48 protein-coding genes and 3 pseudogenes (2 of these 51 only partly in view) are annotated in these 57,671 nt (G+C 54.1%); 18 read left to right on the forward strand and 33 right to left on the reverse strand.

Going from position 1 to position 57,671, the window contains the following annotated elements; translation table 11 throughout:
* From plsX to BN3277_RS18985, 4 genes are all read right to left on the reverse strand, one after another.
* Window positions 1-40, reverse strand: the 5' portion of a protein-coding gene (plsX, locus tag BN3277_RS18975; protein ID WP_059045434.1) for a phosphate acyltransferase PlsX. 947 nt of this gene lie to the left of the window's left edge; 40 of the gene's 987 nt are visible here — the first part of the coding sequence; the start codon lies at window positions 38-40; the stop codon falls past the left edge of the window.
* Window positions 24-620: a transcription factor FapR gene (fapR, locus tag BN3277_RS18980; RefSeq protein ID WP_082691526.1), complete on the reverse strand. Its 597-nt coding sequence runs from the start codon at window positions 618-620 to the stop codon at window positions 24-26. Before fapR ends, plsX begins: the two co-directional genes overlap by 17 nt.
* 251 nt (window positions 621-871) lie before the next feature.
* Window positions 872-1,045 carry a 50S ribosomal protein L32 gene (gene rpmF, locus BN3277_RS25170; protein ID WP_009222962.1) on the reverse strand — a complete coding sequence of 58 codons (174 nt, stop codon included), beginning with the start codon at window positions 1,043-1,045 and terminating at the stop codon, window positions 872-874.
* Between the two features lie 60 nt (window positions 1,046-1,105).
* Window positions 1,106-1,627, reverse strand: coding sequence for a YceD family protein (locus BN3277_RS18985; protein ID WP_059045435.1), 522 nt, complete (start codon window positions 1,625-1,627; stop codon window positions 1,106-1,108).
* 182 nt (window positions 1,628-1,809) lie between these two features.
* Between BN3277_RS18985 and BN3277_RS25175 the strand changes: the two are divergent.
* Window positions 1,810-2,725, forward strand: a pseudogene (locus BN3277_RS25175) (tRNA(Met) cytidine acetate ligase).
* A 43-nt stretch (window positions 2,726-2,768) separates the two neighbouring features.
* Here the strand turns inward: BN3277_RS25175 and BN3277_RS19000 are convergent.
* Complete coding sequence (locus BN3277_RS19000; protein WP_059045440.1) at window positions 2,769-3,797, reverse strand: SepM family pheromone-processing serine protease; 1,029 nt, start codon at window positions 3,795-3,797, stop codon at window positions 2,769-2,771.
* A 181-nt stretch (window positions 3,798-3,978) separates the two neighbouring features.
* Between BN3277_RS19000 and BN3277_RS19005 the strand changes: the two genes are divergently transcribed.
* Window positions 3,979-5,208: a nucleoside recognition domain-containing protein gene (locus BN3277_RS19005; protein WP_232436466.1), complete on the forward strand. Its 1,230-nt coding sequence runs from the start codon at window positions 3,979-3,981 to the stop codon at window positions 5,206-5,208.
* A gap of 14 nt (window positions 5,209-5,222) precedes the next feature.
* Here the strand turns inward: BN3277_RS19005 and coaD are convergent, their stop codons facing one another.
* From coaD to BN3277_RS19025, 4 genes are all read right to left on the reverse strand, one after another.
* A complete protein-coding gene (coaD, locus tag BN3277_RS19010) occupies window positions 5,223-5,735 on the reverse strand; it encodes a pantetheine-phosphate adenylyltransferase (protein WP_059045442.1) in 513 nt (170 codons plus the stop codon).
* Window positions 5,732-6,331: a 16S rRNA (guanine(966)-N(2))-methyltransferase RsmD gene (gene rsmD, locus BN3277_RS19015; protein ID WP_059045444.1), complete on the reverse strand. Its 600-nt coding sequence runs from the start codon at window positions 6,329-6,331 to the stop codon at window positions 5,732-5,734. The genes coaD and rsmD overlap by 4 nt, the downstream gene beginning before the upstream one ends.
* A 303-nt stretch (window positions 6,332-6,634) precedes the next feature.
* Window positions 6,635-7,165, reverse strand: a complete 531-nt coding sequence (locus BN3277_RS19020) for a hypothetical protein (protein ID WP_059045446.1) — start codon at window positions 7,163-7,165, stop codon at window positions 6,635-6,637.
* Between the two features lie 55 nt (window positions 7,166-7,220).
* On the reverse strand, window positions 7,221-7,928 hold the full coding sequence (locus BN3277_RS19025; protein WP_059045448.1) for a glycoside hydrolase family 73 protein: 708 nt from the start codon (window positions 7,926-7,928) through the stop codon (window positions 7,221-7,223).
* A 152-nt stretch (window positions 7,929-8,080) separates the two neighbouring features.
* Here BN3277_RS19025 and BN3277_RS26125 point away from each other — a divergent pair, with 152 nt between their 5' ends.
* Together BN3277_RS26125 and BN3277_RS19035 are read left to right on the forward strand one after the other, a co-directional pair.
* Window positions 8,081-8,671 (forward strand): hypothetical protein, encoded by a 591-nt coding sequence (locus BN3277_RS26125; RefSeq protein ID WP_232436467.1) that lies wholly within the window; start codon window positions 8,081-8,083, stop codon window positions 8,669-8,671.
* Between the two features lie 110 nt (window positions 8,672-8,781).
* On the forward strand, window positions 8,782-9,459 hold the full coding sequence (locus BN3277_RS19035; RefSeq protein ID WP_059045449.1) for a tetratricopeptide repeat protein: 678 nt from the start codon (window positions 8,782-8,784) through the stop codon (window positions 9,457-9,459).
* Between the two features lie 79 nt (window positions 9,460-9,538).
* Here BN3277_RS19035 and BN3277_RS19040 read toward each other — a convergent pair whose 3' ends face one another.
* From BN3277_RS19040 to BN3277_RS19070, 7 genes are all read right to left on the reverse strand, one after another.
* Entirely contained in the window at window positions 9,539-12,700 is a 3,162-nt protein-coding gene (locus BN3277_RS19040) for an MMPL family transporter (protein ID WP_059045451.1), read from the reverse strand.
* Window positions 12,697-13,146 (reverse strand): MarR family winged helix-turn-helix transcriptional regulator, encoded by a 450-nt coding sequence (locus tag BN3277_RS19045; RefSeq protein ID WP_059045453.1) that lies wholly within the window; start codon window positions 13,144-13,146, stop codon window positions 12,697-12,699. Before BN3277_RS19045 ends, BN3277_RS19040 begins: the two co-directional genes overlap by 4 nt.
* Window positions 13,147-13,316: 170 nt before the next feature.
* Window positions 13,317-13,751: a GNAT family N-acetyltransferase gene (locus BN3277_RS19050; RefSeq protein ID WP_059045456.1), complete on the reverse strand. Its 435-nt coding sequence runs from the start codon at window positions 13,749-13,751 to the stop codon at window positions 13,317-13,319.
* Window positions 13,736-14,422, reverse strand: coding sequence for a ribose-5-phosphate isomerase RpiA (gene rpiA / locus BN3277_RS19055; RefSeq protein WP_059045458.1), 687 nt, complete (start codon window positions 14,420-14,422; stop codon window positions 13,736-13,738). Before rpiA ends, BN3277_RS19050 begins: the two co-directional genes overlap by 16 nt.
* 158 nt (window positions 14,423-14,580) lie before the next feature.
* Window positions 14,581-15,846 (reverse strand): bacillibactin exporter BcbE, encoded by a 1,266-nt coding sequence (locus tag BN3277_RS19060; RefSeq protein WP_059045460.1) that lies wholly within the window; start codon window positions 15,844-15,846, stop codon window positions 14,581-14,583.
* A gap of 83 nt (window positions 15,847-15,929) precedes the next feature.
* A complete protein-coding gene (helD, locus tag BN3277_RS19065) occupies window positions 15,930-18,299 on the reverse strand; it encodes an RNA polymerase recycling motor HelD (RefSeq protein ID WP_059045462.1) in 2,370 nt (789 codons plus the stop codon).
* 196 nt (window positions 18,300-18,495) lie between these two features.
* Entirely contained in the window at window positions 18,496-19,524 is a 1,029-nt protein-coding gene (locus BN3277_RS19070) for an FUSC family protein (protein WP_059045464.1), read from the reverse strand.
* Between the two features lie 141 nt (window positions 19,525-19,665).
* Here BN3277_RS19070 and BN3277_RS19075 point away from each other — a divergent pair, with 141 nt between their 5' ends.
* Complete coding sequence (locus tag BN3277_RS19075; RefSeq protein ID WP_148501081.1) at window positions 19,666-20,199, forward strand: hypothetical protein; 534 nt, start codon at window positions 19,666-19,668, stop codon at window positions 20,197-20,199.
* Between the two features lie 101 nt (window positions 20,200-20,300).
* Here BN3277_RS19075 and BN3277_RS19080 read toward each other — a convergent pair whose 3' ends face one another.
* Together BN3277_RS19080 and BN3277_RS19085 are read right to left on the reverse strand one after the other, a co-directional pair.
* Entirely contained in the window at window positions 20,301-21,380 is a 1,080-nt protein-coding gene (locus BN3277_RS19080; RefSeq protein ID WP_059045468.1) for an AI-2E family transporter, read from the reverse strand.
* Between the two features lie 89 nt (window positions 21,381-21,469).
* Window positions 21,470-22,588 (reverse strand): lactonase family protein, encoded by a 1,119-nt coding sequence (locus tag BN3277_RS19085; protein ID WP_059045470.1) that lies wholly within the window; start codon window positions 22,586-22,588, stop codon window positions 21,470-21,472.
* Between the two features lie 150 nt (window positions 22,589-22,738).
* On the opposite strand from BN3277_RS19085, the gene BN3277_RS19090 reads away from it, so the two are divergent.
* Entirely contained in the window at window positions 22,739-23,095 is a 357-nt protein-coding gene (locus tag BN3277_RS19090; protein WP_059045472.1) for a LytTR family transcriptional regulator DNA-binding domain-containing protein, read from the forward strand.
* Window positions 23,096-23,194: 99 nt separating this feature from the next.
* Here the strand turns inward: BN3277_RS19090 and BN3277_RS19095 are convergent, their stop codons facing one another.
* Complete coding sequence (locus BN3277_RS19095; RefSeq protein ID WP_059045474.1) at window positions 23,195-24,187, reverse strand: aldose 1-epimerase; 993 nt, start codon at window positions 24,185-24,187, stop codon at window positions 23,195-23,197.
* A gap of 119 nt (window positions 24,188-24,306) precedes the next feature.
* The gene (locus BN3277_RS19100) at window positions 24,307-25,569 is read right to left on the reverse strand and encodes an MFS transporter (protein WP_059045476.1); all 1,263 of its coding nucleotides are present in this window, start codon (window positions 25,567-25,569) and stop codon (window positions 24,307-24,309) included.
* A 103-nt stretch (window positions 25,570-25,672) separates the two neighbouring features.
* Between BN3277_RS19100 and BN3277_RS19105 the strand changes: the two genes are divergently transcribed.
* The 4 genes from BN3277_RS19105 (at window position 25,673) to BN3277_RS19120 (ending at window position 31,359) form a co-directional block, all read left to right on the forward strand.
* The gene (locus tag BN3277_RS19105; protein WP_059045478.1) at window positions 25,673-26,560 is read left to right on the forward strand and encodes a C40 family peptidase; all 888 of its coding nucleotides are present in this window, start codon (window positions 25,673-25,675) and stop codon (window positions 26,558-26,560) included.
* A gap of 174 nt (window positions 26,561-26,734) precedes the next feature.
* Window positions 26,735-27,655 (forward strand): type 2 periplasmic-binding domain-containing protein, encoded by a 921-nt coding sequence (locus BN3277_RS19110; protein WP_059045480.1) that lies wholly within the window; start codon window positions 26,735-26,737, stop codon window positions 27,653-27,655.
* A gap of 98 nt (window positions 27,656-27,753) precedes the next feature.
* Window positions 27,754-28,806: a LacI family DNA-binding transcriptional regulator gene (locus tag BN3277_RS19115; RefSeq protein WP_059045482.1), complete on the forward strand. Its 1,053-nt coding sequence runs from the start codon at window positions 27,754-27,756 to the stop codon at window positions 28,804-28,806.
* Window positions 28,807-28,917: 111 nt separating this feature from the next.
* Window positions 28,918-31,359, forward strand: coding sequence for a glycoside hydrolase family 94 protein (locus BN3277_RS19120; RefSeq protein ID WP_059045485.1), 2,442 nt, complete (start codon window positions 28,918-28,920; stop codon window positions 31,357-31,359).
* 78 nt (window positions 31,360-31,437) lie between these two features.
* Here the strand turns inward: BN3277_RS19120 and BN3277_RS19125 are convergent, their stop codons facing one another.
* Both BN3277_RS19125 and BN3277_RS19130 read right to left on the reverse strand, forming a co-directional pair.
* Window positions 31,438-32,955 carry a DHA2 family efflux MFS transporter permease subunit gene (locus tag BN3277_RS19125; protein ID WP_059045487.1) on the reverse strand — a complete coding sequence of 506 codons (1,518 nt, stop codon included), beginning with the start codon at window positions 32,953-32,955 and terminating at the stop codon, window positions 31,438-31,440.
* Window positions 32,945-33,397 carry a MarR family winged helix-turn-helix transcriptional regulator gene (locus BN3277_RS19130; protein ID WP_232436468.1) on the reverse strand — a complete coding sequence of 151 codons (453 nt, stop codon included), beginning with the start codon at window positions 33,395-33,397 and terminating at the stop codon, window positions 32,945-32,947. Before BN3277_RS19130 ends, BN3277_RS19125 begins: the two co-directional genes overlap by 11 nt.
* A gap of 244 nt (window positions 33,398-33,641) precedes the next feature.
* On the opposite strand from BN3277_RS19130, the gene BN3277_RS19135 reads away from it, so the two are divergent.
* The 3 genes and pseudogenes from BN3277_RS19135 to BN3277_RS25360 form a co-directional block, all read left to right on the forward strand.
* Window positions 33,642-34,892, forward strand: a complete 1,251-nt coding sequence (locus BN3277_RS19135) for a methyl-accepting chemotaxis protein (protein WP_059045489.1) — start codon at window positions 33,642-33,644, stop codon at window positions 34,890-34,892.
* A gap of 108 nt (window positions 34,893-35,000) precedes the next feature.
* Complete coding sequence (gene sigJ, locus BN3277_RS19140) at window positions 35,001-35,885, forward strand: RNA polymerase sigma factor SigJ (protein WP_059045492.1); 885 nt, start codon at window positions 35,001-35,003, stop codon at window positions 35,883-35,885.
* 25 nt (window positions 35,886-35,910) lie between these two features.
* Window positions 35,911-36,042: pseudogene (locus BN3277_RS25360) on the forward strand (carboxymuconolactone decarboxylase family protein); the annotation flags it as partial.
* Between the two features lie 63 nt (window positions 36,043-36,105).
* Here BN3277_RS25360 and BN3277_RS19145 read toward each other — a convergent pair.
* From BN3277_RS19145 to BN3277_RS19165, 5 genes are all read right to left on the reverse strand, one after another.
* Window positions 36,106-38,298: an alpha-galactosidase gene (locus tag BN3277_RS19145; RefSeq protein ID WP_059045494.1), complete on the reverse strand. Its 2,193-nt coding sequence runs from the start codon at window positions 38,296-38,298 to the stop codon at window positions 36,106-36,108.
* A 134-nt stretch (window positions 38,299-38,432) separates the two neighbouring features.
* Window positions 38,433-40,202 (reverse strand): polysaccharide deacetylase family protein, encoded by a 1,770-nt coding sequence (locus BN3277_RS19150; RefSeq protein WP_059045496.1) that lies wholly within the window; start codon window positions 40,200-40,202, stop codon window positions 38,433-38,435.
* Between the two features lie 48 nt (window positions 40,203-40,250).
* A complete protein-coding gene (locus BN3277_RS19155; protein WP_059045497.1) occupies window positions 40,251-42,065 on the reverse strand; it encodes a glycosyltransferase in 1,815 nt (604 codons plus the stop codon).
* Between the two features lie 58 nt (window positions 42,066-42,123).
* Window positions 42,124-43,440, reverse strand: a complete 1,317-nt coding sequence (locus BN3277_RS19160; protein ID WP_059045498.1) for a nucleotide sugar dehydrogenase — start codon at window positions 43,438-43,440, stop codon at window positions 42,124-42,126.
* Window positions 43,441-43,460: 20 nt separating this feature from the next.
* On the reverse strand, window positions 43,461-44,918 hold the full coding sequence (locus tag BN3277_RS19165; protein ID WP_059045499.1) for a polysaccharide deacetylase family protein: 1,458 nt from the start codon (window positions 44,916-44,918) through the stop codon (window positions 43,461-43,463).
* A 196-nt stretch (window positions 44,919-45,114) separates the two neighbouring features.
* On the opposite strand from BN3277_RS19165, the gene BN3277_RS19170 reads away from it, so the two are divergent.
* On the forward strand, window positions 45,115-45,609 hold the full coding sequence (locus BN3277_RS19170) for a LysR family transcriptional regulator (protein WP_059045500.1): 495 nt from the start codon (window positions 45,115-45,117) through the stop codon (window positions 45,607-45,609).
* 6 nt (window positions 45,610-45,615) lie between these two features.
* Here the strand turns inward: BN3277_RS19170 and BN3277_RS19175 are convergent, their stop codons facing one another.
* On the reverse strand, window positions 45,616-45,822 hold the full coding sequence (locus tag BN3277_RS19175) for a DUF5957 family protein (RefSeq protein ID WP_059045501.1): 207 nt from the start codon (window positions 45,820-45,822) through the stop codon (window positions 45,616-45,618).
* A 41-nt stretch (window positions 45,823-45,863) separates the two neighbouring features.
* Complete coding sequence (locus BN3277_RS19180) at window positions 45,864-47,321, reverse strand: multicopper oxidase family protein (protein ID WP_059045502.1); 1,458 nt, start codon at window positions 47,319-47,321, stop codon at window positions 45,864-45,866.
* Between the two features lie 161 nt (window positions 47,322-47,482).
* Here BN3277_RS19180 and BN3277_RS19185 point away from each other — a divergent pair, with 161 nt between their 5' ends.
* Together BN3277_RS19185 and BN3277_RS19190 are read left to right on the forward strand one after the other, a co-directional pair.
* A complete protein-coding gene (locus BN3277_RS19185; RefSeq protein ID WP_059045503.1) occupies window positions 47,483-48,169 on the forward strand; it encodes a response regulator transcription factor in 687 nt (228 codons plus the stop codon).
* Between the two features lie 56 nt (window positions 48,170-48,225).
* Window positions 48,226-49,542, forward strand: coding sequence for a sensor histidine kinase (locus BN3277_RS19190; RefSeq protein WP_232436469.1), 1,317 nt, complete (start codon window positions 48,226-48,228; stop codon window positions 49,540-49,542).
* Window positions 49,543-49,565: 23 nt separating this feature from the next.
* Here the strand turns inward: BN3277_RS19190 and BN3277_RS19195 are convergent, their stop codons facing one another.
* The 3 genes from BN3277_RS19195 to fabF form a co-directional block, all read right to left on the reverse strand.
* Window positions 49,566-50,768 carry a VanZ family protein gene (locus BN3277_RS19195; RefSeq protein ID WP_059047325.1) on the reverse strand — a complete coding sequence of 401 codons (1,203 nt, stop codon included), beginning with the start codon at window positions 50,766-50,768 and terminating at the stop codon, window positions 49,566-49,568.
* Between the two features lie 177 nt (window positions 50,769-50,945).
* Complete coding sequence (locus BN3277_RS19200; protein WP_059045505.1) at window positions 50,946-52,061, reverse strand: DUF4349 domain-containing protein; 1,116 nt, start codon at window positions 52,059-52,061, stop codon at window positions 50,946-50,948.
* A gap of 181 nt (window positions 52,062-52,242) precedes the next feature.
* Window positions 52,243-53,481, reverse strand: a complete 1,239-nt coding sequence (gene fabF, locus BN3277_RS19205; protein ID WP_059045506.1) for a beta-ketoacyl-ACP synthase II — start codon at window positions 53,479-53,481, stop codon at window positions 52,243-52,245.
* A gap of 190 nt (window positions 53,482-53,671) precedes the next feature.
* On the opposite strand from fabF, the pseudogene BN3277_RS19210 reads away from it, so the two are divergent.
* Both BN3277_RS19210 and BN3277_RS19215 read left to right on the forward strand, forming a co-directional pair.
* Window positions 53,672-54,589, forward strand: a pseudogene (locus tag BN3277_RS19210) (helix-turn-helix transcriptional regulator).
* A gap of 91 nt (window positions 54,590-54,680) precedes the next feature.
* Window positions 54,681-55,670, forward strand: a complete 990-nt coding sequence (locus BN3277_RS19215; RefSeq protein ID WP_059045507.1) for an iron-hydroxamate ABC transporter substrate-binding protein — start codon at window positions 54,681-54,683, stop codon at window positions 55,668-55,670.
* Between the two features lie 71 nt (window positions 55,671-55,741).
* Here the strand turns inward: BN3277_RS19215 and BN3277_RS19220 are convergent, their stop codons facing one another.
* Window positions 55,742-57,671 carry the 3' portion of a glycoside hydrolase family 3 C-terminal domain-containing protein gene (locus BN3277_RS19220; protein WP_059045508.1) on the reverse strand. 869 nt of this gene lie beyond the right edge of the window, so the window shows 1,930 of its 2,799 coding nt (coding positions 870-2,799); its start codon lies beyond the right edge, outside the window — the gene reads right to left on this strand; its stop codon occupies window positions 55,742-55,744.

The raw sequence follows: 57,671 nt of genomic DNA on the forward strand, positions 1-57,671 counted from the left end.
GCGCGTGATCCCCGCCCATGGCATCAATGGCGATTTTCATGCTGACTTCCTCCTTCTGGATTGTCCTCTCCGGTAGACCGGTAGATGACGAAATTCCCCTGAAATACCATTTCTTCGCCTACGTAGGTAAACACTTCGACCTTCGCTTTGCCTTTCTGGCCGGAGCTGGGCCGAACGTAAGCTTTCGCGATACATTTCTCTCCTAAATGAACCGACCGGATAAACCGGATGTCCGCGGAAAACGTCAACGCGATCTCGTCGTTAATAACGGCTACAGCCAGGGAGTTGGCCTGCGCAAACACATGGTGGCCCCGAGCGATGCCTGTCCGAGAGAACACGTGCTCCTCGCGGATTTCAAAGATGGAGATCCCGCTCTTGTCCAACTGCAGATCGACGATTTCCCCGATGACCTCATGCAGCGGCAAGGAACGAACCTGGTCGTACGAGCGTTCCGCCATCAGCTTCATCCGTTCCCGGAGCTCGGGGATGCCCAGCTCCATCCGGTCAAGCCGGATCGTCTGGATGCTGACTTTTAGTTGTCGCGTCAGCTCCTGGTCCGTAATAAACGGATTGGCTTCTATCATTTGGACGAGCTGCTGCTGCCTCGCCCGCTTCGGCAAACGTTCGATGGGTATCCCCCCCTGATGATTAAGTTTCTGACGTTGGTCTCATCTATAGAATCAAACGATCTTTTTTATATGTAAAATTTCACGTCGTTTTTTAGAACCTGGTACTAAAATGTAGTATAATGCATCCCGCCCCAAAAGAAAAGCGAAATCGCCACAAACCTCGCGTGAGGCCGGGCCGGAGAAGACAAAAAAAATAGCACCTCACCGAAATGAAGTACTACTTTGAGTTGGATGCCTAAAGCTTATTGGCCGATAATTTCTCTCGATTTGTATGTTCCGCAAACTTTGCATACGTGGTGAGCAAGCTTCAATTCTCCGCATTGTTCACATTTTACCATGCCCGGCACAGCCAATTTGAAATGCGTGCGGCGTTTGTCGCGACGCGTTTTGGACGTTCTCCGTTGAGGTACTGCCATGGTTCCCACCTCCTTAATCAAGTCAACCCTTACCGGGGTTCATTCGTGTTGTTTACTTGCTTATTTTTTGAAAAAATCGCCGAGCGCTGCGAGCCGCGGATCGATCACGTCCGTATTGCAGCCGCATTCCTGCTCGTTCAGGTCGGTCCCGCAATTCGGACAAAGCCCTTTGCAGGATTCCTGGCACACGGCGGCATACGGAAGATGAAGCAGCAGCGTTTCTTCCACATACGGCACCAGATCGACCTTGTCGTCGGCGACATATTGCAAGTCTTCGTCTTCTTCCTGCGCCTGCATGTCCGTCTCGGGATCATCGCTTTGTTTGAAGCTTTCCGCAAACTCCGCTTGTACAACCCGTTTCAGGGGCTTCAGACACCGGGAACAGGTCATGTCGAGCTCGGCCTTCAGCTTGCCCGTAACAGCAACGACGTCTCCGCCTTCGGCTTCCGCCTGCAAATCAACTTGCAGCGGACTGATCGCGGTAATATCCCGGCGACCTTTCACGACGCGGCTAACGTCCAAAGTCTGATGGATCTTCACCGGAGCTTCGGACGAGGTTACCTGACGCAAATTCATAAACATCAGCATCACTCCAAACAAACAAAAATTATTATACCGATTTTAAGTAAGTTTTGTCAACAATAAAGCTGTTTTTCCGGTGAAAATACCGCGGCCGCTCCATTCTTTTAGCTCCGCTTCAAATTCATGGTATATTCATAGGTGATTGCTTCCACCCAAATCCCTAAATTAAGGAGTAGAACCCTTTGAATATCGTCGGTCTCATCGTGGAGTACAACCCATTGCATAACGGACACGCCTATCATTTCGCCGAGGCGAAGCGGCTAACCGGCGCCGAGGCGGTCATCGCCGTCATGAGCGGCGATTTCCTGCAGCGCGGCGAGCCGGCGCTCGTCGACAAGTGGGCCCGGGCGGAAATGGCCCTCCGCCTGGGAGTCGACATCGTGCTGGAGCTGCCGGTCGCCTATGCGGCCCAGCCGGCGGAGTGGTTCGCCTACGGAGCCGTGGCTTTGCTGGATGCGACGGGGCTTACGACGCATCTGTGCTTCGGCAGCGAAGCCGGTGCGCTGACGGCGCTGCTGCCGCTGGCCGAGCGGCTGGCCGCCGAACCGCAGGTCCACGGCGGACATCCTCGCCCGCGAATTCGCGGCGGGACGCGGGCCCGTGACGTGGGAGAGCTTGGCCGCGCCGCTCTTCCACCAGTTGCTCCTGGCGACGCCGGAGCAGCTCGCCGCCCTTCACGAGGTGACGGAAGGGCTGGAATACCGGATCAAAAAAACGCTGACCCGCTTAACGCAGCCCACCGTGGCCGAGCTGCTGGCACAGCTCAAAACGAAACGCTACACCCATACCAAGCTGCAACGCACGCTTTTGCATATTCTCCTGCAGCATCCCCGCGAGCTGCTGGCGCCAGAGGCGCTTGCCCAGGGCCCGGGGTATCTGCGTGTGCTAGGCTTCAGCGCGGCCGGACAACAGCTGCTGAAGCGGATGAAGCAAACGGCCCGGTTGCCGATTCTCACCCGGGCCGCCGAACTCGACCATCCGCAGCTTGCTCTAGATATCCGGGCGGCCGCCGCTTATGCCAACGCGCTGCCGCAGCGCCGGGCGGAGGAGCTGCAGCGCGAGTACCGTCAGGCTCCCCTACGCCTGCCAGATCTTTAAGTCATCGTCATTCAGGGGGAGTATCGCCTGAAACAACATAAGCTTACGAAGCTTTCGGCTCCAGCGAAGCCAAATAATTTAAGGCGTCGTCCAACTTCTTCACCGGCACCAGCTTCATCTTCGTACCGATTTGCTCCGCCTTCGCCTTCGCGTCTTTATAGTTTGCCTCCGGTACAAAAAATATTTCCGCCTTTTCCCGGTCCGACGCCACGATCTTAAATTGGACCCCACCGATCGCCCCAACCGTTCCGTCCTCGGCGATCGTACCGGTGCCGGCCACCCGGTAACCTTGGCTCAAATCACCCGGAGTCAATTGATTGTAGATCTCAAGCGTAAACATTAACCCGGCGGACGGACCGCCGATCCGGGTATCGACAAACTGCACTTCCTTGGTCGGATCGGCCGCCTGCACTTTGCGGAGCTCGCCTACTGAGACGCCCAAGCCGGCTTTTCGGCCTCCGTCGGCCGCCGGGATCTCCACAAGCTCTACCTGCTGCTCGACGGATTTGCCCTTGCGTTCCAGCCGGATTTTCACCTGATCCCCCGGTTTATCGTCTTGCAGCAGCGCCCCGAGATCTTCAAACCGCTTGACCGGCTGCCCCTTCACCTCACGGATGATATCTCCGGAATGGAATTCGCCTTTCGGCGGGTTCTCTTTGGATAAGCCAACAATAAAGACGTACTCCGAGATGACATCGTATTTGACGCCGGCCTTATTGTAAGCCGCCATCATGGCGCTTGATTGGGAGCTGCTCATGTAATAACGCTGCTGGGTTTCATATTCCTCATCATTGCGGTCCGGTTCCTTGCGGACGATTTCGGCATGCTTATTAAAACGGGCTGTCGCCAGCATCCACACGTTCGCATAGCTGACTGAAACCGTCGTCAGCATAAAGGTTCCTTTTTCCTCCGGATCCCCCGACTGGATCGAAATCATCGGTTTGATTTCCTCCGCCGTCCCCGGCTGATTGATCATATACGGGGTAGACATGTATACGACAACGTATACGATTACGGCCATCGTCAGGACGTATAGCCCCGATCGGATCGCTTTGGCTCTGGATGGTCGCATCCCGTTCTCCTCCCTTCTGTACAGCAGCGGCGAACTCCAATTCTTCCTTGTGCTCGGCCGCCTTGGGATTACCGGCTCCATGAAACCGGTAGTCTGTCCTTGGCTGCTGATGCATAGCATGTACTATGCGCTAATTTGCTATCGGTCTTTATCTAATGACAAAGAAGGTGGAACTATACATATGAATTTACGACGTTGGGCCACCAGCCCGCTTTCCACGTTGTTCACCGGATTTTTGGCCGTCTTGGTCGTGATCTGCGTCGTCTATGCTCCCGGCGAAGCCTTCAAAGCCTCCGGAGAAGGCTTGGCCATCTGGTGGCGGATCGTGTTTCCGGCCCTGCTGCCGTTCGTCGTGTTGTCGCAAATGCTGCTTGCGTCCGGGTTCGCTCACGGTCTAGGTTCTTTGCTTGATCCCTTTACCCGCCGTGCCTTGGGATTACCCGGCTCCTTCGGCTGGGTGCTACCGCTTGGCATGACCGCCGGGTTCCCCGCAGCCGCTGAAGCGGCGGTCACGCTGTATAAACAAGGGAAAGTGACGGCAAGCGAAGCCGAGCGTCTGACGGCTGCAGCCCATTTCTGCAGCCCAATGCTGCTCGTTGTTGTGATCGGCGCAGGGTTCATGAACCGGCCGGAGATCGGCTTACTGCTGTTGGCTGTGCACTGGGCCGCCGGATTGTTGGCCGGCATCACGCTGCATTGGGTGTTCCCGGACCGCTCATCCCCAGCAGCGCCTCCTTCGCCGGCAAAGGCAAAGACTCCTGCCAAACCGCGAGTTTCCGGGCTGCGCCTGGCCCTGCGCCGCATGGAGGAAGCCCGCCGCGAGGACGGACGCAGCTTCGGCAAGCTGCTGGGTGATTCGGTTGCTTCCGGCGTCCAAACGCTGATGATTACCGGGGGATATATGCTGATTTTTGCGGTTGTCATCCACGTGATTCTATTGGCTTTGCCCGACCACACTTTCTCCGTTGCCGTAAAAAGCGCGCTGGAAGTCCACCTCGGCTCCTATGCGATGTCCGAGCTGGCTCCGTCCCTGCCCCCGGCACTTGCCGTCTCCCTGCTGGGGGCGGCGTTGGGGTGGAGCGGCTTATGCGCTTACCTGCAAGTCCGCGCCATCCTGGGACCCGCCGGCATTGGCGAGCGTTCTTTTTTGCTAAGCCGCCTGCTTCATGCAGCCTATGCTTACGTCCTAACGTTGCTGTTATGGAAGCCGTTCACCCGCTGGCTGCCGGGTATCCTCCCGGCCTTTGGCGACGCCCGATCGGCCCCTTTAGGAAGCGACACCCCGGCCGCCACGCTGCCAGGTTGGCAACAAGCGTTCGGGGTGATGGAATGGCAGCTATGGATGCTGACCTTACTGACGATCGGCTTTGTGGCCATCGCGCTCTTGTGGCGTCGACAAGACGAACTCTAAGCCGATCCAGGGCTTCAGCTGGGCCCTAGCTTCTCCTTAAACTTCCCGCGCAGCGCCTGCTCTACTTCCGGGGGAACGAGATCGCTGACATCCCCGTGGAAGCTGGCGATTTCCTTCACAACGCTGGAGCTTAAATACGAATATTTCGGGTTCGTCATCATAAAGATCGTCTCAACGTCGCTGTTTAACTTATGGTTGGTGGAAGCCAACTGCAGCTCATATTCGAAATCGGTTACGGAGCGGATGCCCCGGACGATCACATGGGCTTGTTTATAATCCATATAGTTGACCAGCAGGTCTCGGAAGCTGTCGATCTCCACGTTTGGCAGATGCTCGGTAGCTTCGGCAAGCAGCGCCTTCCGTTCCTCAACGGTAAATAGCGGCTTCTTGCTTAAGTTGTTCAGCACGGCTACAATCAGCCGGTCAAACTGACGCGAGGCTCGCTGAATGATGTCCATATGCCCTTTCGTTACGGGATCAAAGCTGCCCGGATAGACCGCCACCCGCGGTTTCCGTTGTTCGTTCATGTTGTTGCTCCTCCTTGATCGTCGGTTTGAACCGCGTTTGGCTCGGAATCGTAGGCATAAATCGAGACGGCGGTTTCCCCGTATTCCGCTTTGCGCAATTGCCTGAAAGGCCCAAACCGCTCGGGATAAGCATACGAGGATTCGTATTCGAGCACGACCGTCGCCTGCGGCGCAAGCAGCTGTAGCTCGTCCATCAGCAGCATCAGCGCATCGCCGTGTTTCAAACGGTAAGGAGGATCCAGGAACACCAGATCAAATACCGCGCTTCGTTTCGCGAGGGCTTTCAACGCACGTTCGGCGTCGTTCTTGTATACTTCGGCATTCGCTTCGAATCCGACCGTTTTTAAATTTTGCCGGACCGTTTCAATGCTTTTGAATTCTTTATCGATAAAAACAGCCTTATCCATGCCGCGGCTAAGCGCCTCGATCCCGAGACCCCCGGTCCCCGCAAACAGGTCCAGCGCGGCGCCTCCGTCAAAGTACGGCCCAATCATGCTGAATATCGCTTCTTTTACTTTGTCCGTCGTTGGCCTTGTCCCCATGCCGGGAACGGCTTTGAGCGATCTGCCCCGGGCGCTGCCCGAAATGACTCTCATCGATTTGTTCACACACCTTTAATATGCCTGGAAAATTCCTGTCGATATCGTACCATAATCCGCCTTGGAATGAAAAACGAAAAAAATCAAACAAAATTTCTGGACCCGAGGTATAAAACCCCCTTGCCCGGACAAACTTAGATTATCGACATCACCAAATGTCGTAGACAACCGCGGAGAAGACTTACGTTTCCCCATAAGCTCTTCGTCCGGTTTCTCCTCTCCCATGATGGGCGTCCCGCAAGGGATGCCCGGACAAAAGCCCTTGTAGTCAGGTTTTCTACGAGGGCTTTTGTCCTTTTTTTATTGGCGATCCGCCAGTTCCTGGCGCAAGTTGCTAGCTTCTTCTCGGGAAGAGGCCGGGGTAACGAGGCATACCTCCGCTTCGGGAAACTGCGGATTCGTTAGTTCCGGAGTAAGTTGCGACTGAGGAACAAACCATACCAGGCGTTCTATATCTCCATCGAAATAAACCTGCCCATAATGACGGATGTCACTCCCTTCAAAATGAGTCGTTGGATACCCGTTCTCTAGAAACAATTCCGAGTAAACCCGTCCGTTTATCTCCACCGTACCTCTAAATTGATCGTCTCCCTTGTCATAATAACCGTCAAACGAGATCCGAACCGGCGATGTGAACGCAGGGTCCTCCTCCATCCAAGCGATACCTTCAACGGTTTTCGTCAGTTTAACCGGAGATACGTTCTCGATGTACCACCATGTATAAATAGCCGCCAGCAGAACGAGCCCGGCAGTCGCCGAAATCCATACGCCCTTACGAATGAGAATCCCTCCTTCACGGTGGTTCCTAAATCTTCCAACCCATCGTACCACCGGAGAAGCCTGATGACAACCGCTTGCTTTCGCATGGGAACGCCCTAAAAGGCGCTTATTTATTTTTATCAAACAACCCCCGGCGGTGCATCACCGTGATGATTCGGTAAAAATCAACACTGCCCTGCTCGGGGTTCTTGAGCAGCGGGTCCCCTTTACTGTAATTCACCGCTGCCGCTACCGCTTCTTTAGCCCAGTCGGGGATCCCCGGATGTGTCCATTTCTCCAGGTCGGCGATTTGCTTCGCTTGCTCGCGAACCGTTTCCTGGAGCGTTTCGAATTGTTTCTTTTCCTCCGCAGTCATCGGTTCCTCTCCTTTCGCTTCATCATATTGCTCCAATTGATAGGTTTCCATCAACCGAATCAGCTTAGATGCATATTGCGGATCCGTGGCGTATCCGGCTGCAGCGACGGCCCGCGCCGCTTCAGGTCCCGACTTCCGAATGGCACCGGCATACCGATTCGCCGATAATAGACGGGCATGGTCAGCAATGGACTCCGCCCAGGATCGATACTTGCGAAAAGCCGCGTTTACCGTTACCGACTTACCTCCTCGGTATTCCGTCGTGGGCAGGATCAAGCTTCCCGCCGGCCCGCTGCCCTTCATCCCAAACAAATTGTTGCCCTCGGCAGCTAAACGACTGGCGCCCCAATTCGATTCCAAAGCAGCCTGGGCGATCGTCAGTGAAGCCGGTATGCCGCTATCGCTCGCCTTCGCGACGGCAAGAGGTGCGATTTTCTCAATAAACCCGTTTTTGTCCATAATGTGATCACCTCCACCTATAGTTTATGAATCCGTTTGGACGAGGGATTGGACCTTTACCTTGCCGGTCCAAAGATGCATAGCCGTAGACCCGAGGGGTAACCTAACCTTGGTTTCACAAACTAACCTAAATCGAGGAGGATGTTCAGCTTATGTACAACAATGTCAGTCAGCAAATCCGTGAGATCGAACAAACGATGCGTCAATTGGAGCAACAAACCCGTCAAGCTACGATGATGTATCAGCAAATGCTGCAACAGGAGCAGCAAAATGCCATGCAGCTAGAGGAACTGGCGCAACGGGAGCGCAGAGCGGTACAAACGATTCAAACGGCATTGCACGGACACCAAACGGCCATGCAGCAGTTCCAACGCGTGGCGCAAATCGCCGGGCAGTTGGAGCACAGCGTTAACTCGATGTCCGGGATCGGCACAAGCTACACGCAGCCGAGCGTAGGTCAAACCTCCTACAGTACGCAAGGCATCGGGCAAAACGGCTACAGCGGGGGCAGTATCGGCAGCTTTGGCTCCGCCGTCAACAGCCATATTTCGAACATGTCCAGCTCAGGTTCCCTTAGTTCCATAGGTTCCGGTTCCGTTGGCTCCATGAGCTCCCTGGGTTCGGGTTCCGCAGGCTCCATGAATCACATGGGTCCCGTGGGTTCCATGAGCTCACAAGGGACAAGTTCGAACACCGGTTCAAGCTCAATAGGTTCCACAGGTTCGATGCGCAGCTTCCAATAATAAGCAAAAGGGTTCAGCCGCCTTCACGGGCGGCTGTTCTCATTTGTTTCCTCGCCCTCCTTACCCTGTGTTATAATTGGAAATTATGATGACATGGGTGGAGGACCTAAATGAGTAAGATATTTCTGTTTTTTCTCTTATCTTGGCTGCTGGGCAATCCTTTTCTCGCCATTATCGTACTGCTGTTCATCCTTTATTTCATCGATCGGCGTTATGTCGGATTATTTCCGAGCCTTAGCAAACCGTTTAAGCGCAGTCGCAGCATTTCACGGCTTCGGCAGCAGTTAGCCGCCAGCCCTTTTGACGTTTCCGCCAAACGCGAGCTAGCCCGCCTGCTGCTGGAACGGAAGAAATATGCCGAGGCCTACCAGTTGCTGGAGGAGGCGAAAGACGCCTCCGAATCGTCGGCGGAGTTTTGGGATGATCTGGGAACGGCCTGCTTGGGGCTTGGACGAACCGATGAAGGCGAGGCGCATATCTTACATGCCCTAAGTCTGAACGAACGGGTGAAGTATGGGCAGCCTTATTTGCGCTTAGCCTCCGCATTCCGGGAGCGCGACCCGCAGAAGGCGCTCAAATACGCCGCTCAATTCGGCGAAATTCAGTCCTCCTCCAGCGAAGCCTATTACTTGCTTGGAAGTCTTTATCAGTCGCTGGGCAGCAAAGAGGAGGCCAATCGAGCCTTCAGCGAATCGATCGCAATCTATCGCTCCCTGCCGAAATATAAGAAGCGCCAAGAGCGAAGATGGGCGCTGCGCAGCTTCCTGAAGCGCGGGACATTGGGTTAAAAACGGGGCATACCAATCAAAAAGCCGGCTTCTCTCCGGATTGGAGAAGAAGCCGGCTTATTTATGCCGGATTACCCGATTACAGGTTCAGGCTGTTTCCTTGCTCGGAGTTCTCGCCGATGCGGCGGTGGAACGGCCACCAGTTGCCTTGACCGAACATCTTCACCATCACCGGGATGAGGAACGGCAGGACGATTACCGAGTAGAGCGCCAGGCCGGACAAGACGAGCGTGGCGATTTGCAGCATGGACATTACCCCGGATGGATACATCGACGCCATCGTGCCGCCGAGAATCACCGCTGCGGACAATATAACGGTCCCCATGTTGCGCATCGAATGCAAGATCGCATCGCCAACGTTCCATTCCTTGTTCTCGTTGAATCGATCCATCAGGAAGATACTGTAGTCGACGCCCAGCGCCACCAGCATGACAAACCCGAAGAACGGCGTTGCCCAGCTTACGCCTGAGTAGCCGAAGATGTCGACGAATACCCATTCCGTAAATCCGATCGAAGCATAGAACGTCAAGACCAACGACAGGATAATATATACCGGCATCACCAGCGAGCGAAGCAGCAGGACCAGGATAATAAAGATCCCGGCCAACATCAGGATGACCGTCCGTGTATAGTCGCTGCCTGAAATGGTCTTAAGGTCATTAAATGTGCTGGATACGCCGCCGATCGCAATGTTGGCATTCTCCAGTTTCGTTCCTTTAACCGCCGTATGAACAGCGGATTCCACTTCACCAACCCGATCGATCGCTTCCCGTCCGTAAGGATTGCTGGAGAAGACTACCTCGAGCTTCATGACCTTGCGGTCCGTGGATAAATACGTATCAAACACCTGCGTAATTTGCTCGTTCTCGAGGGCTTCCTGCGGAACGTACCAGCCGTCCAGCCCGCCCTCCGTACTGCCGACCTCTGTCAAGTAATCCTTCGCGGTGTTTAACCCGCCGGACACCTGCGCTAGGCCGTCCACACTTTGATCCAGCCCGTCGGTCAATTGCGTGATTTGACCGGCGAATTGGCCGAACCCGGTTTGAATCTGTTCTTGCCCGTTTTGAATTTGCGCCAAGCCGGATTCGACTTCAGGCAGTTGACCCACGATCTTCCCTTGACCGTCCGCCGCCTGCTCGAGGCCGTTTTGCAGCTTCGCCAACCCGGCGACGATTTGATCCAAACCGCCGGCCAGCTGTTTCCCGCCGGCCGCCGCTTGAGCATAACCTTCGTTCGCTTGGTTCAGCCCTGCGGCCACTTGCCCAAGCTGTTCTTCGATTTGCTGCAGACCGCCGGTTAACTGACCTAGCCCTTTGCCGGTTTCGGTCACCGTCCCGCGAATCGTCAAATAATCTTGATCCGCAGCCAATTCAGGGAATTTCCCCTCTAGGCTCGTGAAGCGCGCGGTTAAAGCGGTTAACCCCTGTGAGGCTGCGCCCAATTGCTCGCGAATTTGCGTAAGACCGCCACCCAGGCCGGAAACGCCTTGGGCTAATTGTTGATATGACCCCAGCAATTGACTTTGCGCATTCGCCAAGTCCTCGGCGCTTTGTTGCGCTTGCTGCAATCCTTGCTTCAACTGACCGGCGCCAAGCGAACCGTCCCGGATCCCTTTCTCGATCGCGGTGAGACCTCCGGACAGCTGAGAGATTCCGTCCTTCAGCTTAGCGGTCCCGTCCACCAGCTTCCCGGTGCTGTCGGCGGCTTCCTTAAGCTTAGGCGCGTTTTCCGACAGCGCCTGACTGGCTTCCGACAGGCCGCTTTGGATCTTGCCGAGGCCTTCCCCGCCTTCACCCAGCCCTTCGCCGACGGTTTTCACCTGATTGCTCAAGGCGAAATCCTTAAGCGCTTCGCCCGTTGGGCGGCTCACGCCCCGAATGCTTGCCACGCCGTCCGTCTTTTCCACCTCGCGGCTAATTTTTTCGGCTAACGCCATATATTCCGCACTATCCATCCGCTCGTCATTTTTAATAACAATGGTGGACGGTAGCGATTCACCCGGCTCGAAACTATCGGAGATGATGTTATATGCTTTAACCGATTCGTATTCATCCCCGATCTCCTCCATACTGTTGAAGGAAACATTGCCGCTATACGAAATCAGGAACGGCACGGTCACCGCAGCAACGATCAGCAACGCCGCCCATGGACGCTTCAAGGAGAAGGTGCCGATGCCGCCCCAGAACCGGTTCTCTTTATGCTCCAGTGAACCGCGGACCGGCCAGAACAGCTTGGTCCCAAGCACCGCCATGAAGAACGGAACGACTGTAACCAAAGCCAATAGCATAACCGCGATGCCGACAGCTACGGCAACCGCTGAGCGGTACAGCATGAACTGCGACAAGCCGATTGTCGAGAAGCCAACCAGAACCGCCAATCCGGAGAAGAATACCGTTTTCCCCGCCTTCCGGTAGGTCTGAACGATCGCTTCCCATTGGTCGTCCGTATGCTGCAGCTCTTCCTTAAAGCGGCTGATCAGCAGGATGCAATAGTCCGTCCCAATCCCAAACATCACCGCCACCATAAAGATCTGCGTGTACGTCGAAATCGGGAAGTTGATGGAATCCACCAGGAAGGCCACGATGGATTGGGACACCAGATAGCTGAGTCCCACCGTCAGCAGCGGAATGAACGGTGCCACTACAGAGCGGAACACGACGAACAGGATCAACATGATAAAAATAACCGTGAAATATTCCGATTTCTTCAAGCCCTGTTCCGAGCTGACAATCATATCCTCATTGATCTGATTCTGCCCGGTTAAATAGTGCTCGACCTTCAGTGAATCCAGGTTTTGGCGGATGTCCTGCTCGATTTCCTTCAACGGTCGCTGCTCATCAAAGACCGACAAGGAGGTGAGCACCGTTTTGCCGTCCTTCGAAATCAGCTTCTCCTTCGCTTCCGGCGTCCCGTATGGATCCGTGATCGAAGCGATACCGATCTCCTCCATATGGTCGCGTAAAGCACCAAGCCCCTGCTCAATTTCTTTGTGGTCGGCATCATCGATGCCTTGCTCATCATGGAAGACGAGGGCGATTTGTGTCTCTTTCGCTCCGCCTTTCATCTCGGCCACTTCCGCTAAAATAGCAGATGCTTCAGAAGAGGAATACCCGTCAGGAACCGTAATTTCCCCATTCTCCCGCACCAAATCTGCCATAGACGGCGCCGTTAACATCAATGTGGCCGCTAAAGCGATCCACAGCAGCAAGATCCACCATCTTGCCTTCAGTATGAACCTCATTTCCCCGAACTCCCTTCACCAATCAATCTGGCTAATTTCTCAAAAGCACTGATAAATCCTTCAACCTCTTCCGCGCTGAAATGCACCAAATACGTTGAGACCGTACGCATAATTTGCTCTTGAACAACATCGTAATTTTGTTTCCCCTGCTCCGTTAGGGTCAAGTAAACGACGCGGCGATCCTCCTCATCCCGAGTCCGGTGCAGCAACCCCTTATCCACCATTCGCGTAATCATAGCTGTGATGGAGCTTTTGCCTACCCCAAACGTATCGGCCAATTCTGTTGAGGTGCACCTGCTGCGGGGGGCGATATACTTCAAAATTTGAAATTGCTCCATAGTGATATCCTCTTGAATAATATCGCGGATCTGCCCGTTCAGCCGTTTGGTGACCTCGAAGTAAGCCGCCATATACCGCTCGATCAGCTGATTCGACTCCAGATTCACCTGCCGAATCCCCCCTGTCTTCCGAACAATCAACTCGTCCAGTTAGTTCTATAGTAAAATAGTTCGACAATGAAACTATAGGCGATTGCACCCTGAAAGTCAAACATCTTTTGATCGTAATTCAAAGAAGGCCGCAGGGTCTCCCCCGCCGCCTTCAAACCGGTTGTATATTATTCCTCGTTGTTCTCATCCACTTCATAAATGCAGCGAAACCGCTCTTCTCCGGAAGCTTGATCCTGAAACCCGGTGATCTGAAACCCGATGCTGCGAAAAAATTCCGCCCCTTCCTCATCGGTGACCGCCTCCATCCGCTCTGGTCCGGCTTCCGTTAGGGCGAGCAGCACCAAGGCACGGCCATACCCCTTCATCCGCTGCTCCGGATGGACGGCAAGATGAGTGATTTCAAGCGTTTGCGATGCGGTCACGCGGTAGCCGATAATTCCGGCTATCGCGCCTTCCTCCTCATAACCGTAAAGCTTGTATGGATCGCCGGCCCGATATAAACGAACCGCCGTCTCCAGTGCGTCCGGGTCGAACAAGACCGCGTATTCCAGCAAGTCCTGAATCGCCGGCTCGTCCACCCGTGAGTTTATTGATTTGAACATGGAGCCTCCTTGATTTCCGTACGGCCATCCTCATAACCAATCACGACGGTTTGCGCGATACCGACAAACAATCCGTGCTCGACAATACCGGTCATGGCCTTCAATTCGTCGCTTAGCTGGGCGGGATCGGCGATTTGGCCAAAGGCCGCATCCACGATAAAGTTGCCATTATCGGTCACATATAGCTGATCCCCTTGCATCCGCAATTCGAATGGCACGTCGTAACGGCTCTTCAGTTCCCGCAGCGTCCATTCGTAACAAAACGGAACCAGCTCAATCGGCAGCTTGAAACGCCCTAAGCTGGAAACCATCTTGCCCTGGTCCGCGATAACGATAAACCGGTCGCTGTTGATGGCGACCAGCTTCTCCCGGAGCAGAGCCCCCCCGCCGCCTTTAATCAACGCCATCTGCGGATCGACCTCATCAGCCCCGTCAATAGCCAAATCCAATCGTCCCACGTCTTTCGCTTGAACCAATGGGATATGATATTTCGCGGCAAGCTCCTCCGATGCCTTGGAGGTCGCAATCGCGCGGATTTGCAGCCCGTTCCCCACCATCTCGCCGATCTTCTCAATGGCGTAATAGGCGGTTGATCCCGTTCCGAGACCTACCGTCATTCCATCTTTCACCCATTCTGCAGCGCGGTAACCCGCCGCCTGTTTGGCATTCATGTCTACCCCTCCAACATCATGACGATTCGTACCCCTGCCCGCTTGAACACGTCCGCCCAGCGGCACTCAGCTCCTATCATACCAAAAAAGCCCGGACAATAGAACAGCAGCGTGTCCCAAAGGGGCCGCTGCTGTTGGGATGACCCCTGCCGTTCCACTTAACCTTGATGCAAGGGTCTTGCCACTTTTGTACGTTTCCGCGGTTCTTTGGGCTTAACCGCCCCGCCACGTCCTGATTCTGGCTTCACCATGGTCAGCAGCAGAATCACCGCCACCAGCGAAACCCCGGCGATGACGAAGAACATCGTCATGTGACCGGCCTTCATCAGCAGGGACATCACCGGAGGACCCGCCGATACGCCGATAAACCGCATGCTACTGTAAATCGATGTAATCGTACCGCGCATTTCCTTGTCGATCCCTTCGGTGATCAAGGCATCGGAGCTGGGCAAAACAATCCCAATGCCGGCTCCGCAAACGATCAAGCAAGCGATCACAAAATAAATATTACTAAAAAAACCGATTCCAAATAAAGCCCCGGTGGATAAAATCAACCCGACAACGCCGGACCATTTCATCAGCTTCTTATCTTTGCCGATTTTTTTGCCGGTAATGAAAGACGCCAAACATAACGCCGCCAGCGGAATCGCCAGCACCAGCCCTTTGATTACACCATCCAGCCCGTGTTTTGTTTCCAACTGCTCGGACAGATAAAACAGCACCCCGAACAGCAGAAACATGGAAATGCAGCCGATCGAAAATATCGCGTATAGCCAGCGTCCTTTTTGCTTCAGCACGTCTTTAACAGCAGAGATGAATTCGCGCAGCGGTTTGGCTTTCTCCCGATCCTTGGGTTCATGTACCAAAAAGATCACCAATAGCAGGGAAATCAGACATAATACCGGAATCGACAGGAGCGGTACGTACCAAATCCAAGCGCCAAGCAGTGCACCTAAGATCGGGCTCAGTACCTTACCGAACGTATTGGAGGTTTCAATCACGCCTAAATTGTGACTGACGTCCTCCTCGCTTTCAAACAGATCCCCGACAAGTGGCAGCACGATGGGAAAGGCGCCGGCCGCTCCGATCCCTTGCAGGAAACGGCCGCCCAATATTAACCAGTATACGGCAAGCCCTTCCGTGAACCAGTCCGCCACCCCCGCGATACATCCGCCGACGCCTGCGACGATCAAGCTGGGTACGATGATCGCCTTGCGGCCGAATTTATCTGAAAGATAGCCGGCAACCGGGATCAACAAAATGGCCACTACGGCATAAACGGTGATCAACATGCTTACCTGAAAGGAGGTGACATGGAGCTCGCGGGCAATTTGGGGCAAAATCGGAATCAGCATAGAGTTCCCCAGCGTCATGATAAGCGGTATGGATGCCAAAGCAATCAAATCGCCTTTTTTGCCGACCATCTAACCATCAGGCCACCCTTCACGAAAGAAGTTTAAAACAGACCCGGTTAGTGTGATTCAATTTGCGGAAATTATACCGCTCTTTAAGGGAACAGAATATAGGTCGACTTCGCCGCTTCCCGAATAAATCGACTGGGTTCTCCCATGGAATAAACACGCAGTAAATGCATCGCTCGCGTACAGGCTGTGTAAAACAGCTTCCGTTCGGCTTCTCTCGTGTATTTCCGATCCGAACCGTCATAGATCAGCACCGCATCAAATTCCACGCCTTTCGCCAAATAAGCCGGAATGACATGAACCCCCTTCTCGAAGGATAATGTCGTTTTCTTGATCAGCTTGACCGGCAGCTTGGCGCTAAGCCGCTCGTAGGTATCCAGGCTTTCCTCCGCCGTTTTGCAGATCACGGCAATCGATTCGTATCCGTCGGCGCGCAGTTGGGCGATCGTTGCCTCCAGCGAAGCATGGAGCTCATCGACATCGCCGACAAGGTGAACCTCCGGCAGGGTGCCTTCGCGATTAAACGGTACTATCGTCTCCCCGCCAGGAATCATTTCGCGGGTAAACTCAACGATCTGGCGAGTAGAACGGTAGCTTTGCACAAGCGTAATCTGCTCGCTCTCCTCCGCACCGTACAAATCGGTGAGCACAGAGGATTGTTGAAGCACCGAGGCATGCGCATAAATCGCTTGATTCAAATCGCCCAGCGCCGTCATCTTGGCCCGCGGGAACAGCCGTTTCAGGAAGAACAGCTGGAACGGCGAATAATCCTGTGCCTCGTCGATGATCACGTGACGAATTGAGGTGTTGGAGCGGAAACCAAGCAGCAGCTCTTTTAAATAGAGGAAAGGCGTAATATCTTCATAAAACAGCTCGCCTTCCGCAATTTTTCGCAGCGACTGCTCGCAGATGTCGTCCCAATGCTCAGGAAGCCCTTCCGGGTTGACCTCTCGGATCATGGACTGGTCGCTGAACAGCTGCATATACAGCCGTGTTACATCGACGAATCGCAGCGATTTAACCCATTTACGCAGCGGCTTTAAACGATCGCTAACGACCATACGGGCCAAGATCGTCTTCTCATCCTCATAATCGCTGAACGAAAACCCTTTTCCCTGTTGCTTGCGCCGCATGCGCTGGTACGCCCGCTGGTAGTCCTCCGTGTCCAGCAGCTGAATTTGCTCTTCCACCCAAGGTTGATCGAGCTCCAACTTCCCAAAAGCCGCAATTTCCTTCAGCAGCCATTCCTTCAACAACTCGCAGCGATTCGCCAGTCGGATCGCCGGATCAAAGCCATAAAACTGCCGGGCGATTTCCTCTGCACCGACAATCTCTCTTCCCTGGAAACGCAGCGGTTTAAAAATCATCCCTTTCTGCTCCAGCAGCTCCTTGTACCGCGTAATCGCGTGTAGAAACTGTACCGATGATTTAAAGCGAATCCCGCTGATCCGAGCCTGATATGCTTCGTCTTCAGGAGCGGAAAGCACATATTCGATCTGCACGAACGGATCCTCGAGCTGGAATTCCCTCCCGAGGCGGTGCTCGAGGTATTCCTGAAACGTCGTTTGCTGCATATTCTCTTCGCCTAATTCCGGGAGCACCGTCGATACATAACTGTTAAACATCGGGTTAGGCGAGAACAAAATCATCTGGTCCGCCTGCAGCACCTCACGATGCTTGTAGAGCAAATAAGCAACCCGCTGCAAGGCGGCCGAGGTCTTTCCGCTCCCGGCGGCCCCTTGCACGATCAACATTCGGCTGCGATCATTGCGGATAATTTTATTTTGCTCGCGCTGAATCGTGGCTACGATGCTCTTCATCTGCGCATCGGAGCTGCGACTCAGCACCTGCTGCAGCAGCTCATCTCCAATCGTGACGCCGGTGTCGAACATCAGCTTGATGCGGCGCCCCTGGATCACGAACTGGCGTTTCAGCGACATCGTTCCCGCGATCGTACCGGACGGCGTTTCATAGGAAGCCGGACCGGGGACGCTGTCATAGTAAAGGTTGGAAATCGGAGCCCGCCAATCATATACGAGAAACGTTTCGTCTCCCTCTTCCAGCAGCGAAGCGATCCCAAGGTAGATGGCTTCTTCCGGTTCGCCATCTTCGGCGAAATCGATCCGGCCAAAATAAGGCGATTGCTTTAAACGTTTCATTTTCCCCAGCGCGATGGACGCATGCTGATGGCTTTTCTCCCGCTCCGCGAGCACCTGGGACTGCTGCCGCAAGCTGGTCGATGTCTCGCCAACATCGTCCGCTTCGCTGAAATTAACCGTCACCTCGTCCCAAAAGTCCTTCCGCATCTCCACGACGTCTCCGCGAACGCTGCCAACCTCCCGTTCGAGTTTACGGATTCTGGCGTCGATTTGGTCGGCCACATACTCTACGCGGCGTTGTTCTTCCTGCCAAGCCTGATCTGTATGATCCAATTGAATCGCTCCCTTGAATGGCATCTAAAACATCCACAACCGATCTATTGACAATCAATCATAAATATGATATAATTGAATCAGGTTGATTGCGACTGCACACATTTAGTTTGCGGTCTATTTTTTATTGTATCAAGAAGCACCTGACTTATCAATCTAGGTCTACGCGATTTATGACATGAAAGTCCTGCCCCAAAGGCAGGACTTTTTTTATTTCGCACTAATCGCCGGCACCTGACGCGGAGTGGTCCGCCAACCGGTTTAGCCGCTCCAATTGATGCCCGTATTCGTACATCTCGGCCGAGACGATAGATAGGCGCAGGACGCCCGTGCTTTCGGCTGCATATCGGTCCAGCATCCGCCGCAAAAACTCGTCGTTCTCCGTTTCGAATTGCAACGATTCGCTGTAGCCCGGCTTCAGCTTGTCATCAAACTTCAACATGACATGCTCATGAAACTTGGTCAGCTTCTCCAAATGCTCATCAAACTCCCGGTTTAGTTCCGGCGTACGAGCCGCCTGGAAATAATGCTGCTCCACCGCGTCCAGCACCTCGAAGCCCTTGCGAAGCGTGCGCAGCATCTGCTTATATACGACCAACTGACGATGATCGCTAAATTTCGGAGCTTTGATCTTCTTCTGATCCTCCTCCATGAGCTTGTACTTATCGGTCAATTGGCTGATCGCATCCTCCAACTCTCGCTTATCGGAGCGAAAAACCGACTCTTTGATCTCATCGGAGATCGCCGTTCGCAGCAGCAGTGACAGACGGTCGAACTTTTGCCGGACTTGCTGTTCGAACTGCACCTTCGGTTTGGGCGGGAAAAGGACAATATTGATGATAAATGCGGAAAAAATACCGATCAAGCTCAATGAAAAACGGTTTAACGCAAATTGCCACTGACCGGAAGCTTCCATGACGGAAACGACCGTAACCAGCGTAATACCGATGGTATCCCCCATCTTCAATTGTAAACAGATCATAATGACCAGAATGCAAACCAGACCGACCGCGATCGGTTCATTTGAGAACACCATGCCCCCCAGCATAGCCAATATGGCCCCTAACGTATTCGTCTGCAATTGATCGATCAAATAACGCCAGGAACGGTAAATCGTCGGCTGCATGGCAAAAATCGCGGCGATCGCGGCAATTACCGGCGAAGATAGTCCCAGCAGGGCACCGGCATATAAAGCCAGCGTGACCGCAACCCCCGTTTTCAGCATCCTTGCGCCAAATGTCACTTCCATTCCCCCTACGTTCCACGACACATTCCATTTATTTTAAGCGAATTTTTAAGAAATATTAAGGTTCGTTTCAGATATCCTGCGTTTTTTTGGTCAAAACTGATGAAGGCAAGGACCAAATTATTCTAAACGAAGAGGTGAAAAATGTCTATGTTTATGGAGAACTTGAAACCGATGGCCGGCAAATTGACCCTTGCACTCCTGCTTGCTGCCGGTTCGGCCGCTACGGCGGGCATCGCATATGCCGAGACAAGCGCGCCGGCGGAGCAACCGCAGCAGGTGAGTCCAAACCCGTCGCAAGCGGAAAAGAAGCACGCTCCGCACGGCCATTTCCGCGGCGGTCATATCGTCAAAGACACGGCCGAGCTGCTGGGAATGGAACCAAAGGCGCTGGTCGAGCAACTGAAGCAGGGGAAAACGCTGCTGCAAATCGTTCAGGCCGAGAAGGGCTGGAGCGAAGAGGAATACCTGAAGAAGTTGACCGAAGCGGCAAACCGCAATATCGATAAAGCGCTCGCTGAGGGCAAAATCGACCAGGAGAAGGCGAATAAGATCAAATCCAAGCTCCCGGAAAAGCTGAAGAAGGTCATCAACCGCTCTTGGAAGGATCGCGAGCCTGGACATCCCACAGCGGATTACCAGAATAATCAGATTAACTGGAGCCACCTCCCCCACTAATGGGAGCAACAGTTTCAGCGAAGTCCATGAAAAAAAACCGCGGGGCTACCTATACGGCAGCCCCGCGGTTTATTGTCTCTTGCCTCGTTGAACGCTTGCGATTAATCGCGATCCGGCGTATCCGACTCCGCCGCCGCGAGTTTTACCGCCGCAGACGGATGTACGCCTACGGGCACCTCAACGATATCCAGCATGAAGATAAAGATCGGAACCCCCACGATCAACCCCCACACCCCAAGGAAATGCTCGGAGACCAGCAGGATCAGGAAGGTGAAGAAAATCGGCAAATGCGTCTTGTTGGACATAAATTTCGGGTTCAGGAAATACGTCTCAACCGCATGAACAACGGCGACCATCACCAGGACGTAGACAATCTTGACCAATCCGCCGATTTTAAAGGCAATTGCACAGAGCGGGATCAGCGAAATGATGACGCCCATCACCGGAACCAGTCCAAGCAGGAAAATCATAATCGCTAAAGCGATCAAATTCGGAAATCCAAAGATCCAGAGAAAAATCGTGGATAAGGCCGCATTGACGAGCGCGATCAAAAATTGCACCTCAATCACTTTGCCAAAGGATTGGACGAATTTTCTTCCAAAGTACTCCAGCTCCTTGAACAGCCCGCCGATCCGGCTTTGCCGGAACAAGACGGTAAAATTCGTGACCTTTTCTTTTTCCAGCAGGAAAAACAAGCTTAGCACAATCGCGATAAACAGATTTAAGCTCCATTCCCCGATATCCGTCAGCGTGCTGAGCACGAAGGTAAACCCGTTGTTGATATAAGCCGATAGATCGATATCCTTCAAATATTCAACAATGTAATTCAGGATCGGGTTATCCGGCAGCACCGGTGGGTTGGAATAGAAGGAGATGACCTGGTTAACCAAGTCGGTTAATTCGGTGAGCAACACCGGCATATAGTAATAGATCGCATAGCCAAGCAGTGTAATCAGCACGACGTAGATAAACAGCACGGTGACGGTTCGATTGATACGAACCACCTTGGCTACGTTCCGGCTGATGAAATTGTGCAGACGATTGATTAAATACGTCAGAATAAACGTAATCAGCAGCATGTTCAGCATACTGCGGGCGAAATACAAAATGAGGACGACAAACAGCAGGGCAAGCACCCTGCGGAATCCCGCCATCTGAAACAGTTCCTTAAAAAACGTCATGAGTCACAAACGGCTCCTTCAATAGTTACTGGAGGAAAATCCCCTGCGTTAATCTTAAGCGAGCCGTTGCGACTTTGCAAATAAAATAGTTAGAACCACACCGGCTTGACGCAGACCGGTTTGGATACGGTTACGGTTCGGCCGGTAAACGTCAATCGGCCGCTACCGGGCGCAACCGCAAAGACGGCCAGCAGATTGTCGTCCCGGTTCGCTGCAATCAGATGCAGGCCGTCCGGGGTAAGCGCAAAATGCCGCGGGTGTCCGCCTTGGCTGGAGACATGCTCGACCAGCGTCAGCCGTCCGCTCTCCGGATCGATCGCGAACTGCACGAGGCTGTCATGGCCGCGATTGGAGCCATAGAGATATCGGCCATCTGTCGAAATGGCAACCTCCGCCGTGGTGTTCTCCCCGGCGTAATCGAGCGGCAAAGTGGACACCGTGTCCTGCAGGACCAACTCCCCGGTCGCTTCAACATAAGAAAAAAGAGACAGCGAGGAATTCACCTCATTGATGGAATACAACCATTGCCCATTCGGATGGAACGCGAGATGACGAGGACCGGCCCCCGGCGGCGTCGACGCTTCGCTCTGGTACACCAACCGGCCGGTTTCGGACTCAAACGAATACACGACAATGCGATCCAACCCCAAGTCGGCGACCAATGCGTACCGGTTATCCGGACTGAAGGCCACGGAATGAGGATGCGGACGGTCCTGGCGTACCGGATCGGCCCCTTGGCCTTCGTGCTGCTGCTCGTTGACCAACTTGCCCACCGCTCCGTCCGCCCGAAGTTCCACAAGGCCAACATTCCCGCCGTGGTAACCCGATACGACGGCAAACCGACCGCTTCGATCCAGTTGAATATGCGAGGAAGAAGGTCGGATCGTAAGCTCCCGATTCAATTCGCGCAGCTTGCCCGCGGAATCAAGATCAAATGCAATGATCTCACCGATCCGTTCACCCCCTTCGGTCGTTTCGGAAATAGCATATACCTTACAACGCTCGGCGTTGACGCCAAGGAAGGTGGGATTTTTCATCCCGGTGGCCTGATCCAAGAGACGAATCTCCCCGCTGGCCGAATCCATTTCATATGTGTAAACTCCGGGATCGTCCGCTTCCGCATACGATCCCACAAATAACAATAATCGAGGTTGTGACGCTGACAAGTGAATTTCCTCCTTTATAAAGAAGCTTGTTTGGGATAACATCCTCTCTATTTTTTCCGATATGAACCTAAAAGTCCAGTCCAGGCCGAGAAAAGTTAAAATTTTTAATATCAAACGGTCACCTACCCAAATTGGTTAAAATATGATATACTGTAAGCGCTTCCGAAAGCATCTTCTAAAGGGGGATTTGGAATGATGAACGTCGGACTCGAAGAAAGAGGCGTCTATGAGGACCTCAATCCTTATGAGACCTATTTCTTCAAGATCGGAGCTCACGGACTGGTTTGCTTCCATGGACGGAATTACAGTATTAAACAGAGATTATCCGCCGAACAGACCTCGAAGCTGATCTCGGACCCTCGCTTCTACCGCATCAGCACGAACTGCTATGTCAACCTGTCCCAGGTCTCCGAAATTCGCGACAATGTCGTATGGTTCCGGGATGAACGACACGGCATCAAGACGATTCATGTGCCCAGACGCAACCTGGAGCAAATGAAGCGGCTGATACCGTCACAACGCGGCAAAGTGACCGCCGAGGTGAACTAACCCTCCGTTAAGGGATTCCCGCCTGCCAACGGCCAATGAAAAAGCAGCCTGACCTGCGTCGTCATCGACGGCCGGTCGGCTGCTTTTTCGTGGGTCTTCTTATTTCAGGTACAGACGGGAGCGTTCCTCCCAAATCTCGCCGGGAAGCAGGCTGAACAACCCGATCTCTTCCGCCGGCAAGTTTGACTTCGGCGCGTTCACCAAATTGATTTGCGGCTCAGGGCAGAAGAAGCCCTCCGTTGCTCCGTTGTTCCAAATCATCCATTGCTTATAGGAGGTTCCCACGTCGTAAACAAGGGTTTTGCCCAGTTTCGTATCGGTGAGCTCCATTCGGTTTCTGCCGTTTTGCGGCACGGCCGTATAATGGTTATCCATCGAAGCGAAGAACGGGTATACGCCTTCCCCTTGCATCTCCAGCTCTTCCGCCGTCAACGGTTGATAGGCTCCGGTCGGGAGCATCCGCTCGCTCATTTGCCAACGTTGTCCGATCGTGAGCTTCACCCGGTAGTCTTTTGCCGTACTTTGCGGCGCAAACGGGGCGTTCACCGCTGTATGGAAGGCCAGCAGGCACGGCATCTCCTTATTGCCGTCATTGCGGATGAATACTTGCTGGGCTAACCCGTCATCGCTTAAGGTGTACTTCAGCCGGACGGTAAATTTGAATGGCAGATAGCGATACACCTCATGGTTCTCGTCAACCGACACCTTAACGGTCACATAACTCTCCAAAGGGGTTTGGCCGAAATCCTCGACCTCCCAAGCCGTCGTATGTAAGAATCCGTGCAGGTGGTTGTGGGTCGCCGCCTCATTCACTGGGAATTGAAGAACTTCGCCCTTCCACGGGAATAGGCCGTCTTCATAGCGGTTTGGCGGGAACAGCACCGGAATGCCGTGAACTCCCGGGTTACTTTTAAAAGCCTCCATCTCGCTCTCCCCAGGTTCGCGCAGGAAGCGGTAACCGCTTTCGACATCGCGGAAAGCGATCAGATTCCCGCCGATTTCTGGCAGCATCACCGCTTCATAGCGCCCGGATGTAAGCCATACTGCTTGTTCACCTTGATAGGTGCCTTCATAAGCCGTTCTTTGTGCCATGGATGATAGTCTCCCTTCATTGCTTTGCTGCTCAATTTGTAATATACCTTAAAGCGCTGCCAAAAGTCACCCCTGTCCGTCATACAGGGACCATCTGGTTCCACCAGTTTCACAAATAATTACAGATCGCGCAAAATCCGTCGCCCCAAGCTAGCAGCTAATGCGATCATCGCTGTACCAACAACGAGCTGCATGCCAAACACCTGAGTCCAGATCGGCCGAGCTTCGATCCATTCCAGCACTTGGCCGCCCAGCAGCGGGCCAAAGAAGGAGGCAACGCCGGTGATCGCGGAGTACATCGCCATATACATCGGACGTTCCGGCTTGGGCGTATCCCCGATCATAAAGTTAAAGGCCAGCTGGTTGAAGCCGCCGACCCCCACCCCAAACACCATGTGGGCCAGGAAGAGCACGGGCAACATCGGCAAAAAGGATAAGCCGCCCCAGCAGAGAATGGCAAGCGCAATGATCGGCAGCGTCCAGAACAGCAGGCGGCGATTGCTGTATCGCGCATTCAGATTCCCCCATACATAAAAGCTCGCCATCATAAACACCGTTTGGGTCACATTCAGCAGCGAAATGGTTTGGTAATTGATGTGCAGCAGCTCCAGCATGACATACGAGTACAGTGGAACAACCAGGTTCTGCAGAAGGAGGAAGCCGGCCAGGAATAAGGTGGCTTTCATAAAAGCTCCGTCGCGGAGCGGCTTGCGCAGCATCGGCATAAACTTGCTCTCGGCCGAACGCTCGAAGGCCACATCAGGATAGAACATAAACACAACGATGTTGGCGATCGCACAAATCCAAATCACGATATACAAGTAAAAGAACCCTTGCGCAGCCGGATAATGATCCAGCACCATCCCGCCCAAAAACATTACCAGCGTGTTCAGTGCATTAAGGAACGTATTCCGAATCCCGAAATACCTGCCCCGCACGCGGGCCGGTACAATATCGCTGATTAGCGAGTTCCACAGCATCGCGCCAACTGTATTAAACATAAAGGCGACGATATAGAATCCGATAAACCCGGCCACCCAATAACGATGCGGTAAAATAAACGGAACAAGACCCGTTGCTCCCCAAAGAATCCGGTGCATTCCGACAAACAGCACCAGCGCCCATTTTCGGCTGGTTAATCGTTGGATCAGGAAGGCGACCGCAATCTGGGCGATATTCACAAAGGTCGTGATGGCTAGCACGAAGCCGATCTGCGCCGAATTCGCCCCGAGATACAGCAGAAATCCGGTCAGGAATTGACCGCCAAGCAGCGTTTGAAAGATCGTGGAAGGCACACCTTCCCAAGTGGCGATCGCCAGATTGCGGCGCTGCCGGGACGGCTTGCGCTGTACATGCGTTTTAAGGTTAATGCTGCTCCTCATGATGGTGGATACTCCTTTAGCTCCTGCCCGAATAGTTCGATCTCTTTTTTTACATACTTCAAGTGACTCGCTAATCTGAAGGAAATGGAGTGCTGCTCAGCTTATGCGCAAATCCTTGAAGTTTGGGATGTTCCTTGTTTGTATGACCTTGCCGATCCTGCTTACCACCGCATGCGGCCAACAGGACCGGCTCCGCTCAAATTCCGTCCCTCCCGCCGATAACTCGCCAGTGAAAACGGAAGCCGTTACCGACGCTGGCGGCACGACCTGGGTGCCGCTGACGCAAGTGGCGCATAGCCTTGGCTTGCGGGTGCAAGAAACGGAAGATCGCGCCAATCTCGGCTTTAGTGATGTGATGTTTACCGTTCAGCCGAGCCAACGGCATGCGGTCTCCTTCGGACGTCCGATCTCCTTGCCGCAAGCTCCGGTGCGGGAGAACGGTCAAGTGTATATGACGATGGATTCCGTATCCGCCCTCATCCAATCGAAGGCCCGGCTGGATTCCCGTACAGGAGCGTTGGCCTTTGACCGTATTACCCCGGCAGGCAGCAATGTTCCGCCGCAGACGGGAACCAGCCGATACGGAATTCTCGGCGTTGCCGAAAATCGCGATGAGATGGTCGCTTATGCCAAGCAATATTTGGGCGTTCCCTATGAATTTGGTGCCCCCCCCTATGAACAATCCAAAACGTTCGATTGTTCATCCTATACTCGACATGTCTTTAAGAAGTTTGGCCAAGATCTACCTCGGCTGGCCCGCGATCAAGCCAAGGAAGGCGTATCGGTCTCGCGTAGCGAGCTGCAAGTCGGGGACTTGATCTTCTTCACCGTCCCCGGTCGGTTTAAATCCGACAATATCGCCGGCCATGTCGGCATCTATATCGGGGACGGCAAATTCATTCACACCTGGGGCTCCCCCGGGGTCCAAATCAGCCCGCTTGACAGCGGATACTGGAGCGACGTGATCATCTCTATGCGCCGGGTTCGTTAATCCAAGCTAAGCTCCATGAAGCAAAGGCCGGGGAACCGCAAGGTTCACCCGGCTTTTTTTTCATTCCGGAAGGCCATTTCCCTTCGTTACAAATACAAAGTATAATAAATGTATGCATCACTTTCCATATAATATTTATACATTAAAACCCGATGGATTCAGAGGAGAAAGACGATGGACAACGACAATTTAAAACAGGCTTATCAACTGCTGGACCTACCCGAAAACGCTTCCCGCGAGGAACTGGAGCGAGTGTTCGACATCTTGCTGCGCAAATCGCGCTCCCGCCACCTTGACCCCGGCGAAGCCGAAGAAATCGAACAAAAAATTCAGGCTTACAAGCGGATCGTAGAGGCGGATGAACAGCGAAAAATCGAGGAGTTAAGCCGCAAACGTTATGAGAAGTGGGGGAAATTCGCCGGTACCGCTGAGAAGGTTGACGATTTTTTCCGGCTCTACCGAACGCATGTCATTATCGGACTTATTGCTGTAGTCGCCATTATTTTCGGTACGAACGCCTATCTGGACCACCGCGAGGAGCAAAAACGGCTGGCCGCCCTGCCCCCTGTGGATTTGTCGATCATCCTGGCAGGCAATTTTATGACCGACGATCAGAACGGCGGCGTCGATGCCCTGGAGCAAGCCATGGCGGCGCAGATCCCCGGTTTTAAGCGGGTGGAAATCGAAAACGTGTATTTGCCACCGCAAGGGGAAGCCGGGCTGAGCACCGCGGATATCGCTTATCAGCAAAAGGCGATGGCCGTGATCGCCTCAACCGTTCCGGATATTTATATTACCGATGCCCCTACCTTCGAGTGGCTGTCCAATGGCGGCGCTTTTTTCAACCTCGACGACGTAGCGAACGGCGAACTGAAGGGGCTGCTGACAGAGGACAACATCGTTAAGGATGTATCGGACGAAGATAATACCGAGCATGTGTACGGAATTAACGTCACCGACAGCACCCTCGTTAAGGATCTGCCGCTTGGCTTTAATGAGATGATCATCTCTCTGCGCGGCGATACGAAGAACGAGGACAAGGCGATCGAGCTGATTAAGCACTATCTGGAGAATCTCCCAAAGGCGGCGGAATAGCCGCCTTTTTTACATGCGATTTTCGCAATTGATTAATTTCGAGGGATGCTATAAAATAACCCTATAAACGCGCGTTTACGAAAGTGGGGACGAACCTTATGCGCAGCGAAGACATTGCTAAACTGGCCGGGGTGTCCCGCAGCACCGTTTCACGGGTAATCAACAACTATCCGAACGTTCCAGAAGCGACGCGGGCCAAGGTGCTTCGCGTCATCGAGCAGCACCATTATGAACCGAACAGCTTTGCCCGGGCGCTGGCAGGCAAAAGAACGGATACGATCGGCCTGTTCGCCATCAGCATGACCGAGAAGGAAGACACCAGCCGCATCTATCAGAACAGCTACTTTGCCCCGATCGTTGACATGGTCGTCGATACGGCGAATGCCCGCGGATTTTATGTGCTGATTCATACCGTCTATTCGCCGGGGGATTTTCAGAAGGTCAAGCAAGCCTTCTTGCAGAAGCGAATCGACGGCGGGATTCTGGTCGGCACGCAGAAAGACATCGAGCTCGTTCGGGAAATGGTGGATCAGGAAGCGCCGCTGGTGCTGGTCGATTACGACATCGCAGAGATTATGGCAGAGCGGCTGAACAAGAACCATCTGGCCGTTATCAACTCCAATGACTACGAGGGTACGGTCCAGGCGATCGACTATTTGATCGACTTGGGGCACCGGGACATCGGCATCCTGAAAGGAAGCATGAATACGTATTCGGGGCGTGAGCGATACTTAGCTTATGAACACACGCTGAAGAAGCACGGATTGCCGCTGCCCGAAGCTTTTATCCTTGAAGGCGAGTTCCTGAAGGAGAGCGCCTACCGCGAAACCCTCAGGTTGATCGAGCAAGGAACGTTGCCGACGGCGTTGTTCTGCGCGAACGACGCGATGGCTTTCGCCGCGATGGAAGCGTTTGCCGAACATGGAATCAGCGTGCCGGAGCAGCTGTCCGTCATCGGCTTTGACGATGGCGAGCTGGCCTCTCGCCTCACGCCGAAGCTCACGACCGTTCGGCTCCCCGTGGATGAAATGGCCAAGGCTGCCGTATTAAAAGTGATTGAGCTTTGCGAAGCGGAGCAGCCCACATTCAGCACGGTTAGCTTCCCAACCCGTTTGGTGATTCGGGATTCGTGTCAGCCCCCGATAGGATAGTCCGGTGTACTTGATGCACCCTCCTCCTCTATTCGATCTCCGATCGGCTGGGGGGAATCTTTTTTCAGAAAAATAAACGCGCGTTCACAAACGAAGGGAGAGTTCCTATTCATGAAATTCGGAGCATTTGATGATCAGCGTAAAGAGTATGTGATTCATACGCCGCAAACCCCTTACCCTTGGATTAACTACCTCGGCAACGAGCAATTCTTCGGACTTATCTCCAACACAGCCGGCGGTTACACCTTCTATCGGGATGCCCGCTTGCGCCGGTTGACCCGGTACCGCTACAACAACATTCCGCTCGATACCGGCGGACGTTACTATTACCTCCGCGACCATGACAACGGTGATTTCTGGACACCAGGCTGGATGCCGGTGAAGCGCGAGCTGGATTTCTACGAATGCCGTCATGGATTGGGCTATACATCAATTACCGGGGAACGCGGCGGGATTTCGGTGACGCAATTGGCGTTTATTCCGCTTGGCTACAATGGCGAAGTGCATCGTCTGACGGTCAAAAATACAAGCAACCAGACGAAAAAAGTCTCCCTCTTCTCTTTTGCGGAGTTCTGCCTGTGGAACGCCCAGGATGACATGACTAACTTCCAGCGTAACCTGAGCACCGGTGAGGTGGAAGTGTTGGATTCGGTTATCTACCACAAAACGGAATACCGCGAGCGCCGGAATCACTACGCTTTCTATTCCGTCAACCGGGATATCGATGGCTTTGACACGGATCGCGAATCGTTTGTGGGCTTGTACAATGGCTTGCACGAGCCGCAGGTCGTCGTAGCCGGCAGAGCCTCCAACTCCGTAGCCAGCGGCTGGTCGCCGATCGGTTCGCACGAAGTGACGCTGAAGCTGGCGCCGGGAGAAGAACAAAGTCTGATCTTCGTCCTGGGTTATGTTGAACTGCCGGAAGAAGACAAATGGGAAGCGCCAAGTGTGATCAACAAGAAACCTGCACTCGAAATGATCGCGAAATTCGCTACGGACGCCGACGTGGATCGTGCCTTAGCGGATTTGGCTGCCTACTGGGATGGCTTGCTGTCCAAATACCAAATCCAAAGCGGTGACGACAAGCTGAACCGCATGGTTAACATTTGGAACCCGTATCAATGTATGGTGACGTTCAACATGTCGCGTTCGGCTTCCTATTTTGAATCCGGCATTGGCCGCGGCATGGGCTTCCGCGATTCCAACCAAGACTTGCTTGGTTTCGTGCATCAAATCCCAGAGCGCGCCAGAGAGCGGATCCTCGATATCGCCGCTACGCAATTCGAGGATGGCAGCGCGTATCACCAATACCAACCGCTCACGAAAAAAGGCAACAATGAAGTAGGCAGCGGCTTTAACGATGACCCGTTGTGGCTGGTGTCGGGTACGGCAGCTTACATCAAAGAGACCGGCGATCTCAGCATCCTCGACGAGCAAGTGCCGTTCGACAGCAATCCGGACAACACGGCAACGCTGTTTGAACACTTAAAACGCTCCTTCTATCATGTCGTGCATAACCTCGGACCGCATGGCTTGCCGCTGATCGGCCGGGCCGACTGGAACGACTGCCTTAACCTGAATTGCTTCTCCAAGGAGCCGGGCGAATCGTTCCAAACGACCGCCAATATCGAAGGCCGTGTGGCCGAATCCGTATTCATCGCCGGCCTGTTCGTCTTTGTGGGTCCAGATTTCGCAGAAATCTGCCGCCTGCGCGGGCTAGACACGGAAGCGAAGGACGCGCTCAACTGGACGGAGAAAATGCGCAAAACGACGCTGGAGCACGGCTTTGACGGCGACTGGTTTCTGCGCGCCTACGATCACTACGGCGAGAAAATCGGCAGCAAGGAAAACGCCGAAGGACAAATCTTCATCGAGCCGCAAGGCATGTGCGTCATGGCCGGTATCGGCGTCGAGGAAGGCTTGGCCGCTAAAGCGCTCACTTCTGTTGAGGAGCGTCTGGATACGAAATACGGTATCGTGCTGCAACAGCCGCCGTATTCGAAATATTATTTGAACCTGGGCGAAATCTCCAGTTACCCGCCTGGGTACAAAGAGAACGCCGGGATCTTCTGCCACAACAACCCGTGGATCATGATCGCTGAAACCGTCTTGGGCCATGGCGATCGGGCGTTTGAAGTGTATGCCAAGATTGCACCTGCTTACCTCGAGGACATCAGCGAAATCCACCGGATGGAGCCGTATGTCTACTCGCAAATGATCGCCGGGAAAGACGCGGTGCGTCACGGCGAAGCGAAGAACTCCTGGCTCACCGGGACGGCCGCTTGGAACTATGTGGCAATCACACAAGCGATCCTCGGCATCCAAGCCGACTTTAACGGCCTTAAGGTGGAACCTTGTATTCCGGCCGCTTGGGACGGCTACGAGATCACCCGCGTCTTCCGCGGCGACACTTATGTGATCAAGGTAAGCAACCCGAACCATGTGGAGAAAGGCGTGGCCCGTATCACCGTCGACGGCCAGCCGATCCAAGGCAACGTCATCGCCCCGTTTGGCGACGGCGGCGTACACCAAGTTGAGGTTGTGCTTGGGTAACCCATAAACACAGCAAAAAAGGTACAACTGCTCAGAACGATTTGAGCGGTTGTACCTTTTTCGATTTACAAAGGGACTTTAAGCCTTTGCCGGCTTCCTCCCGTTCTCCTCTTTGCCCGAGTCCTGACCTTCCTTATTCACCTGAACTTTGCGGATAAAGAAAGCTAAGACGAAGGCTACCAGCGTAATCCCCGTCGCCACAACGAAGGCAAAGTCGATCCCGTTGATCGTCGCATCCCGGGTGAGCAAAGCCACTTGCTGAGCGTTAGCCGGATCCTTCGGATTGATTCCGGCCGCGAGGATCATCTCCGTGGCTTTATCCTTCGCTCGCGTGGACATGATCGTAACGAGAAGTGCGGTACCCAGCGCGCCAGCGATCGTGCGCAGCGTATTGGACATTGCGGTACCATGGGCATTCAGCCTTGCTGGCAACTGATTGAGGCCGGCGGTCTGAATCGGCATCATCAACATGGACATCCCAAACATCCGCGCGGTATACATCAAAATGAGATGCGAATACGTCGTGCTGTCGGTCAGATTGCTGAATTCCCAAGTCGTCACCGCTGTGATGGCTAAGCCGATCACCGCCAGCCAGCGAGCGCCGATCCGGTCGAAGATCATCCCGGTAATCGGCGACATGATCCCCATTAGAATCGCCCCCGGCATTAACAGCAGCCCGGACTCCAGCGGGGAGAAGCCGCGAATTTTCTGCAGGTAAATCGGCAGCAGAATCATCGCCGCGTACATCGCCATCGTCACCACCACATTGATGATCGTAGTCAGCGAGAACATGTCGTACCGAAAGACGCGGAACTCCAGCATCGGTTTTTTCGACCTCAATTGACGCCACAGGAACAAGCCTAAAGCGACAACACCAACAACCAAGCTGACGATAACCTCCGTCTCCCCCCAACTGGTGCTGCCGGCTTCACTGAAGCCGTACAGGACGCCGCCGAACCCCAGCGTCGACAAGACGATCGACAGAACGTCCAGCTTCGGCCGGCCAACCTGGGTTACATTTTTCATAAAGATCACGCCGAGAAAAATAGAAAGCACCGCAAACGGCAAAATGATCCAAAACAACACATTCCAAGGGTGATGCTCAATGATCCAGCCGGAAAGCGTCGGGCCGACCGCAGGGGCGAAGATCATGGCGATCCCCATCATCCCCATTGCTTGGCCGCGCTTCTCGATCGGAAAGATCGTCAGGAAGACAACTGTCATCAGCGGCATCAGCACGCCAGCGCCTGCCGCCTGAACCAGCCGCCCGAGGAGCACCAGTTCGAAGCTGGAGCCAATTCCGCAAATAAAAGTCCCCGCCGAAAACAACACCATCGCCGAAATAAACAGCATTCGCGTGGTGAACCGCTCCATCAAAAAGGCGCTGATCGGAATCAGGACACCGTTCACCAGCATAAATCCGGTCGACAGCCATTGGATCGTTGTCGCGCCAACGCCCAAATCATCCATCATTTGCGGCAGGGCGACATTCATCAAGGTTTGGTTCAAGATCGACACAAACGCTCCGATTAAGAGCGCCATGACGATCGGCCACCTTTTGAGTGGGATGGCCGGTACAGCAGTTTCATGATCCATAGGTTTCTTCTCTCACTTTCTCTAAAGACGCGATAATTTTATGATGCGTTTGCAGCATATGGTCGATATCCTTCTCCGCTGCCTCCAGTACAATCGAAATCGTCCGGGTATACTCGAGGTCAGTCTGCTGATAAATCTCCATTCCTTTGTCCGTGATCTGCAAGATAACGGACCTTCGGTCGCTGTCCAACCGCTCGCGCACCACCAGTCCCGCTTTGACCAGGCGATCGATCACGCCGCTGACCGTGCTGTTCCCCATCCGCATTTGATCGGCAAGCTCCGTCACCCCGATATGCGGGTTGTTCTGAATCCTTTTTAAAGCCATAAACTGGATGCCGGTAATGCCGAAGGGCTCGGCTTGTTTTGATAACAGTTGGTAAAATGCCCGCTTCACCTCGCGGAAGGACTCCACGATCTCATGCATGCGTTGTTTCTGATCCAAGCGGCTCTCATCCTTTTTGTTTCACTCTTTAATATTTCGTATACGAAATATATTCATTACTATATTTAACAAGGGTTCCAGTTGGTTGTCAATAAGAAATTGGCAACCGCCAAGGTTCGGCAAGATCAGAAATTTTTCAACTTTCGGTTAGGATTTCTCGGAATATTTCGTCCTATACCCGCGACGCACAGGGTGCTATAATTATGGTAGAATTCACCTATTCCTTAAGGAGGACATGATTCCCATGACATGGTTCAACCGACTTCCCTTAACCGGAAAGATCTCCGCCGCGTGTTACCTTGTGGCTGCGCTCTTTGCCGTCCCTTCACTGCTCGCCTTCATCCTGCTGGGACATCTCATCATCGGAATCTTGCTGATCGCTGTGTTGGCAGCGCTTACCTTTCCGCTTTCGCGTTATCTTCAGAAAGCGCTTACGGGTTCATTCGATGATATCACCAGCGCTTCCGCAAAAATCGCCAAAGGCGACTTTACCAGTCGAATTATGGAGTCGGGAGGCATGGATGACCTCAGCCGTTCCTTCAACAGCATGGTGGACAAGCTGCGCAAGATCCTGCAAGAGACTTCCGATATCACCCGCAAGGTGATGGATTCCAGCCGAAGCATTTCCGACCGAAACCAAGAGTTGATTGAAGTCATGACCCAAGTCACCCACTCCTCCAACGAGCTGGCACTTGGGGCCAATGCGATTTCTGAAGATGTCAGCGGCATGAAAGACGCGATTGGTGAAATCGAGCAAAAGGTAAGCAATTACACGGACGCCACCCGTGAGATGAATCAACGTTCCGACGAAATGATTCAGCTCGTGGAACGCGGACGTGAATCCGTCTCCCGGCAAGCGAACGGCATGCGCAAAAATATCGAAGCCACCGAGAAAGTCGCCGATTCCATCGAGGCTTTGGCCAAAAATGCGCAAGGCATCACCAAAATTACCGCCACGATCTCGGAGATTGCCGAGCAGACCAACCTGCTGTCGCTGAACGCCTCCATCGAGGCAGCCAGAGCAGGCGAGCATGGCGCCGGCTTTGCCGTGGTTGCCCATGAGGTTCGCAAGCTGGCCGAAGAATCGACCGCCTCGACCAAAGAGGTATTTAACCTGGTCCGCAGCATCGAACTGGACGTGAAGCAGGCGGGGCAAAACATCAAAATCAATGAAGAGGTCGTCCGTCAGCAAAGCGAAATGATTCGCGAGGCGGAGCAGATCTTCCAGGAGATCGTCCAAAGCGTGCAGTACATCAGCGGCGAAATCGCGGCATTCTCCAGGGAGAGCGAAGCGATGCTGGAAAGCGCACAAAATATCTCTTCGGCGATCCAGAACATTTCCGCCATCACCGAGGAATCCGCAGCAGGCACCGAACAAGTCTCGGCATCCATGAACGAGCAAATCACTTCGATCCGGGCGATGGCCGAAGAGGCCGAAGCGATGAAAAATGCGGTGTTCCAGCTGCAAAAGACGATACATATCTTCAAGTTCTAGTCGATCTGCGCCAAAGCCCAGCCCTCCGCTTAGAAATGGGGCTGGGCTTTTCTCATTTTTTCGAGATAATAGATAAAGAATCGTTATTGAAAAGGAGGGTTGGCAATCATGCCGACATCGGCCCGCTTAACCCAGTTTTATCAAGATTACCGTCATTCGATGACCGCCCTCTCCTACCGGCTAACCGGTTCCTGGTCGGAAGCTGAGGATATTGTGCAGGACGTGTTTGCTGAGCTGCAGCAGAACGTGCAGGCAGACCCGATTCGCCAGCCGAAATCCTACTTGATGCGCGCCGTTGTGAACCGTAGCCTGACCGCCCTGAAGTCCCCTCGGTTGTCCCGCGAAACGTACACCGGTCCGTGGTTACCCGAACCGGTCTTTGAGCCGCCTCCGGAAACACAACTCGATCGTTTGCTGCGGGAGGAGCAGGTCTCTTATGCGTTTATGGTCTTACTGGAACGACTCACCCCCGATGAGAGAACCGTCTTTGTTCTAAGGGAATCGTTTGCTATGGAATACGAGGAAATTGCCGACATCTTGGGAAAAAGTGAAGTGGCCTGCCGCAAATTACTGAGCCGGGCCCGGCAGAAGGTTAAGGCGGAGCCTGAAGTAGCTCCTGCGGATGAGAAGAAGGTGGCCAAGTGGACCCGCGAATTCTTAAAAGCCGCAAAAACCGGAGATTTTGGCCCTCTTCTGGAGATCATTCGGGAGGATGCCGTCTTGATTTCCGATGGTGGCGGGAAAGTTAGGGCAGCGATCAACCCGATTGTTTCCCGGGAACGGATTATGGCTTTCTGGCAGGGGATCCAAGCCAAGGGTTCCCTGGCTGGCGAGTGGGCACCCACTGTAATCAACGGAGAACTCGGACTGGTCCATTATCGCGAGGGACGGGTCGCTCACGTGTTTATTTTCGAGGGGGATACACAAGGACGAATCCAGCGTTTCTACATGATCGGCAATCCCGACAAAATTAGTAGAGCCCCTCGCCCTTAGAATAGATGTGCAGCAAACAGGGTTGGTGCGCGGGTTTTTCAGCGAGAAAGAAACGATCGACTTGATCTTCGCCATCAACGTCATTAACTGCTGGAACCGCATCGCCATCTCCACCGGGATGTTCCCCGGCTGCCGTGATGCCGCGAAAGAAGCTTAAGGCAAGACAACCATAGACCCAAAAAGACCTGAAGGAGGATCCCCCCCTTCAGGTCTTCTGTATTTAACGTTTCGCTTTCAGTCGGACCATCTTGCTGCTGAAGTCGCCGCGGACCGAAGCCATGGACAAGCCGGCGCTCATCAAGCGGTCGCCGCCATACACTTCCCCGCTGCCAGCCACTTCATAGTCCTTGGCCGGATCAAGCCCTTGCAGCTTGACGCTGCGCAGTGGACCGTTGGGTTCCGCGAGAACGCGGAAGTAAAACAGCAGCGCTTCATTCCGATCCGCGCTGACGAACATCCACGCCGTCTCGTTCCCTTCGAACGGGCTTTGCAGACGATACAAATCGCCTTGCTGAACCAAGCCGCGAATGTCTTTATACAACGCGATCTGGCCTTTGGCTGTTTCCTTCTCCTCGTCCGTAAACTGGGTGAGATCCAATTCGTAACCAAAATTCCCGGACATGGCTACGTCCCCTCGGAATGTCAGCGGGGTCGTCCGCTCCACTTGGTGATTCGGCACCGCGGAGACATGTGCGCCCATCGTTGACACCGGATACACGATACTGGTCCCGTATTGAATTTTCAACCGCTCCGCTCCATCCGTATCATCGCTGGTCCACGTCTGCGGCATGTAATACAGCATGCCCGGATCAAACCGACCGCCGCCGCCGGAGCAGCTCTCGAACAAGATATGCGGGAACTCGCTCGTCAGACGCTCCAGGAGCTCATATAGCCCCAGCATGTAACGGTGAGCAACTTCTCCCTGCCCTTCCGCTGAGCGGGCTGCCGAACCGATTTCCGTCATGTTCCGGTTCATGTCCCATTTGACATACGTGATCGGCACCGTAGAGAAAATGTCGCTTAGACGCTCGTATAGGTACTGGCGCACATCGCTGCGCGACATATCCAGGACGAGTTGATCGCGGGCTTCCGTGCGACGCCGTCCCGGGACGTGCAGGCACCAGTCGGGATGGGCCCGGTACAAATCGCTGTCTGGGGAGACCATTTCCGGCTCGAACCAAAGGCCAAACTGCAGCCCGGTATCCTTGACGCGGCGAGCCAAATCCGCCAACCCGTCAGGCAGCTTGCGGCGGTCCTCGAACCAGTCGCCCAGCGAGTTGTTATCGCGGTCACGCCGGCCAAACCAACCGTCATCGAGTACGAACAGCTCAATGCCCAGCTCGCTTCCCGCTTGAGCAATCGCCTCGATTTTGTCGGCGTTGAAATCGAAATACGTCGCTTCCCAGTTGTTGACGAGAATCGGCCGCTCTTGATCGCGGAATTGCCCGCGGCATAAACGCGTCCGATACAACCGATGATAGGTACGCGACATCCCCCCCAGCCCTTCGGCGGAATACACAAGCACCGCCTCCGGCGTTTGGAAGCGCTCGCCGGGCGCCAGCTTCCAAGTAAAATCAAACGGATTGATCCCGATCGAGACCCGGGTGGTCCCAAATTGCTCGACCTCGGCTTCGGCCGTGAAGTTACCGCTATAGACCAGGCTGAAGCCGTAAACTTCGCCTTGCTGCTCCGTCGCTTCCGGCCGCAGCAGTGCCAGGAATGGATTTTGCTGGTGGGAGCTTGAGCCGCGGCGGCTGCTGATCCCAGTCACGCCCGGAGCCAGCCGTCTGCGCTGGACATGGCGCTCACGTGCCCAGGCGCCGGACAGATACAACGCGTCATAAGAAGCATCCGGGAAGTCGACCGAGGCGCTAAGCGCCCGCTCCAGTTGAATCGGCTCAAGGCTTCCGTTGCTGAACCGGGCCGACCGGGCGATGGCGTCAAAATCGGCAAACACCGTGTAGCTTAACACAACGGTGAGACCGGAAATGCGATCCTCCAGTTCCAGCTCCAGTGTTTCCGCTTCTTGGTCCTGCTCCACATATACGGCAGGCAACCCCTCAAGGGTCGGTTTACCTGGTACGATCCGATGGGAACGGTATGTCAGCTCGGTTGACCGGGTTCCGTTGGAGAGCCGCACTTGATAAGCCGGGCTGCGGAAGTCGCTTGTCCCGTATTGCGGGTACTCCTGCGGGAGCGTATCGAGCGAGATCGACTTATCCTCCGGGATCGGGTTCGGACTGAACGAGGCGCGTTCTTGGAAGGTCAGCAGGTGATCCAGGTTGCTGCCATGACGCAGCTTGGCCCCAAAATAAGCATGGGCGGGATACCCGTGAACCAATTGAATCAAGTAACTTGTATTGCGGGAATGCAAATGGAAAAGGCCTTTCGCTTCATCAAAAAAGATAGGCATTTGGCGATCCTCCCGGAATGTTCTAATCTGACTTTTTTAGTACGAATCTTCTTCCATTCTACTATCTTATCCAGGAGGAGTAACGAGAATAAAGTGATATTATATATGGATTTTTGTGATTTATTCTGCCAAGCTTAGAAGTGATCCATCACCCAATTTACCGCGCCGTCAAACGTAAGCTTCGCCCGCTTTACAAGCCCCTCCCAGCCGGAGAGCCGGTTACTGAACAACACGACTTCGCTTCCATGTGACGAATCCAGCGAAACGATCTCCACGTTCTCAAATACAGCGTCATAGATCCCGTCCTTCTTCTGCGGATCGCTGGCTTGCGATGCCAAGGTGATCTTCCCGGAGCCGATGGAATCGGCAATCGGTTGCCGATCCAGCAACATCTCGCCGTCTACCGTCAGCAAGAGTTCATTTCCCCGCAGCATCACCTCGATGTGCCGAGCATCTTGGATATTGTCCGGAATCTCCGTCTCTTTCGAAGCTCCAGCTGCCGTTTGCTCCTGCGTATAGACCGAGGCCCGGTTCAGAGCCAGGTCCTCCTCTTTCCACGAAACGGGGGACAACTCCTGCTGGTACAGGAGCTCCGGCATGCGGCCGGACTCCTTCTGCTCAATCTTTACCGCGTTGTTCTCCATCGTCAATCGGACATAACTTTCGTGCTCACGGTCGTAACGAAGGTAAATCATTTGCTTGCCGACAACATTGCCAGCAGCGGTTACAGTTACCTTTACATCCTTGACCTCTTCCTTCTGAACAAGCTTGCCGATGCCTTCTGGAGGCGAAGTCAACAGAATCCGGTTGTCGGCAAACTCCGCGGCTCCTCCGGTTGGATCCCATGCATCTGCCAATGCTTCGTCCCCACGGACAAATTTCACCGATTCTCCGGTGTCCTTGCGGATTTTCATCAGCAAATGATTGGTTGACCAAGAGGGCTCCGGTTGCACCCGGGTCAAATCGGTCACTTCCTGGTCTTGGTCATTGTAAGAGGTACCCTCCCGGTTAAAATGCAGCTTAAACATCCGCTCGATGTTAGAAGAATTGGCGGCTGTCACCAGCGGGTTCATCCCTTGGCCAAGCGCATTGGCATGCATGATCATATATACGGAAGGAACGTACCCCAGCTTGCTCGAATAAACCTCTTGCATGAAGGTATAGTCTTGATCAATTCGCGCTTCCATCTGCGTGCGGTTCTCAACCGGAATCATGTTCTCGTCCCGAAGAAAATCCATCAGATAATGGTTGTAATACGCGACGTTCGCCTTGTCGGTCAGTTCCTTCTCGTCCTTCATCCCCACAAACCGTCCGTCCTTATCGAAAATATTGATATAGGTGAGCCGATAACCGTTTGTTCCCATCTCCCAAAATCCGGTTTTCTCCATCTTCAGCATATCCTTCGGCTGGACGAATTTGCGTTCGCTCTTCCCCATTTTGTCCGCATAGGACAGGAATGTAGCCCTGAAATTGTATTTCCTCAGCAGCGGTTCGGCAAACAAGCTTGAATCATTACGTCCATCCTCAAAAGCCAAAAACAGCGCTTTATCCGGCAGCGGCGCGCCTTTGCTGTAGAAATCGATCAGGTCTTGCTGGGAGACCGTCTGGTAACCTTGGTCATGCAGGGCTTTTAACTGCTCGTCCAGCTGACTTTGGGCCATCAGCTTGGCCGTACCGGTCCGTCCGACCCCGAAATAAGACAAGGCGATAAACCCCTCTTGCTGGCTCCACCCCGATTTATCCGGTTCCACATATTGATGAACGTCAAAAACCGCGTAATAGAGCATGGTGCCCAAGCAGATTAATATCGCAGCCTGGAGGATCACCCGGAGGCGTTTTCGGCGGTTCTTGCGACGGACGTTTAAGGCGGTGCTTCTGCTTCGTTTCCGTTTTCGATATCCCATGGCTACCATCCTCACTCCAAACCCATCGATGCTTTAACAAATGCTTACTCAAAAAGGGACATCCGTCCCCTTGGTCTTCTGCTTCCTGCGGGCTTCCTTCTTACGTTTAGCTTCAACATCCTGCGGCGTTTCCCTCGTCCCCCAGGTGGACTTCCAGAACGTGACCCAGGCCACAGGCATTTGCCACAAGAGAACGAATTCGTAGAACAAGCAAAAAACAAAACCAAACACCCACAATCGGCTTTTGCGAAACAACAGATGGGCCAAGCTCATCAGCATCGCCATCATCAGCAATCCCGTCAAGAACGTCCCCGGGAAAATGCCGTATACGGCCGGGACGTAAACGAGATTGTACAGCACAACAATCGGGGCGGCGATCGGAACGATAAGCCCAATGTAGAAGAACAACGCCATAAATGGCTCTTTCCGCCAAATGAACCCCGCCGCCCGCAGCGATTCGCGCAGCCAGGACCGTTTCCACCGCATCTGCTGCTTCAAGAAAACGTTCATCCGCGAAGGGACGATCGTGGAGCAGATCGCCGAGTCCTGATAGGCGGTGCGATGCGTCTTTAGAATAAAATTGGTCATGCTCCGGTCATCGCCAAAGGTCGCCGGTTGACCAAGGAACTTCTGGTTCAGCCAAGCAGCGGCATGTTTCAGAATCAGTTCCTTGCGGTAGCAGGACAACGGACCGGATAAGCAAGTCACGCTATCGAACCAGGATTCGGCTGCTTTCATAATCCGAAAAGCGATATAATATCGGACGGTTTGCAACTTGGTCACGGTATTCGTATACTTGTTCTCCACATCCGTGCGTCCGGCGACCCCGCCCATCTTCGGATCCTGAAAGGGTTGGACTAAGTGGCGAATTGCGGTAGGAGCCAGGAAGCTGTCCGAGTCCACAAACACGACCAAATCGTGCTTGGCCATCTCCACGCCTTTCACCAAAGCGACCCGCTTGCCTCCGTTCTCCTCAAGCACGGCATATTTCAACCGTTCGCGGGTGGAGAACCGCTCGGCTTCACCGTGAACCAGCTCCACTACGCTCTGTATTCGTGCCGCGGACGCATCCGTCGAACGGTCGTCAACGACGATCACCTCCAGCTTGTCCAGCGGATAATCCTGATTCATGCAGCTAATGACCGTCCGCTGAATCCAATCCGCTTCGTTAAAACAGGGAATGATAATCGACACGCCCGGCGTATAGTCCGGATTGATCGGTACATCCCGGTATAACGCACCAAAGAAGTAACGCGTAATCAGGAAGGCCGCCGCAATCAAGCTGTATAGGTATAATACCAGGTTATATTTAAAATAAATGACGCTTTCGGCGCGCAGCAGAACGATAAAGAGGACCGCCGCCAGCAGCGTCGCGCTGGCTGAGTACACTGAGAACCCCCAGCGTTTCCGCTGGAGATACGAGGTTAACGGTTCGTCGAATTCGAAGGCAGCCATACGCCGCGTCCCGCCGCCTTCGCCGGGGGTCTCGAAGGTGCGAACTACCGTCGCCTTCAACTTCACTTTTCCCTCGAACCCTTCCGGCATCGTACCTGGAGGCAGCTTGAAACGAAGCTTCACTTGGTCTTGTTCCGTCAGACGCGCTGCCTCCGGCAGCTCGACAAGCACTCCCGTGTAGGAAACGTCCTCGGCTTGACCAACGATCCCCGACTTCTTCCGGCGTCCGTCTGCTAGGATTGTAACCGGAAAATTCGCTACATATCGGAGGCCTAGCTGCTGCAGGCTCATACCGGACAACCGCCGGGGCAGCGCCTTGCGGCGGCCTCTCCGGTCCGCCGAGACGCGCAGATGCTCGGGATCCGGCACATAGGTGAGCGTTCGTCGATCCTCGCGCGGCAGCGCCATGATCTCTTCCTTTGGTTTGGGCTTCCCTCTAAACACGGTTGCTCCCCTATCCTTTCCTTTACAAGCTCCAGTAATGGAAGCCGTTATTCTCGAACCGGCTTCTCGGATAAACGCCCTTCACGTCGAACAGAAGCTTGGCCTGGTCCTTCCGGAACATGGCCTCCACTTCATGGAGGTGAAGCCCGGCGAAATCGCGGTGCGGCACGGCAAGCACCATCACGTCCAACTCCCGCATGGCGTCCATCTCGCACAGCTCGATCCCATACTCCTCATAAGCCTCCTGAGGGTCAACGAACGGATCAGCCACCAGCGGAGTGATCCCGTAGTCCTCCAGTTCCCGGATGATGTCAATCACCTTCGAGTTGCGGATGTCCCGGCAATCCTCTTTGAAGGATAAACCAAGCACACCAACCCGCGAGTGCTTCAAGTCCACCTGCAGACGAACCATTCGCTTGATGATGTTTTGAGCAACGTATTTTCCCATCCCATCATTGATATGACGTCCGGCCAAAATAATCTTCGAATGATACCCGGCATCCTCTGCCTTATAAGTCAGATAATACGGATCAATCCCGATGCAGTGCCCGCCGACCAAACCTGGCCGGAACGGCAGGAAATTCCACTTCGTCCCGGCCGCCTGCAGCACGGCGTTGGTATCGATGTCCATCTCATGAAACAGCATCGACAGCTCGTTCATAAATGCGATATTGATATCCCGTTGGGCGTTTTCAATGACCTTGGCCGCCTCCGCGACCTTGATGCTTTCCGCTCGGTGTACCCCGGCATGTACGATCAGCTCATACAGCTTAGCCACGAATTCCACGGCTTCCCGGTCATTTCCCGAAACGATCTTAACGATATTCTCCAGCCGATGCTGCTTATCCCCCGGATTAATGCGTTCCGGCGAATAACCCACCTTGAAATCCGGTCCGCAAACCAAGCCCGATTCCGATTCCAGCAACGGCACACAAACTTCGTCGGTGACCCCGGGGTACACCGTGGATTCGTAAATGACAACCGCTCCCCGTCGCATGACGCTTCCCACAAGCTTGCTGGCGTTGCGGACAAATTGCAAATCAGGTACATTCCCGCTGCTTACCGGAGTTGGAACGGTCACAATAAAGCAGTCTGCCTCACTTAGCCGCTCCGGGTCCGAGGTAAACTCAACCCCGCAGTTCGCGATCGTTTCGTCTCCGAGATCGCCGGTGGCGTCCTTGCCGCGTAGATAGCCTTCAACCTTGCGGACGTTTACGTCAAAGCCGATGACTTTGGTTCTTTGGGCAAACGCGACCGCAATCGGCAGCCCAACGTATCCTAATCCGATGACAGCGATGGCTGTCTGGCGAGATTTGATGTTCTCAAATAATCGTTCCATGTTAGTTTTTCTCCGATGTCTTAGAATTTGTGCTCTTGAATCAAATCCGCCATTTTCACAAAGGTATACCCCTTATCCTTCAAGCCTTGAATCACGCGGGGCAGCGCTTCGATCGTATGAATATCGTCCAGCATATGCAATAGAATGACGCTTCCCGGCTGCGCCTGCTTCATCACACCGTTCACAATATCGTTGGCGCTGTTCGAGGAATCCCAATCCAGCGTGGTTACATCGTAAAGGGCGATATCGGGATAACCTGCAGCGGCGATGGCTTTCGCCCGTTCGTCGTCGACAACCCCGGTTGGCGGACGGAACAACATCACTGGCTGCTGTTGAATCGCCTCGGTAATGACCTGATGGGCCTTCACTAAGTCTTCCTGCAGCTCCGCCGGAGTTAACGAGGTCACGACAGGATGGCTATAAGAATGGTTGGCTACATCATGACCGCCTTCGACCATGGCCCGAGCCAGATTGGGATTCGTTTCGACGCCTTTGGCCCGCAGGAAAAAGGTGGCCGAAACCTGATGCTCCGCCAAGATGTCGAGAATGCGGGTGACGGTTTTGTCGCTCCCCCAGTCGTCAAAGGTCAACGCAACATGTTTTTGCTGCGTATTCACTTGATAGATCAAGCGGTATTTGGCATTGAGATAATTCGGATTGAGCTCAGCCGCATCATAACCCGGAATTTGCTCCAGCGGCTTTCGGACACCGCCATGCTCGACCAGCTCGTCCAGCGTGACGAGACGGTAACCGATCTCATCCGCCGCTTGGGCAATATACCGGATGGACGGAATGATCTCAGGGTTGATATCCGTATTCAGCGAGATGATTCCGCCCCGATGGATATACCGTTTCACGTAATCGCCAATCGCTTGGGCTCCTTGCATGTCGCGGTCGCGGGGATTAATGTTGTAGCTCACCACACCCTTCATGCCCAGCTGTGCGGCTACCAGCGGGACCTCCTCCGGATAATCGCCGGACTTCGTACGAACGTACTTCGGCTTTACCCCAGTCTGTTTCTCAATCACCTCGTTGCTAAGTGCGATTTCCTTATAGATTTGCTCATATTCCAGATTTTTCAGATCCAGTTGATTTAACGTATTGTTCTCAATCTCATGACCTCGGGCCAGGATCTCAACTGCGATATCCGGCTCCTCTGCTACCCTCATCCCGGGCAAAAAGAACGTCGCTTGAATCTCGTTCGCATCCAGCTCGTCCAGCAGCTGAACCATCGTCTCCCGATCTCCCATTCCATTAAAGGTGAGCGAAAGCTCTTTCTGAGCGGTATACACATACGGAAATTCCAAGCTTTTCTCCCCGGTATATCGCTCGATCACCGGCTTTGGATTAGCTTGTTCTCCGTTCTCCGCCGCGCCTGTGGTTCTTCCAAGCAGATTGCACCCGGGGGTGAATACGACAAGAAGACTCATGATGATTCCGAAGATCAGCGTAGCGGGTTTGCAGCTATGGTGTTTCATGAACGAAACGCTCCTTTTTTCCTGCAAGTCAACCAATGTAATGAATAGGTTAAAAAAGAATTATAGTATAAAACGGGGAGGCCCATTGGCCTATTGTACTTTCTGTTTCTGAACAATTTCTGAACATTGAACAAAAAGCGGGCACCTCCCGACTCCGATCCCTCCGGAACCTGGAAATGCCCCCATAAATAGCAGCTTGACATTCAGTATTTATCAAATGAAGTCCATCGCCCAGCCGGCGCTCAGCAAGACGATAGCCCGGCTTGAGGAGGATCTGGGGGTACCGCTGTTCGAGACAGGCGAGGTGGATCTCTGTTTCACCGCTTCCTCGCTTGAGCATCCGGGGGTACGCGAGCTAGCAGTCCTGGACGCCGAGGTATTCCTCGTCGTTCCTCCCGGCCACTACTTGGAGGTAAAAGAAAGCGTCCGCCTCGCGGACGTGGCGGACGAACCTTTTATCGAATATAAAGCGGGCCATCCGTTTCGCAAAATCAATGAAACGTTTTGCCTGGCCGCGGGCATACGCCCCCGCATCGTCTGTGAGGTAGAGCGTCCTTCCTATCCGATGCTGCGGATCGAAAGCCCGGAGTGCCGGCGCGTCTTCTCCGTTGCTTGGCTGGAGCGCCGATATTTATCCGAAGCCGCGCGGCGCTTCCAGCAGTTCCTGAGCGAATATTACAGCGAGGCTTAATATTGCTTATCGGTTGTTTCGGTGCGGCGTCCGCTTAAGCACGCAGGCACCGGCCAACGCCGCGGTCACAAGCGGCAAATACTTGAGGCCTCTCAGCCACGAGAGGTCCCCTCTCAAGAATGTGACCGCGGAAATCGCTATAATTTCGCTGAGGACTAATCCGCCAATCAAACCACCAATCAAGGCAGCGATAAACCAAAGTACTTTTTTCATTGTAACTTCCTCCTAAGCATTTATCATGTTGAATATTTCGTTCAGTCTGGGAGATTGCCGGATTTGGTTCCCACGCGGTACGGCGTGGTCAACCCCTCGTAGTTCACCATCATCGTCATGCCGTTGGCCGCATGCCCCAGGTTGTGGCAGTGCTCCATCCAGAGGCCGGGATTATCCGCCTGGAAGGCGACCTCGTATTCCTCCCCGCTGAACAACAGAACGCTGTCCGCATAGATGGGGCTGCCCGTCAACGGCTTGCCGTTCTTCGTTAAGATCTTAAAAAGATGTCCGTGCAGATGCATCGGATGCGGGCCGCCAAAGGTATGCTTAAACCGGATTTTGATCCACTCCCCTTCCTTCACAAGGAGCGGGGGAATTTCGTGAAACTTCTTCCCATTGATGTCGAGGATTCCGAGCTTCAGATCGTAGACCCGATCAAACTTCATGTCGGCGGTAATCCCATCCTCGAGCGGGGTTCCATAATCCGTAAAGTCAAATTGCGGCGCGTCCTTGCTCAGCGGATTTGGGGTCGGCCCCTTCCCTAACCGGATGTTCCAAGCTTTGTGTTCTTTGCTGTAGACCTTGACCTGCCCGCTTGAAGGCATCGTAATCAGCACGTCGTATCGCTGCCCTCCGCCGATCGGAATCCACTGCCCCCGGAGTTTTCCCGGACCGTTTAAGTCCTGCCCGTCGATCGAGATCACCCGGAAGTCCGCACCGGCCACGCCGATCCACTGCACCTCACTATATGCATTAATCAGTCGCAGCCTAATGCTCTCTCCAGGGGCTGCATCGAGCTGCAGTCCGTCGGTGTGCCCGTTGGTCAGCTTCAGCTTTTCGTTCAGCAATTGCAACGTAACTGCGTAATCGCGATCGTAGGTGAAATCCGACTGCTTGGGTTCAACGATCAAGCGGCCGATCAGCCCTTTCCCTGCTTGAACCGAGCTTTGTTGATGGGAATGGTACCAGTAGGTCCCCGGATGCCTTGCGATAAATTCATAAGTAAAATGCTCGCCCGGGCCAATGGCGTCCTGAGTGACCCCGGCCACTCCGTCCTGGGAGCAAGGTAGAATCACCCCGTGCCAATGAATCGTGACCCCTTCGTCGATATCCCGATTGGTTAAGGTAACCTTCACCCGTTCCCCTTCCTTGACCCGGAGCTCCGGGCCAGGCGAAGTCCCGTTAAACGTCCAGGCCTCTGTCTTTTTCCCGTTGTCCAGATTTAGAACGGTGTTTGCCGCGGTCAAATCAAAGCTTCTCACCTGCTCCCCAACGGCGGGTTTAACCTCCTTCAGCTCGGTACAGGATATCGCAGCGGTGGATTCGCCGGCGATAGGATGAGACGCGTCGCCATGTTCAGCCCCATGATGCATTTGGCTCATATCCACTTCCTCCGGATAACGAAGCTCATCATATCCGCATGAGGTTAAGAGCAGCAGTGCGCAGAAAGCCGCGATCCCAAGTGTTGATTTTTTATGTTTCAAGCCGATTCCGGCCATGTTGTCTTCCTCCTTCTTGTAGGTACGATCCCATCTTAACGATCAAATGTTGTGAACTTATGACGATCCTTTACGGTTTCCGTGAAATTTCCCGGATGAGATGGAAAGCGGGGAGAAAGCGGATATAATGAGAAAAAACAAGCCTGGGAGGACGAACACCAATGCCGCATACCTTGCTGCTTGTCGACGATGAGCGTCAGGTCATTGAATTTATGGAGCCTTTTTTGCAGCAGGAAGGATTTCAAACCATCACGGCCGCTACAGGACGTGAGGCGCTGCACAAAGCCGCCTTGCATAAACCCTCTTTAGTTGTACTTGATTGGATGCTGCCGGAAATGAGCGGTATCGAGGTTTGTCGGGAACTGCGAAAAACGGGGACGGTTGGTATTATTATGGTGACGGCACGGGTGGAGGAAACCGACAAGCTGATCGGATTGGAGGTGGGGGCCGACGACTACATGACCAAGCCGTTTTCCTTGCGTGAGCTGGCTGCCCGCATTCGTTCCGTACTGCGGCGGATCGAGGGAAACACAGGGACGGAGCAACTGCTGAAACGCGGGGAACTGACGATTTCCGAAGCGCAATGCCGCGTTTGGAAGCGGGACACGGAGATCGCCCTGACGCCAACGGAATTTAAGCTGCTGCTGACGCTGGCTGCAAGGCCAGGTATCGTTTACAGCCGGCTGCAGTTGCTGGCCGCGATGGAAGATGACTTCGCCAACGATGAGCGAACGGCGGACGCCCATATCAGTCGCATCCGCAAGAAAATCGAGGATGATCCGGCCCATCCCTTATACATCCAAACAGTATACGGGTTTGGTTACCGGTTTGTAGCGCCGCAGCCATGACCGTTTCCCGCAAGCTTTTTCTCGTTATCGCCGCTTTCATTTTTGGAGTCAGCCTAATGTTTGTGTTCTTCACCTATTTCACGGTTCGAGACGCTTTAGAGGTCATGCTGCAAACGTCTAGATCGGAGGAAATGAATCTACTGGAGGAGGAACTTGAAACTTATTATCAGAATCACGGAAATTCATGGGCCGCGTTGACGCCTGCCGATTTGGCCCGCCTTGCACCGGACGGGAGGTTCTCGCCTAGCATCGGCCTGATGGATGCCGAGGAGGAGATGCTGTCGGTCAGCGACGACCTGCCGGTTCGAATGCTCCAACGGCTGGGCATCCACCGAGAGCTCTCCAGCGAGGGGAAAATCATCGGTTGGGTTTACTATTACGATACCGATGTGGCAAATTTGTCTAAACTGCGGATCGGCACCCCGATCTCGGTTGTTTTCCTTGTAGGAGCCGGAGCGCTTGTTTTTATCCTGCTCTCGCTTGGCGCCGCTTATTTCGTCTCACGTTGGCTGACGTCCCCGTTGCGCCGGCTCGTACCCCTCATTGACCGATTGGGCGGCGGCGAATTTGGGATTCAGGCTCCGGTGAGCTCCAAGGACGAATACGGCAAGGTTGCCCAGGCGATTAACGACATGTCTATGCAGCTGGCGCAGGCCGAAGAAGTGCGCCGAAATCTGGTCGCCGACGTCGCCCATGAGCTGCGAACGCCGCTCACGATTATCCGCGGCAAGTTGGAGCTCCTGCAGCAAGGCGGCGGCGAAATCCAGCCGGAGCGGCTGCTGCCGATCCAGGACGAAATGATCCGGCTGACGCGGCTCGTCGGCGACCTGCACCAGCTGTCGTTGGCGGAGGCCGGCAAGCTGCCGCTGGAGCTTCGGCCAACGGACATGGGCGAGCTGCTGCGGGAAGTGGCAGAGCGCGTAAGCTGGGAAGCGGAGGCGAAGAACATCGCGATGTCTATCGAGGTGATCGGCGCCTGTGCGGCCGTCTCGGTTGATGCGGAGCGGATGATGCAGGTGTTCCTTAACCTGCTGCACAATGCGATTCGGTACACGCCGGAGGGCGGGCGGGTCCTGATCACGGTACGGGAAGTGGACGCTGCTGCAACGGGCAACGCTAATACGGTACGGATGCTGCAGATTCGCGTTCAAGACACGGGCCCCGGCGTCTCCCCGGAACATTTACCGTATTTGTTTAATCGTTTTTACCGAACGGATGAAGCGCGTTCCCGCCATGGGGGAGGAATGGGGCTGGGATTGGCCATCGCCAAGGAGTTCGTAACGAACCACCGCGGCACTTTGGAAGCAGAAAGCCGCCCCGGTGAAGGAACGGCTTTTATCGTTACGTTGCCGATTGCATCGGCACATGCTTAAATGCTTTTTTACACTTAGCTTAGTTAGTGGGATCCGACCTGTGCCCTCTTCTCCCCATCGGGTTCTTTCAACATGATGGCATGCCCAGTGCGGCTGATTTTTTCATAGAAAAGCAAGGGCTCTTTCCGGAAGAAACGCTTCGCAACATGGATAAAGAAGACCCCATTTACAACGAGAACCATCAAGGCCAACAGCACGCGGAACAAGCTTGGCATGCCCGCTGGCGGGAAGGCCAGCAGACGATTGAGGCCAAACACTCCCCAATAGAGCAGCCCATAACGGACGATCAGGGGGAGCAGTCCCGCGGACTGCCGCTCGCCTTTGGTGGACAAATATCGATGCACGGCTGCCGCCAGCTCGCCCCTTGGCTCTCGTTGTTTACCTTCGTCTGCGGGGAGCCCAATCAGTTGGATCCGGACCAGCCATTTTCCGGGCGTTTTACCGCCGGTCAAGTAAGGGATCAACATGAAATACACCCCGGTGGATACGAAGTAAGCTTCCTTAATACCTAAACGGTAAATGACGGTCATTAAGGCGCCCCATAACAAGTAGTCGAAAAACAACGCCAGTCCGCGCCGGGTATACGTCACTCGTTTGGTGGACAGGTCCACGCCCTGGTCCAGATGCTCGATTCGCGGTAAGTATCGGGAGAGCCACACGGCCAACAGGAAACCGATCATCCCGCCCAGCGTATTCGTCATCAGATCATCAACGTCAAAAATGCGGTACGGATGATCATAGAATCCATAGATTCCGGTCAACTGCGTCACTTCGATAAACAAGGACAGCAGGAACGACAGGATCAGGCTCATGACGGGACCGGAACGGAAGTAATACCGAATCAGCATCCCAAACGGCACGGTTAAAACAACGTTAAACACGACCTGCAAAAATGCCCGCTCTTTAAGGACCCGCCAGTAGGTCGACGGTTCTCCCGGAACGATCGCCGTTTCCTTCACAATATCCTGGATAAAATGAAACGGTATCAGCTGCATCGCCCCGCCGCTTAGCGGCAGATTGTGCCGACTGGCGGGCAGCGGCAGCATCACGAGAAAGATCGCGTTCATCAAGTACAGCAGGAATAGGTACAGCACAAAGGCGCGCACTTTGTTCACATACCCGTGCCGCCGGTATTGTACGACCAGAAATGGCATCGTAAACAGCAGCGCTGCGAACGGAAACGCCGCAAACGCATACTTAATGGGAAAGAGGTAGTTTTGTAACATCATCGGTCAACCCTTTCAATCTCGGGGTGTTTGGTTCATTTATCTTAACATAGAACGGAATACATCCCGTTTAAGTTTAGTTTAAGATTAGGGAATGTTTTCCCATGAATCCTCAGGCAAAAAAAACACAAGCCCTAACGGATTTCCCAAGGGCTTGTGTTTTTTTTCGTTCTGAACTTAGTTTTCTTCCGAAGCGTCGCCGCGATCCTCCTGTGTATTCGATTGCGGCGTTGAGATGTTGTCCGTTGTTCCCGGCAACGACGCCTGCCCTGCCTGAAGCTGCGCCCGGCGGCGCTCCCGCTCCGCCCGGTTCTTCCGGCGCGTGATCCAGATCGGGATCACGATGAGGGCGGCGATGACCAGCAAAGGCAACGCCCCGGCTGCAAACACGACCAGCCACTGGAAGAACAGCGACAAGACGTCGATGCTGCCGGTGAGAGCGTTCTTCATCCGTTCCAGCAACGGTGTATCGCCGTTGGACGCTGCCGCGAGCTTCGACGCATCCGGCTGGTAAACGCGGATCTCGATCGTAGAGAACGATACATTGCTGTCAATGTATCGCATTCTCCCTTTGATCTGCTCAATCTCCGTTTGGATCCGTTCCAGCTCGTTCACAAACTCCACCAGTTGCTTGGTTTGGGTGGCTTCCTCGACGAATTTCAGATACCGCGCTTCCATGGCTTGCTTCACCTTCAAGCGGGACTGCAGATCTACGTACTCCTCCGAGACGTCCTGCCCTTGAATGCTCCGCTGCAACGACTCGGGCTTCAAGCCCTCCAGCCGATCCAGAAAGGAGGAGAAGCCGGTTGCCGGAACTTTAAGTACAAAGTTGCCGCCAAGCTCATGCTGCGACTGGTTTTCGGAAAATTCCACGATGTAGCCGCCCGCCAACGTCACCAGATTGCGAATTTCCGATTGCGCTTTGGCGTAATCCTTCACTTCCATCACGACGCTCGCCCGGTAGATCAGCTTGCTGTTAAGCCCGGTCTGCGTGGCAACTGGCTGGAAGGCTGGCGCCGTGTTCACCGCCGTACTGCCGTTACCGGCATCACCGGCCGACGCCGAATCTGCGCCGGAGCCGGCAGCTGGCGCGGCGGCCATATCGGCAGCCTCCTTCGCATTCGCTCCTCCATCCATGTCGCTTTCCGCCGTGCTGGCGATGCTGTTCGTAGTCTCGCTTGAGAAGGACGTGTTCGAGGCCGCTTCATTGCTTGCGCTCCCGCAGCCGCTAAGCAGCAGCAGAAGCAGCGCGATCAGACCCCAAATGACAACCTTTTTTCCCCTTTTTCCCATAGGTATGACCCCCTACTGTTTCAGGTTTTAAGACTCCCGCAAGATGCCAGCTTTGTTGGTTTGATATCTATAGGTTCACCTTGCAGTGTCTCTTACCTATCCTAACGCGGGCTAGGTACCAAATGTTGCCTGTCCCCAAATAAAAAAACCGTCCCGAATAGACGGGACAGTTCGAATGCACTTACTCCTCATATTTGCGAAGCACAATCACGGCGTTATGGCCGCCGAACCCAAACGAGTTGGACAACCCGATCGTAAGGTCAGCTTGGCGCGCCTGGTTCGGTACATAATCGAGATCGCATTCCGGATCCGGGTTCGCCAGATTGATCGTCGGCGGAATGATCCCCTCTTTCAGCGACTGTACCAGGGCGATCGCTTCCGCGCCGCCTGCCGCGCCAAACATATGGCCAATCATCGATTTGTTGGCCGTAATCGGAATGCGGTAGGCGTGTTCACCAAACGCCTTTTTGATCCCCTTCGTCTCCCCAAGGTCGCCAACCGGGGTACTGGTCGCATGGGCGCTGATCACATCCACCTGCTCCGGTGTAATCCCTGAGGAAGCAAGCGCCCGCTTCATCGCCTGGTAGGCGCCTAAGCCTTCGGGATGTGAGGCGACAACATGGTAGGCATCGGAACTTGCGCCGTAGCCGATCACTTCGCCGTGGATGCGAGCTCCCCGCCGCAGCGCGTGCGTCAGCGACTCGAGCACCACAATCCCCGCACCCTCGCCCATCACAAAGCCGTCGCGGTTAGCATCAAACGGCCGGCTGGCCTGCTCAGGGGAATCGTTCCGCTTCGACAGCGCGGTTGCATTCCCGAAGCTCGCCAGCGCGAGCGGATGCACGGCTGCTTCGGTCCCGCCGGCGATCATCACGTCGGCTTCCCCGCTGCGGATCAACCGGAACGCTTCGCCGATCGACGAATTGCCGATCGAGCAAGCCGTGACCGGTGACAGCGTTTCGCCCAGCGCACCAAAACGAATGCTGATCTGCGCGGCAGCCATGTTGGAGATCATCATCGGCACCAGACTAGGGCTCACTCGCCCCGGGCCGCGCTCCTCGAGGACCTTCACGTTGTCCGCCAGCGTCCCGATCCCGCCGATTCCTGAACCAACGTACACGCCAAACCGTTCGCGATCCAGCTGCTCCGGCACCAGTGCGGCATCTTGTATGGCCTGTTCGGCGGCAAACAGCGCGTATTGGCTGAACAAGTCCATCTTACGGGCTTCCTTCCGCCCAAATATCGCCTCACCGTCAAATCCACGCACTTGTCCTGCGATCTTGGTGCCGAACTCCGTAACATCAAATCGCTCAATCGGCGAAATGCCGGAACGCCCTTCTTTCAGCCCTTGCCAAAATGTATCTACATCATTGCCCAGCGGGGATAAAATCCCCATTCCGGTAATTACAACCCGTTCCATAAGTAAGCTTCCTCCTTCATCGATGGCACTTCGCTTCACAAGCGGCTTCCCACCTGTGGTTTCGGTAGATAAACTCGTTGCTGTTCTCTATTGTAGCCGCAAAGTATCCTATTACAAGTTTTTAGTTATCCTAGTATAATAGATAATACATTAAAGATCGGACTAAGACTCAGGAGGAGAACACCGGACAATGAGCATAGAACCCCGATTGGAAGCCCTATCCGAGTTTTTGAAGACACAGCGCGCCAAGCTGCATCCCCATACGGTGGGCTTGCCGGCCGGCGCCCGCCGGCGCACGCCCGGCCTCAAAGTAGATTATTAATAAAAAACAGTAATAAGAGAAAAAATGAAGAGCCGCCGGCGCACGCCCGGCCTGCGCCGCGAGGAGGTTGCCCAGCTTGCCGGGGTGAGCACGACCTGGTATACCTGGCTGGAGCAAGGCCGGGATATCAAGGTATCGGCCTCCGTTCTGGACGCGATTGCAGGCGCGCTGAGGCTCAACGCTGATGAGCGCAAGTACCTGTTTGACCTGGCGTCCGACAGCGGCTTTCACCCCGATTGGGTGGAAGAAAAGGAGCCGGTCATCAACCCTTCGCTCCATAAAATTTTGCAGGAACTAAAATATTGCCCAACGATCATCTCCGATCGCCATTGCCATATCGTGGGCTGGAATCCCGCCGCGGCTCAGGTGTTCGTGGACTTCGAGCAGATTCCCGAAGGGGAGCGCAACCTGATTTCCCTCCTCTTTGCTAAAAAAGAGCTGCGCAGCCTGGCCGTCAACTGGCCTGATTTTGTCAAAGGGTTTCTGGCGATCTTTCGCGCTTACTATGGACAATACGTCGCCGACCCTTGGTATTCGCAATTTATCGAGCGGATGTCGCGGCATTATCCGGACTTCCAGGAGTTATGGAACCAAAGCGAGGTCAGCGCCGCCCCGGAGGTGATGATTGAATTCCGCCACGCCAAAGCCGGCAAAATGCTGTTTAATTTAACCTCGCTTCAGGTGCAGGGCGATGCCGATTTGCGCTGCAGCATTTATACACCCATTGGAGGAACGGCAACCGAATCCAAGCTCAAGAAGCTGCTGGAAGAAACTTTTAAGGATTAGTATTGACAAACCGAGGGGAAATTCGTATTGTGATTCATAGTGATGATAGTGAGAATCATTATCATAAATAGGATGACAAGGAGAATCACGTATGAAGAAGCTGTTTATTCCCCTTATTTTAGCTTTTACCGTCTTGGCCGGCGCTTGCGGCAATGAAGCGGCACGGCAGGATCCTGCGGCCAATAACGCAGCCGCTGCCAACAACTCGGCGGAGAACGCCGCAAATGCGACAGGGGGAGACGATTCTACAGCTGCAGGAGCAGCTTCCGGTACGATAACCTACCCGTCGGAAACCGGGCCGATCGAAATCCCAGCCAATCCGAAGCGGATCGTAGCCCTCACGAACGCTCCGAACATCGTTGCCCTGAACGGTTCGCTGGTTGGCGTGGATACGTGGACGAAGAGTAACCCACTTTTTACTGAAAAATTAAAGGATGTCGAAGTCGTGTCGGAAGAGAATCCGGAGCAGATCTTCGCCCTGGAGCCCGACCTCATCATTGCTGGCTCGCACATGAAGAACCTCGATAAGTTGAGCGAAATCGCGCCAACGATCATTTATACCTGGGGCAAGCTGGACTATTTAGCCCAGCAGGTGGAAATCGGGAAGGTGCTGAACAAGGAAGCGGAAGCCCAAGCTTGGGTTGAGGATTTCACGATCCGCGCCAAAGCCGTCGGCGAAGAGATCAAAGCCAAAATCGGCAAGGACGCTACCGTCTCCGTATTCGAGTATGACACGAAGAATTTCTACGTCTTCGGGAACAACTGGGCCCGCGGTACGGAGCTGTTGTATCAGATGATGGAGCTGAACATGCCGGAAAAAGCGAAAAAAGACGCCTTAGGTCCCGGCTATTACACGTTGTCGAACGAAATCCTTCCTGAATATGCGGGTGACTACATCGTTCTGAGTCAGAATAAGGAAGCCCAAAACAATTTTCTACAATCCAATACGTGGAAAAATATCCCGGCCGTCAAAAACGGCCATGTGATCGAAATCGACACGGCCGCTTCTACCTACAGCGATCCGATCACACTGGAATATTTGCTGGGGATCTTTAAAGAAGGATTCCTCTCCTTACCTTAAGGAGCACTCGCAAAAATCAAAAGGGATGAGCCTCCGCTTTCGTGCGGTAGGGCTCATCCCTTTTTTGTAGATTAGATGAACTCGATCCAGTCGATCTCTAATCCCGGCTTGATAAAATCAAATTTCAGTTCATAGTTTCCTTCCTCCAGCTCGATCCGAAGCTGCTTCTGAGTAACCCATTTCCCCATCGTACCGTTCGTTTGTACCGTAGTCAGCAATTCGCCGTTCAGCAACAGATTGCAGGCCGACTGCGACAGGTTCATCGCTTCGTAGCGGATATGGGCGACGACGGTATAAACTCCGGCTTCCTGAACGCTCACTACCGCGGTTGGGGCATTCGCCAAAATCTTGGCGCTTTGCGAACCGGACAGCGTGTAGGTCTCCGTTCCCTCTCCAGTAACCGGTTGGCCACCAGGAACGGCCCGAATCGAACGCACCTCACCCGCCGGCTTCGGTTCACGGGCAAAGACCGGCGCATTCATTAAAAACCGGCAAATATTCATCGCGCATCGCTGCAATTCACCAACCGTCAAGGTGCCGGTGGCCAAGGCTTCCAGCGTATTATCCCCCAGCGAATTGATCTCCGCGCCATCGTTATTGACGACCATATACAAGTCGTTTTGCGCCCGCACCATAAAGGACGTGTTTTTCAGATCGGCTGGGCCGCCCTCTGCACAGTCGTTCATGACCGCCCACCAGTCCGTCATCACGATGCCCTGGTAGCCCCATTCGTTTCGCAGGATGGTCGTGTTCAGGTCATAGTTAGAAGCCGCCCAATGCCCGTTCACCGGGTTATAGGAGGTCATGATCGACGTGGCTTCCCCTTCCTTCACCGCCATTTCAAAACCTTTCAGGTAAATCTCGCGCAAAGCCCGCTCGGAGACGACCGCATCTACTTTCGAACGCGCCTGCTCCTGGTTGTTACCGGCAAAATGCTTCACCGTTGCGGAAGAGCCGCCTTTCTTGATGCCCCGCGTCATCGCCGCCGCAAAACAGCCGGTCAAATACGGGTCTTCAGAGAAATATTCGAAATTCCGCCCATTTAGCGGGTGCCGATGGATGTTGATCCCCGGGCCCAACAGGGTGTCGATTTCATTTTGCAATAGCTCTTGCCCTTCCAGCACGTACAACGACTCGACGAGGGCCACATCCCAGCTGGAAGCGAGCAGCGTGCCGATCGGCAGTTGGGTTGCCTTCAGACCGCTATCCATCCGGATGCCGGAAGGACCGTCAGCGGCACTAGCCACCGGAATTCCGTATTCCAGCAGGTTGTCCCCTACCCCGCCAAAGGCCGAAGCCGTTCCCGGCGTGACCTTCGGGCTGCTCATCCCTTCGCCCCGGACAAGCGTTGCCAAGTCCGCATCGCTGAGCTGGGCGACAAATTCCTCCAAGCTGGCTTTGCCAGCTTGAACATCCTTCAATTGGATGCCGCGGTTCCCTGTTTGTGGATAGGTTTCCGGCAGTCTGCTTTCGATGCGCTCTTTCAACGAAATTGTGCGCTGTGGCACGTCCTCGCGGGCAAGCTCATACGTCCCATCCGGCTTGCGGCTTCCCGGTTTCATCCGGGAGAAACGCTCCGTAGGTGCCGCCGCTTCCTCCAGATGTTCCACAACCACCAGTTCTGCAAGGGCGAAGGCGGCTTTCCCGTCCATCGCCACCCGCTCCGTATTGCGGATGCTGTTGCCGGCATGAAGCTCGTAATCGCCGGCTTCCAACACATAGCAAGATTTATTTCCCGTCACGCCGCCGTCGTCATAAGAGGCCATCCGCCGCACCGGAAGCTGCAGATTCAGTACCTCGGACTCCCCAGGCTGAAGCAGCTTCGTTTTCGCGAAAGCCCCCAGCGCCCGCACCGGTTTGCCCAGTAAGCCCTGCGGCGCTTCATAATACAGCTGAATAACTTCTTTTCCGGCGAAATCTGCTCCGGTATTCGTGACGGCGACTTCAACCTCCAGCCGGGCATCCGCGCCCGCACCTTCGAGCTTCACAGCCTGTACGTTC

The organism is Paenibacillus rubinfantis (genome assembly GCF_001486505.1).
GTDB classification, from domain to species: Bacteria; Bacillota; Bacilli; order Paenibacillales; family Paenibacillaceae; genus Fontibacillus; species Fontibacillus rubinfantis.

Bases quoted from the DNA above. Each gene is read 5' to 3' on its own strand.
- rpmF (WP_009222962.1), bottom strand. From the start codon at position 1,045: ATGGCAGTACCTCAACGGAGAACGTCCAAAACGCGTCGCGACAAACGC.
- BN3277_RS18985 (WP_059045435.1), bottom strand. From the start codon at position 1,627: ATGTTTATGAATTTGCGTCAGGTAACCTCGTCCGAAGCTCCGGTGAAG.
- BN3277_RS19000 (WP_059045440.1), bottom strand. From the start codon at position 3,797: ATGCGACCATCCAGAGCCAAAGCGATCCGATCGGGGCTATACGTCCTG.
- BN3277_RS19005 (WP_232436466.1), top strand. From the start codon at position 3,979: ATGAATTTACGACGTTGGGCCACCAGCCCGCTTTCCACGTTGTTCACC.
- coaD (WP_059045442.1), bottom strand. From the start codon at position 5,735: ATGAACGAACAACGGAAACCGCGGGTGGCGGTCTATCCGGGCAGCTTT.
- rsmD (WP_059045444.1), bottom strand. From the start codon at position 6,331: ATGAGAGTCATTTCGGGCAGCGCCCGGGGCAGATCGCTCAAAGCCGTT.
- BN3277_RS19025 (WP_059045448.1), bottom strand. From the start codon at position 7,928: ATGGACAAAAACGGGTTTATTGAGAAAATCGCACCTCTTGCCGTCGCG.
- BN3277_RS26125 (WP_232436467.1), top strand. From the start codon at position 8,081: ATGTACAACAATGTCAGTCAGCAAATCCGTGAGATCGAACAAACGATG.
- BN3277_RS19035 (WP_059045449.1), top strand. From the start codon at position 8,782: ATGAGTAAGATATTTCTGTTTTTTCTCTTATCTTGGCTGCTGGGCAAT.
- BN3277_RS19040 (WP_059045451.1), bottom strand. From the start codon at position 12,700: ATGAGGTTCATACTGAAGGCAAGATGGTGGATCTTGCTGCTGTGGATC.
- BN3277_RS19050 (WP_059045456.1), bottom strand. From the start codon at position 13,751: ATGTTCAAATCAATAAACTCACGGGTGGACGAGCCGGCGATTCAGGAC.
- rpiA (WP_059045458.1), bottom strand. From the start codon at position 14,422: ATGAATGCCAAACAGGCGGCGGGTTACCGCGCTGCAGAATGGGTGAAA.
- BN3277_RS19060 (WP_059045460.1), bottom strand. From the start codon at position 15,846: ATGGTCGGCAAAAAAGGCGATTTGATTGCTTTGGCATCCATACCGCTT.
- helD (WP_059045462.1), bottom strand. From the start codon at position 18,299: ATGCCATTCAAGGGAGCGATTCAATTGGATCATACAGATCAGGCTTGG.
- BN3277_RS19070 (WP_059045464.1), bottom strand. From the start codon at position 19,524: ATGGAAGTGACATTTGGCGCAAGGATGCTGAAAACGGGGGTTGCGGTC.
- BN3277_RS19075 (WP_148501081.1), top strand. From the start codon at position 19,666: ATGTCTATGTTTATGGAGAACTTGAAACCGATGGCCGGCAAATTGACC.
- BN3277_RS19080 (WP_059045468.1), bottom strand. From the start codon at position 21,380: ATGACGTTTTTTAAGGAACTGTTTCAGATGGCGGGATTCCGCAGGGTG.
- BN3277_RS19085 (WP_059045470.1), bottom strand. From the start codon at position 22,588: ATGTTATCCCAAACAAGCTTCTTTATAAAGGAGGAAATTCACTTGTCA.
- BN3277_RS19090 (WP_059045472.1), top strand. From the start codon at position 22,739: ATGATGAACGTCGGACTCGAAGAAAGAGGCGTCTATGAGGACCTCAAT.
- BN3277_RS19095 (WP_059045474.1), bottom strand. From the start codon at position 24,187: ATGGCACAAAGAACGGCTTATGAAGGCACCTATCAAGGTGAACAAGCA.
- BN3277_RS19100 (WP_059045476.1), bottom strand. From the start codon at position 25,569: ATGAGGAGCAGCATTAACCTTAAAACGCATGTACAGCGCAAGCCGTCC.
- BN3277_RS19105 (WP_059045478.1), top strand. From the start codon at position 25,673: ATGCGCAAATCCTTGAAGTTTGGGATGTTCCTTGTTTGTATGACCTTG.
- BN3277_RS19110 (WP_059045480.1), top strand. From the start codon at position 26,735: ATGGACAACGACAATTTAAAACAGGCTTATCAACTGCTGGACCTACCC.
- BN3277_RS19115 (WP_059045482.1), top strand. From the start codon at position 27,754: ATGCGCAGCGAAGACATTGCTAAACTGGCCGGGGTGTCCCGCAGCACC.
- BN3277_RS19120 (WP_059045485.1), top strand. From the start codon at position 28,918: ATGAAATTCGGAGCATTTGATGATCAGCGTAAAGAGTATGTGATTCAT.
- BN3277_RS19125 (WP_059045487.1), bottom strand. From the start codon at position 32,955: ATGGATCATGAAACTGCTGTACCGGCCATCCCACTCAAAAGGTGGCCG.
- BN3277_RS19135 (WP_059045489.1), top strand. From the start codon at position 33,642: ATGACATGGTTCAACCGACTTCCCTTAACCGGAAAGATCTCCGCCGCG.
- sigJ (WP_059045492.1), top strand. From the start codon at position 35,001: ATGCCGACATCGGCCCGCTTAACCCAGTTTTATCAAGATTACCGTCAT.
- BN3277_RS19145 (WP_059045494.1), bottom strand. From the start codon at position 38,298: ATGCCTATCTTTTTTGATGAAGCGAAAGGCCTTTTCCATTTGCATTCC.
- BN3277_RS19150 (WP_059045496.1), bottom strand. From the start codon at position 40,202: ATGGGATATCGAAAACGGAAACGAAGCAGAAGCACCGCCTTAAACGTC.
- BN3277_RS19155 (WP_059045497.1), bottom strand. From the start codon at position 42,065: ATGGCGCTGCCGCGCGAGGATCGACGAACGCTCACCTATGTGCCGGAT.
- BN3277_RS19160 (WP_059045498.1), bottom strand. From the start codon at position 43,440: ATGGAACGATTATTTGAGAACATCAAATCTCGCCAGACAGCCATCGCT.
- BN3277_RS19165 (WP_059045499.1), bottom strand. From the start codon at position 44,918: ATGAAACACCATAGCTGCAAACCCGCTACGCTGATCTTCGGAATCATC.
- BN3277_RS19175 (WP_059045501.1), bottom strand. From the start codon at position 45,822: ATGAAAAAAGTACTTTGGTTTATCGCTGCCTTGATTGGTGGTTTGATT.
- BN3277_RS19180 (WP_059045502.1), bottom strand. From the start codon at position 47,321: ATGGCCGGAATCGGCTTGAAACATAAAAAATCAACACTTGGGATCGCG.
- BN3277_RS19185 (WP_059045503.1), top strand. From the start codon at position 47,483: ATGCCGCATACCTTGCTGCTTGTCGACGATGAGCGTCAGGTCATTGAA.
- BN3277_RS19190 (WP_232436469.1), top strand. From the start codon at position 48,226: ATGTTTGTGTTCTTCACCTATTTCACGGTTCGAGACGCTTTAGAGGTC.
- BN3277_RS19195 (WP_059047325.1), bottom strand. From the start codon at position 50,768: ATGTTACAAAACTACCTCTTTCCCATTAAGTATGCGTTTGCGGCGTTT.
- BN3277_RS19200 (WP_059045505.1), bottom strand. From the start codon at position 52,061: ATGGGAAAAAGGGGAAAAAAGGTTGTCATTTGGGGTCTGATCGCGCTG.
- fabF (WP_059045506.1), bottom strand. From the start codon at position 53,481: ATGGAACGGGTTGTAATTACCGGAATGGGGATTTTATCCCCGCTGGGC.
- BN3277_RS19215 (WP_059045507.1), top strand. From the start codon at position 54,681: ATGAAGAAGCTGTTTATTCCCCTTATTTTAGCTTTTACCGTCTTGGCC.